The sequence below is a fragment of the Kitasatospora sp. SUK 42 genome (assembly GCF_015776785.2).
Lineage (GTDB): Bacteria > Actinomycetota > Actinomycetes > Streptomycetales > Streptomycetaceae > Kitasatospora.
The window spans coordinates 707,547-764,661 of record NZ_LFMD02000007.1; the positions used below are offsets into that span (position 1 = coordinate 707,547).

The following is a 57,115-nucleotide window of genomic DNA, read 5'->3' on the forward strand; positions in this document are numbered from 1 at the left end:
TGAGCCAGGATCAAACTCTCCGTGAATGTTTACCGGATATCCGGTCCACACTCGCGTTGAGCGGCACGGCAACCACCGGAATAGGGTGATCCCGCGCACTGCGTCCTCGCTAGTGTTATTTCAAAAGGAATCTCCAACCCCAGAAGAATCTGAGGCCGGGGATGTCAACATATCTGGCGTTGACTTTTGGCACGCTGTTGAGTTCTCAAGGAACGGACGCTTCCTTCGAGCCGCCTTCCAGCGGGCCCTCCGGGCGCTTCGTTCTTTCGTGTTTCCAGCTTATCAGATGTTTTCCGCTCCGTTTTCCGGAGTTTCATTCATCGGATTTCACTTTCCGCTTTGTCTCCCCGATCTCCCGCGGCGACTCCGGAACTGTACGGGGAGCGACCCGCCACATGCAAATCGTCCCGCCCTGCTGTCGCAGGACGGGACGATCCGCAGTTCAGGCACCGTCAGGCGCGGCCCATCTCCTCGACGATGGCCGCCGCGAAGGCGTCGATGTCGGCCTCCGTGGTGTCGTAGGCGCACATCCAGCGGACCTCGCCGGTGTGCTCGTTCCAGAAGTAGAAGCGGTAGCGCTTCTGCAGCCGCTCGCTGACTTCCCGCGGGAGGATCGCGAAGACCGCGTTGGCCTGGACCGGGCGGACGACCTCGACGCCGTCGATCTGCCGGACCGCCGCCTCCAGCCGGCTGGCCATCGCGTTGGCGTGGCCGGCGTTGCGCAGGTAGAGGTCCCCCGCGAGCAGCGCCTCGAACTGGACGGAGACGAAACGCATCTTCGAGGCGAGCTGCATCGAGGTCTTGCGCAGGTACTTGATGTTGCGCACCCGGTCCGGGTTGAGCACCACCACGGCCTCGCCGAACATCAGGCCGTTCTTCGTACCGCCGAAGGAGAGGACGTCGACGCCCACGTCCGTGGTGAAGGCCCTCATCGGCAGGCCGAGCGAGGCGGCGGCGTTGGCCAGGCGGGAGCCGTCGACGTGGACGAGCATGCCGAGCTGGTGGGCGTGCTCGGTGATCGCGCGGATCTCGTCCGGGGTGTAGAGGGTGCCCAGCTCGGTGCTCTGGGTGATGGAGACCGCGAGCGGCTGCGCGCGGTGCTCGTCGCCGTAGCCCCAGGCCTGCTGGTCGAGCAGCTCGGGGGTGAGCTTGCCGTCCGGGGTGGGGATGGTGAGCAGCTTGATGCCGCCCATCTTCTCCGGCGCGCCGCCCTCGTCCACGTGGATGTGGGCGGTCTCGGCGCAGACCACGGCGCCCCAGCGCGGGAGCAGCGCCTGGAGGGCGACCACGTTGGCGCCGGTGCCGTTGAAGACCGGGTAGGCCTCGGCCCGGTCGCCGAAGTGGCGGCGGAAGACGTCCTGCAGGTGGGCCGTGTAGTCGTCCTCGCCGTACGCGATCTGGTGACCGTCGTTGGCGAGGGCTATCGCGGCGAGGACCTCGGGGTGGACGCCGGCGTAGTTGTCGCTGGCGAAGCCGCGGACGGCGGGGTCGTGCCGCCGTACCGCGTCCGTACGGGTGAGGTCGGTCATCGGGCTGTCAGCCACAGGTGCTGTCCGTTCAGTTCTGCTGCGGGGCGGTCCCAGAGGCCCGCCAGGTGTCCGGCGAGGTCGGCGGTGTCGGTGAAGCCGGCGAACTTCGCGTCCGGCTTCTCCGCCCGCATCTCGGGGCTGACCAGCGCCTTGATGACCAGGATGGCAGCCGCCGCGGTGGGCTCGCCGTCCGGGGCGGTGGTCTCCTTCTTGAAGGAGTCGGCCATCGAGAGGGTCCAGGCCTCGGTGGCGGCCTTGGCGGCCGCGTAGGCGGCGCCGCCCGCGGTGGGCTTGTGCGCGGCGGCGGCGGAGACCATGGCGTAGCGGCCGGACTGGCTGCGGACCAGCGCGGGCTGGAAGGCCAGCGAGGTGTGCTGGAGGGTGCGCACGACGGTGTCGTGCAGGAAGTCCCAGTCGTCCAGGCGGGTGTCGAAGAAGGTCTTGCCGCCGCGCCAGCCGCCGACCAGGTGGAACAGCCCGTCGACGTGGCCGTGCTCCGCCTCCAGGTGGTCGGCCCAGTCGTGGACCTCCTGCGGGTCGAGCAGGTCGATCACCTGGCCGCTGACCTTGGCTCCGCGCACCGCGGCCCGGGTGGCGTCCAGGGCCGACTCCAGGCGGCGGGGATCGATGTCGGCACCGATCACGGTGGCACCGTCCGCGGCGAGGCGGCGCAGCACGGCCTGGCCGGCCGGTCCGCTGGCTCCGGCGACGGCGACGACCTTGCCGGCCAGCTTGGTGGAGGGGGTGATGGTGGTCACGCGGCGACTCCCTGGATACCGGTGCCGGTGATGCCGGCGGTGGCGGCGATGACGCCGCCGAGCTTCTTGGACAGGGCCTCGTAGAACATGCTCAGCGGGAACTCGTCCGGGAGGACCGCGTCGCACAGCGCCTTGTTGAGGGCCTTGCCGTCGGTGATGTCCAGCGGCAGTGCCTCGGAACCCTTCGCCCAGGTGGAGGCCGGGTGCGGGGTGAGGTAGCGGGAGACCAGCTCGTAGGCGGCGATCCAGTGGGCCGGCTTGGGCCGGTCGATGCCGTCGCGGTACAGGGTCTCGATCTCGCCGCAGAGGGCGTTGGTGACCTTCTGGGCGAGGTCCCAGTCGATGGTGAGGCGGTTGTCGCGCCAGCGCAGCGCGTCGTGCTTGTGCAGGTACGCGAAGAGCAGCTGGCCGCCGAGTCCGTCGTAGTTGCGCACGCGGTCGCCGCTGACCGGGAAGCGGAACAGGCGGTCGAAGAGGATCGCGTACTGGACGTCGCGGGCGTGCGGGTTGCCCTCGGCCTCCAGCCCCACCGCCTCCTTGAAGGTGGTGAGGTCGCAGCGGAGCTCCTCCAGGCCGTACATCCAGAACGGGCTGCGCTGCTTGATCATGAAGGGGTCGAACGGCAGGTCGCCGTGGCTGTGGGTGCGGTCGTGGATGAGGTCCCACAGGACGAAGGTCTCCTGCGCGCGCTGCTGGTCCTGGAGCAGGCCCTCGGCGTCGGCGGGGATCGCCAGGCCGAGCTGCTGGACGGCGCTGGTGGAGACGGCGCGGAAGCGGGCGGCCTCGCGGTCGCAGAAGATGCCGCCCCAGGTGAAACGTTCCGGCGCCTTGCGCACGGCGACCGTCTCGGGGAAGAGGACGGCGGAGTTGGTGTCGTAGCCGGCGGTGAAGTCCGTGAAGGTGATCGGCACGAACATCGGGTTGTCGAAGCGGGTGCGCTCCAGCTCGGCCAGCCAGTCGGGCCACACGACGCGCAGCAGGACGGCTTCCAGGTTGCGGTCCGGGTTGCCGTTCTGGGTGTACATCGGGAAGACGACCAGGTGTTCCAGGCCGTCCTCGCGCTGGTCGGCGGGCTGGAAGGCGAGCAGCGAGTCCAGGAAGTCGGGCTCCCGGTAGCCGGTGTCGGCCCACTTGGCGAGGTCCGCGTCGACGGCGGCGAGGTAGGCCGCGTCGTGCGGGAAGTTCGGGGCGAGCTCCTCGACCGCGGAGCGGACGGTGGCCACCAGAGGGTCGACGGTGTGCCGCTGGACGGCGGCCAGGTCGATCGAGCCGTCCTTGGACTGCAGCGGGCGCAGCGTCTCGACGGCCTCCTTCAGGCGCAGCCACGCCGGGTGGGCGGCGAGGGTCGAGAGCGGGGCGTCGGCCGCCGCAGCGAGCCTTGGCGAAAGATTCTGCATCGTGGACTCACTTCGACAGGAGTTATTTCAACGAGGACACCATAAGTACGAAAGGTTCTCCCGTTCAAGGGGGCCAGGACAGACAAAGTTCCGGCGATCCCCCGCCGTGGCTCCAGAATCTCCGCCGGGACGCCGGTTGTCCAACATGTGGACAGCGATCTGGATGTTCTGGACAGATGTGCCGTTCTGATGCGAACCTCCCGGCATGCTCCCGGCGGTGATCACGGTGGCCGAACGCCACGACAGCCAGTTCCGGGTGCCCTCCCGTCAGCGGGTCTGCTGTCGCGCGCGCGGCCGCTGCTGCCGCTGTTGTTGATCGGCTGCCGCCCACCGGCCGCCGCCGGTCCGGCTCGGAGGGTGCCGCGGACGCGGGCCCGTATACGCCGACCATGCCGTGTGTGTTCCGGCGCCGCCACCGGGGGGAAGTGACCCGCCGGGACGCGGCCCCGCCCGGCCCGGCCCGAGCCGCCGCACTCTCCGGCTCTCCTCCCCCCGTCCCGCCCGGTCCTTCCTCTGGAGCTCTGTCATGGCCCTCCGCAAGCCGTCCGCCGTACTGCCCCTCGCCGCGCTGGTGGTCGCCGCCGCCTCGCTCACCGCGTGCGCACCGCAGGACGCCAAGTCCGACGGGGCCGCCGCCTCCGGTGCCCCGGGCACGGCGGGTGCGGCCGGTGCGACGGCGAGCTGCGCGCCGGGCGCGCTGGCCACCCGTACGTCCGGGAAGCTGACCATCGGCACCGACAAGCCGGCGTACGACCCGTGGTTCTCGGAGGACAAGCCGGAGAACGGCAAGGGCTTCGAGTCGGCCGTGGCGTACGCGGTGGCGGAGAAGCTGGGCTACCCGAAGGACAAGGTCTCCTGGGTGGTCGCGCCGTTCGGCAAGGCGACCGCGCCGGGGGCCAAGGACTTCGACTTCGACATCAACCAGGTGTCCATCAGCGACGAGCGCAAGCAGGCCGTGGACTTCTCCTCCGGCTACTACGACGTGCGCCAGGCCGTCATCGCGCTGAAGGACTCCAAGGCGGCGGGCGCCAGGAGCATCGCCGACCTGAAGGGCGCCAAGCTGGGCGCGCAGGTCGGCACCACCAGCCTGGACACCATCACCAACACCATCAAGCCGAGCACCCAACCGGCCGTGTTCGACTCCAACGACCTGGCCAAGGCCGCGCTGAAGAACGGTCAGGTCGAGGCGCTGGTGGTGGACCTGCCGACCGCCTTCTACATCACCGGCGCCGAGGTCCCGGAGGCCCAGGTGGTGGGGCAGTTCGAGACGGCCTCGCAGGGTGAGCAGTTCGGCCTGGTGCTGGACAAGGGTTCCAAGCTGACCGCTTGCGTGTCGCAGGCCGTGGACGCGCTGCGCGCGGACGGGACGCTGGCGAAGCTGGACAAGCAGTGGCTGTCCGACGCCGTCTCGGCACCGGTGCTGAAGTGAGCGGGGACGCGAGAACGGCGGAACCGGTCGACGTCGCGAAGGACGCGGCCGGGGACGCGGACGACGGCTACCGCCCGTCCGAACGGCGGCTGGCGCACGAGGCGTACCGGCGCGGACGGGCCCGGCGCTCGGCGCTGATCGCCACCGCGTCGACCCTGGTGACGGCGGTCGCGCTCTACCTCCTGGTCGTCAACTCCCCCGGCTGGGAGGTGACCCGGCGCACCTTCTTCAACCTGGACTACGCCCGGCAGGCGCTGCCCGAGGTGCTGCGGGGGCTGCGGCTCAACCTGGAGCTGATGCTCGGCTGCGGGGTGCTCATCCTCGTGTTCGGCCTGCTGCTCGCGGTGCTGCGGACGCTGCGCGGGCCGGTGTTCCTGCCGGTGCGGCTGCTGGCCACGGCGTACGTGGACTTCTTCCTCGGGCTGCCGATGATCATCTGCCTGCTGGTGATGATCACCGGGGTGCCGGCGCTGCGGCTCAGCGGGGTGACCACCGATCCGCTGCTGCTCGGCGGGGCCGCGCTGGTGCTGACGTACTCGGCGTACGTGTCGGAGGTCTTCCGCTCGGGCATCGAGTCGGTGCACCCGAGCCAGCGGGCGGCGGCGCGGTCGCTGGGGCTGACCAACGCGCAGGCGATGCGGTACGTGGTGCTGCCGCAGGCGGTGCGCCGGGTGGTGCCGCCGCTGCTGAACAACCTGGTGAGCCTCCAGAAGGACACCGGGCTGGTCTCCATCGGCGGTGCGATCGACGCGGTGTACGCGGCGAAGATCATCGCGGCTCACTCGTTCAACTTCACGCCGTACCTGGTGGCGGGGCTGGTGTTCATCGTGCTGACCATTCCGCTGACCCGGTTCGCCGACTGGTTGACCGGCCGGATGAACCGTCGGCAGTTCCAGGGGGGTGCGGTATGACCGCGGGTGTCGCGCGTGCGGGTGCGGGTCCCGCCGCAGGTCCGGGCGAGGTGCTCCGGCTGGAGTCGGTGCGCAAGACCTTCGGCGGTCAGGTGGTGCTGCGCGACGTGGGGCTCGCCGTGCCCGAGCACTCGGTGACGGCGCTGATCGGGGCGTCCGGCTCCGGGAAGTCCACGCTGATGCGGTGCGTCAACCTGCTGGAGCGGATCGACGACGGGGCGATCTTCCTCGACGGCGAGGAGATCACCGACCCCCGGGCCGACGAGGACGCCGTGCGGCGCCGGATCGGGGTGGTGTTCCAGTCGTACAACCTGTTCCCGCACATGACGGTGCTGGACAACATCACGCTGGCGCCGCGCCGGGTGCACCGGGCCGGACGGGCTGAGGCCGAGGCTCGGGCGCTGGAACTGCTGGAGCGGCTCGGGCTGGCGGCGAAGGCGAAGGAGTACCCGGACCGGCTCTCCGGCGGACAGCAGCAGCGCGTCGCCATCGTGCGGGCGCTGGCGGCCGGGCCCCGGCTGCTGCTGCTCGACGAGATCACCGCGGCACTCGACCCGGTGCTGGTCGGGGAGGTGCTCTCGGTGGTGCGGGACCTCAAGGAGCAGGGGATGACGATGGTCATCTCCACCCATGAGATGGGCTTCGCGCGCGAGGTCGCCGACCAGGTCTGCTTCCTGGACGACGGGGTGGTGCTCGAACAGGGGCCGCCGGAGCAGGTGTTCGGCGATCCGCAGGAGGAGCGGACCCGGCGGTTCCTCAGCCGGGTGGTCGCCTCGGGGCGGCTCCAGGGCTGAGCCTCGCGGCGGCGGGCGGCGGGCGGCGGGGGTGGCGGTCAGCGCGGGCCGGCGGGGGGGCGGTGTGGGTCGTCGCGGGTCGCGTGGGGCGGCTCGCACCACGGTGGGCACCACTGTGCGCCCCTGTACGCGCCCTGGCCGCGTCGGGGAGGAAGCGGTGATCGTGGAGGGGACAACCGTCACCGCGGGCGAATGACAACGAACAGATGACAGGGAACAGCTTACAGATTTCATCATCTGTCAGCTGTGATCTGTTCGCTGTCACCTGTTCACCGTTCCATTCGCCGCCCGCCGTCGCCCACCGCCCGGGGAGGCCGCCGGTGCACGGACCCACCCTGGTCAACTGGCTCCTCGCCGTCCTCACCGCCGCAGCCGGCGCCTACTGCCTGACCCGCCTACGGCGCACCCCCTGCGCCACCAGCGCCGCCGGCTCCCACTCAGGCCCCCACTCCGACTCCGGCTCCAGTCACACCCACCGCCGGCTCACCCGGGAGTCCGACGCCGCCGAGGCCCTGATGGGGCTCGGCATGGCCGCGATGGCCGTCACCGGCGCCGGCGTACCGCCCGCGGTCTGGGCCTTGCTGTTCGGTGTCCCCGCCACCGGCTTCCTGTTCGCCGCCCTGTACGCCCCCACCGGCCGCGCCCACCGGCTGCACCACGCCCTCGGCGCTCTCACCATGACCTACATGGCCCTCGCGATGACGGCCTCCCCCGGCGGGCACCACCACGCCGCCGCCCTCGGCGCCCCGCTGCTGACCGGCACCCTGCTGCTCTACTTCGGCGGGTACTCCCTCTGGGCCGGCTCCCGCCTGCTGCGCACCCCCGCCGGCACCCTCGTCATCGGTACCGCCGGCCTCCCGCGGGCCTGCCGACTCACCATGGGCATCGGCATGTTCGCCATGCTCCTGACCATGTGACGCCCCTGCCCGGGTGACGCTCCTGGCCACGTCACGCCCACCTCCGCACACCCAATCCCCTGACCGGGGCGTGGCGTTGGTCACTGGCCGGACGAAAGCCGTTCCACGGGACGTCAACAGCGCATAGGTTGGCAGGGAGCGCGTTGTCGCGCTCCGTGCGTACTCGGGGAGCCCATGCGATGACTGCCCTGATCGGCCTGCTGCTGCTCGGACTGCTGCTCTCGACCGTCGCGCCCCGGCTGCTGGCCCGGGCCCGTTGGGCGGAGCGCGAACCGGTGCTGGCGCTGCTGGTGTGGCAGTGCCTCGTGGTGGCGGTACTGCTGTGCTGCGCGCTGGGCCTGGTACTCGCCGCCTCCGCCGCCCTACCCGAGCTGCGCGCCCTGGTGTTCGCGGGCGCCCCGCACGGCGTGGAGGCCGCGTACGGCCTCCAGGAGGCCGAGGGCTGGGGCCGGCTGTGCGCCGCGGTGCTCGCGGCGGGCGGGTTGCAGACGATGCTGGCACTCTCCCGCGAAGTCCGTACGGCCAAGGCCCTGCGCGACCGCCGTCACGCTCAACTCGCGACCCGCGCACCCGAGTTGCCCGAGGCGATCGCCGCCGCCCGGAGCCGCCGGGAGCGGCTGGTCGTGCTGGAGAACGTCCGCCCCGAGGCCTGGTCGCTGCCCGGCCCGGACTCGCGCCTGGTGGTCACCACCGGCGCCCTCCAGCAGCTCACCGACCGGGAGTTGGCCGCCGTACTGAGCCATGAGCGCGGACACGTGCGGGCCCGTCACCACTGGCTGCAGCAGTTCGCCCAGGCGCTCGCCTCCGGCTTCCCCTGCGTCGGCGTGTTCAGCACGTTCCGGGACCAGGTGGCGGAGCTCGTCGAGCTGGCGGCCGACGACCGGGCCGCGCGCCGCCACGGTCGGCACACCACCGCCCTCGCGCTCGCCGAACTGAACCTGGACCGAGGGGTGTTCGGCTCCTGTCCGCCCGGCCTGGCGCAGTCCCCGAAGCGGGTGGACCGGCTGCTCGCGGGCCGCCCGCGGCTGTCCGTCCCGCACCGGCTGCGCCTCACCATGGTCGCCCTCGCCGTCCCCGCCGCGGTGGTCCTGCTGGCCGTCGCCCCGGGGCTCAACTCACTGCTCTGAGCCCGCGGGCCACGAGGACCTCGACGCGGCATCAGATCGGCCGCCGGATCGCCGGACCAGGCCGGATCGCCGGACCGGGCCGGATCAGCCCGAAGAGGACCCGGAACAGGCGGACCCGGGCGGTGCACCGAGAGTCAGCCCGAGCACCTCGCGGTGCAGCGGCCGGGCCTGCTCGTAGCGCTCCCGGCCGGCCTCGGTCAGGGCGACCGTGACCCCCCGCCGATCGCTCTCGCACATCGCCCGGGTGACCAGCCCGCCCTTCTCCAGGCGGGCGATCAGCCGCGACAACGCGCTCTGACTCAGGTGGACGGTGGGCGCCAGCTCGCTCACCCGCAGCCCGAGGCGCCCCCCGGCCCGACACCCCTCCACCAGTCTCTCCAGCACCTCGAACTCGCTCATGCCCAGCCCGTATCTGTCGCCCAGCTCGCGGTCGAGCGCACAGGAGGCAGCGGCATGGCGGGCCAGCAGCTCACGCCATTCCGCGACGAGGCCGGCCTCCGCCGGGGAGTCGAGTTCAGCCACCCCGCCACCCTAGCACGTGTTCGGTAAATTTATGCGTTCACATCTAATTCATTTGCATTGAATGCATGTGCATGTACTGTCCTCCCCATGACCACCGCGACCGCCACGTCACCCGACGTCCCGTCAACCAGCGGGCTGAACTGGACACCCCGCCTCTGGGGCACCCTGATCGTGCTCTGCGCCGCCATGTTCCTGGACGCCCTGGACGTCTCGATGGTGGGCGTGGCCCTCCCCTCCATCGGCTCCGAGCTGAACCTCTCGACCTCCACCCTGCAGTGGGTGGTCTCCGGCTACGTGCTCGGCTACGGCGGCCTGCTGCTGCTCGGCGGGCGTGCCGCCGACCTGCTCGGCCGCCGCCGGGTCTTCCTCGTCGCCCTGGGCGTCTTCGCCGCCGCCTCGCTGGCCGGCGGCCTGGTCGACGACGGCGCCCTGCTGATCGCCGCCCGCTTCCTCAAGGGCGTGAGCGCCGCCTTCACCGCCCCGGCGGGCCTGTCCATCATCACCACGACCTTCGCCGAGGGCCCGGCCCGCAACCGCGCGCTGTCGATCTACACCACCTGCGGCGCCAGCGGGTTCTCGCTCGGCCTGGTGCTGAGCGGCCTGCTCACCTCGGTCGGCTGGCGCTGGACCTTCCTGATGCCCGTCCCGGTCGCGCTGCTCGCCCTGGTCGTCGCCGTCCGGCTGCTCCCCCGCCCCGTCGAGGAGCGCGCCAAGGGCGGCTACGACGTGCTCGGTGCGATCACCGGCACCGCGACCGTGCTGCTGCTGGTGTTCACCGTCACCGAGGCCCAGGGCGCCGGCTGGCTGAGCCTGCGCACCCTCGGCTCGCTGGTCGTGGTCGCCGCGCTGGCCGCCGCCTTCCTCCTGGTCGAGAGCCGTACCGCCCACCCGCTGGTCCGGCTCGGCATCTTCCGCAACGGCTCGGTCGCCCGGGCCAACCTGGTCGCCTTCGCGATGACCGGCGCGTACGGCGGCTTCCAGTTCGTCGTCACGCTCTACCTGCAGCACCTGCTCGGCTGGTCGGCCCTCCAGATGGCGCTCGGCCTGCTGCCGGCCGGCGCGTTCATCGCCCTCTCGGCGCCGTTCATGGGCCCGATCGTGGACCGCTTCGGCACCGGCCGGCTGCTGCCGATCGGGCTGCTGGCCCTGGTCGGAGCGTTCGCGCTGTTCCTCCGCCTGGACGAGCACAGCTCGTACGTGGGGCTGGTGCTGCCCTCGATGCTGCTGCTCGGCGTGGGCTTCGCGCTCGCCTTCCCCTCCGTGAACATCGCCGCCACCGACGGCGTGGACGACGAGGAGCAGGGCCTGGCCTCGGGCCTGGTGAACACCGCGATCCAGGTCGGCACCGCGGTGGTGCTGGCCGGGGCGACCGCGATGATCACCGCCGGCAGCGCGGGCGGCGACAGCCCGCAGGCGCAGCTGGACGGGTACCGCCCGGCGCTGCTCCTCGTCACGGCGGTCGCGCTGGTCGGTCTGGTCATCGCCGCGGTGGGCGCCCTGGTGGACCGGCGCCGGAATTCAACTCCCCTGCACGTGCCGGATTATGATTATCCGCCTGCCGGGTCACCCACGACCCGGGCCGAAGTCCTGACCGAGCACTGACCCGTGGCCTCCGCCCGCGGCCGACCCCTTGGCCGCCGGGCACTGGCGCCGGCTCCACCAAACCCCCGTGTTGGTGGAGCCGGCCGTCTTCGTACCGGCCGCCCGGGCGGTGCCCGCCAGGGCACGGTTCCACGGCGCGGCCGCCGGCTCCGCAAGTATATTGGCTCGGAGCCAACGAACGTTCGGAGCAGACACGATGGCACCTCGGGGGGATTCGGTCAATGAGGAGATGCGGCAGCGCTCCCGCCGCCGCATCATGCGGGCCACCGTCGAACTCGTTGACCAGCGCGGTTACGCGGGCACCACGCTGACCGACATCGCCGAACGGGCCGGACTCGCCCGCGGCCTGCTCTCGTACTACTTCGACGGCAAACGACGGCTGATGCAGTCCGCGACGCATCGGATGATGCACCAGGCACTGTCCGGCGCGCTGGCCGAGCTACCGCCGGACGCCTCCCCCGAGGCCCGGCTGGCCCGCGCGATCGACGCCGTCCTCGCACTGGCGATGGACCACCCGCGGGTGATGCGCTCGCACCTGGCACTCATCCTCGACCCCGACACCGGCGCCTTCATCCAGGACCCGGAACAGCAGCAGCTCGGCGCGATCCTGCAGGGCCTGCTGCGCGACTGGGGCGCGCCGGACCCGGTCGGCGAGCACGCGGTGCTGCGCAGTGCGCTGATGGGCGGCTGCATCGGAGTGCTGCTGCCGGGCGCGGAGATCTCGCTGGCACCGATCCGGGCCGACCTGTTCCGCCGCTACGACCTCGCCTGGGAGCTGGGCCGCCCCCCGCAGCCGGTGCCGCCGGAACGCGAACGGCCGCCGGCCCGCGGCTGACGGCGGGCGAGCGGCCTGGCGGCATTCGATCGGGCAGTCGATCCGGCGTTCGGTCCGGCACGTGATCCGAGGTTCGATCCACTGCCGTTCGATCCGCTGCCGGACGTTCCACTACCGAGGGGCCTCGTGAGGGAGGGAGCTCACAGGCCCCGTCGGGCAGCGGTTCAGCGTTCCTTCAGGATCGACGCGAGCAGGTCGATCGTGCGCTCGGGCGTGAGACTGTCGACACAGAGCCGTTCCATGACCTGGATGTAGGCGTCGACGTCGTCCCGCTTGTCCAGGTAGAGCGCGCTGGTGAGCTGCTCCAGGTAGACCACGTCCGCGAGGTCCTGCTCCGGGAAGCGCAGGATCGTGAACGCCCCGGACTCCCCCGCGTGCGCGCCGAAGCGGAACGGCATGACCTGGATGACCACGTTGGCCTGCTCGGCGACGTCGATCAGGTACTGAACCTGGCCGCGCATCACCTTGGGCCCGCCGACCGGCCGGCGCAGCGCGGCCTCGTCGATCACGGCCCACAGCCTGGGGCTGTTGCCCTCGGTCAGCAGCTTCTGGCGGCGCAGGCGGAGGCTGACCCGCCGCTCGACCTCCTCCTCGCTGATGACCGGCCGACTCTGGCCGAAAACCGCCCGTGCGTACTCCTCGGACTGCAGTAGTCCTGGGATGAACTGCACTTCATACGTACGGATCAGCTGTGCGGCCTCCTCCAAGCCGACATAGGTCTGGAACCAGCCCGGCAGCACGTCGTTGAAGCTGTGCCACCAGCCGGACTTGTTGGCCTCGCGGACCAGCCCGAGCAGGGCCTCCCGCTCCAGGCCGTCATCCACGCCGTACAGGCTGAGGAGGTCGGCGACGTCGCGCTCCTTGAAGCTGACGCGGCCGAGCTCCATGCGACTGATCTTGGATTCCGAGGCGCGGATCGCGTAGCCCGCATCCTCCCGGGTGATGCCGCGCGTCTCGCGCAGGCGTCGCAGCTGCGAGCCGAGGAGGATCCGGCGGACCATCGAGCCGCCGCCCGGCTGAACTGTGGTCATGCGGTCGAAACCTCCACCTAGGGCAAACAGCGCACAGTCTGCCATCAGTTGAGCGCTCACGGTGCCGATACTGACGGATGTTCCTATCAGTTCTGCACTCCGCACACCAGGATGCACGTGCATCCGGCGCTTGCATATGCCAATAGTGCGACTGCACGTGAATCGACTCTTGCATCTGCAGTGAGCGCACACCACCATGGTGCACGTGCACCTGCACATCCCTGGCAATCCCGCGGGCTCCGCGTCGACCCCACGCGCGACTCCGTGCACCGACCCGGCGGCGTCCCCCGCGCCATCGGGCGTTCGAGTGCGCGCGCGCCTGGTCGAGGGGGCGGCCGAGCGGCCGAGCGAGTCGGAGGTGACCGGCATGACCCCGGCGGGTCCAGCCGTGTCCGCCCCCTTATGGGAGGAGCTCTTCATGAGCACCGGTACGGCTTTGGCGGTTGACCCCCATGTGGTCACCTGTACGCTCGCTCCCCGCTTCGAGGCCGTCAGAACCGCACGCGACTTCGCCCGGACCGCTCTTCAGCGCTGGGGCCTGATCGAGCTGTTCGACGACGTCGCGCTGGTGGCCTCGGAACTGGTGACCAACGCGCTCCGGCATGCGATCGGCGCACGGCCCGACCCGTCGGGCGGCGCCCAGGGCGAGTACGACTTTCCCACGCGACCGGTCGCGGACGGCCGGCTGCCGATCCGAATAAGCCTGGTGCACCGCGCACCCCAGGTGGTCTGCGCGGTGAGCGATCCCAGCAGCGTCGGCCCGGTCGCCCGGGAGGCGGACTTCGTCGCCGAGTCCGGCCGCGGACTGCACCTGGTGGAGTCGTTCAGCCGCTCCTGGGGCTGGCACCCGCTGGGCAGCGGCAAGGTGGTCTGGGCCATGTTCGAGGCGGAGCCGGTCATCGGCGGCGGGCTCGACGGACACACCGGCCCGGACGGACGCGTCGGCCTCGACGGGCACGGCGAGTTCGGAGGACACCCCGAAATCGGTGGACGGCACCGGCGCTCGGCCTAGCGTCGCACGGCGCGCGGCCGGCCGGCCGAGGGACGACCCGGGAGGACCACGCCCCGAGCTCTCCGGCCAGGCCCGTACGGAGCCCCGAAGCCGCCCGGGGCACCCCCTCAGGCTCCGCCGTACGGCCCGTCACGGGGTCGGCTAGGAGTGGGGGCAAAGACAAAGGCCGTCGTGGTGTCAGCACCCACGACGGCCCCCCGATGGTGGAGCGGCGGCCGGTCAGACCGCCAGGTGGTCGAACTCCCCGTCCTTGGCCCCCAGGAGCAGGGCGGCGATCTCGGCCCGGGTGTAGATGAGCGCCGGACCGTCCGGGAAGCGCGAGTTGCGCATCGCGACGTCGCCGCCCGGGAGGGCCGCGAACTCGACGCAGTTGCCCTGGGAGTTGCTGTGCAGGCTCTTCTGCCAGACCACCCCCTTGAGGTCGGCGGCGGCCATCCCGTTGTAGGTGTGGTTGGAGCCGTGCGTGTCCTGCGAGTCGTGCATAGAAGTCTCCCGAAGAGCTCCGGAGTTGTCGTCCAGCGCGGCGCCCCGGCACCTGCCGAACGAACGGACCGGCCCCGTACCGGTCCGGCAAACAACGCCTCACTTGACGCGATGATAGCCGCAGTGCACGTGCATCAGCACGGGACATTGCAGGTGCACGAGGCCTTCCACCAGCCGCCTCGAACTCTTCACGGACCCTTCCCCTGACGGTACGTAAACGGACATAGCCCATGGAATCGACGATTCGTCGATAACCGGCCGTGAGCAGCCCCCCGCTGAATGTTGATCTTCGAGTGCCGGGAGTCGCACCACCGTGACCCTCCGTCAGGCCGCCCTCCGGCTGTGAGACATCTCACGCGCCACAGGTGCAACGCGACACCCCACGGGACACGTCCGGGCAACCGACGGCGGTCACGCGGGGGTTGGGCGAGGAATGTCCGGATTGTAGGCAAACCTGCCGGACCGGAGCGGTCGACACACCACCTCGGCACCTCGACCACCCGAAACCCGCATGGCAGCCGACTGCAGGCCTGACGGGGCGATGTCCTACGATCTCCGGCATGAGCACCGCAGCCATCCCGGGCGCGCCACTGCCCGTTCGCACCCCAGGCTCCCGTGCGCGGGGGCGCCACCGCCGCCCCGAGCGCCCCGAGATCCCGGCCGGCTCCCCGGCCCTGGTGCTCGCCGTGCCCGCGACCGCGGGGCCCGAGTCCCGTTCGGTCGTCGAGGAGCTGCTCTCGATCGTCCGCAGCGAGCACCACGGCGTCCAGGCCGCGGTCGGCTACCTCCCGGCTGACGGTTCCGAGGGCGAGGGCGGCGAGGACCGCACCGTCGCCGAGCTCCTGGCCCTGGCCGCCGAGGCCGGGCTGCCGGCGCCCGTCGTGGTACCGCTGGTGCCCGGCCCGCACGACTTCCTGACCGGGCTTCACGCCCTGGGCGCGGAGTACGGCGCGACCGTCACCGATGTGCTGGGTCCGCACCCGCTGCTGGCCGAGGCGGTGCACGTGCGCCTGTCCGAGGCCGGGCTGGCCCGGGCCGACCGGGCCCGACTGTTCGCCATCGCGACCGCCGCGGACGGCGTGGTGCTGACCACCGCCGGCGGCGAGGACGCGGCCGCCGCGGCCGGCGTCACCGGCGTGCTGCTGGCCGCCCGTCTGGCCGTCCCGGTCGTCGCCGCGTCGCTCGACGTGCCCGGCTCGGTGGCCGCCGCCGTCAACCACCTCAAGGACACCGGCTCCCAGCGCCCCGCGCTGGCCCCGCTGGTGATCGGGCCGGAGGCCGACTCGGAGCTGCTCGCCACGGCCGCCGAGGAGACCGGCTGCCCGTCGGCGGCGCCGCTGGGCGCGTACCCGACCGTCGGCCAGCTGATCGCCTCCGCCTACCTGGCCGCGCTGCCGGCGCCGTCGCCGGAGGACCTGGCCCGCGCCGAGGCGGAGGCCGCGGCCGCCGCCGGGGCCGAGGAGGGCTCCCGCGGGGCCCATGCGGCCACCGAGGGTGCCGCCGGGCTGTAGGGACGGACCGCGCCGCCTGCCGACGCTCACCGAAGGGCCGGGAACGACTTCGTTCCCGGCCCTTCGGCTTGACCCGTACAGGAGTTACGGGAGTTAAGAACCCAATGCGCGCAATGTCCGTTCTGGTGTGATTTGTCAATGAGCAGCCCGCGCATTGTCCGGCGCGCGATTCACCATTGCCCCCCCTGTTTTCACGGGTGCGCCCTGCCGCACTCCAACACTCCGTCACGCCACTCCTGAAGCGGAGCCAGTTGTGGGAATCCGCCGCCACATTGCCGGAAAACGATCATTTTCGATCATGAAGCATGGGCTATTTGACACTTCTCTCTAAACCGTGATGTACATCACAGGTATTTGCAGTTTGAAGTTGAGTCTGCTTAACGTGCTCCCCGTTCGTGACCACACGAACCCAGTTCATCCGCGACGCCGAGTCCTGCCGTCGGATGTCCTGGCAGCGCGAAAACGCACCACGGCAGGAGCGGGGGACCCACAGGTAAGTCGCCCCGGACCGTTCCTCGGAACGGCCCAGGGCTAGGGGTGAAGCCGCGCCCACAGCGCGGCCGGGCAACTCCAGCCCGAATCCGACAGCTCACCTCGCAGGCGTGGGAGAGGACTCCGTCTTCATGCTGCCCACCAACGGCACCCGTCTGTCCGGCCGCACCCGCCGCGTGATCGCCGCCCTCGGCGTCGCCGGCGTCGGCCTCACCGTCCCCTGCCTCACCACCAGCACCGCCAACGCCGCGTCCGTCTCCACCTGGGACGCCGTCGCCCAGTGCGAGAGCGGCGGCAACTGGGCCATCAACACCGGCAACGGCTTCTACGGCGGGCTGCAGTTCACCTCCAGCACCTGGGCCGCCTTCGGCGGCACCGCCTACGCCGCGCAGGCCAACCAGGCCACCAAGGCGCAGCAGATCGCCGTCGCCGAGAAGGTCCTCGCCTCGCAGGGCCCGGGCGCCTGGCCCGTGTGCTCCGTCAAGGCCGGCCTGACCAAGGGCGGCACCCCGGCCGCCGTCGACACCTCGGCGGCCGCCACCGGCTCCACCGCCACCAAGCCCACTCAGGGTCAGACCCAGGCCCCGGCCGCGAAGCCCGCCAAGCCGGCCGCGCCCTCCCAGGACCAGGCGCAGGCCTCCTCCGGCTCCGCCAAGGGCAACTGGGTGCAGAAGCGCCAGCCGCAGGCCCAGCCCCAGGCCGCTGCCCCGGCGCAGGCCCAGGGCGCCGACTACACCGTGGTCGCGGGCGACTGGCTGTCCTCGATCGCCGACAAGCACAACGTGCAGGGCGGCTGGCAGCGGCTGTACGACCTCAATCGCAGCACCCTGGCCGAGGGCCCGGACACCATCTACCCGGGCCAGCAGCTGAGCTTCGGCAACGGCGGCAAGGCCAAGGCCGACCAGTCCGCGAACGGTGGTGCCGTGAACGCCCAGCCGACCGCGCAGACCCAGGCCCCGGCCACCAAGCCGGCCACCAAGCCGGCTTCGAAGCCGGCCGCCCAGGCGCAGACCCAGGCGCCGAGCCAGACCCAGACGCCGAGCCAGGCGCAGACCCAGGCCCCGGCCCAGACCGCCACCGGCAGCATGGCCGCCGCGGTCGCCTTCGCCCAGTCGAAGGTCGGCCAGGCGTACGTCTACGGCGGCACCGGCAACGGCGGCTGGGACTGCTCCGGCCTGACCCAGGCCGCGCTGCGCGCCGCGGGCATCTCCGTGCCGCGCGTCGCCGCCGACCAGGCCGCCGCCAGCACCCACGTCTCGCTGGACAGCCTGCAGCCGGGCGACCTGCTCTTCTGGTCGAACAACGGCAAGGACTCCGGCGTGTACCACGTCGCGATCTACGTCGGCGGCGGCCAGTACGTCGAGGCCGCCAACCCGAGCTCGGGCGTCCGCGTCCAGAGCATCGCCAACTGGGCCCCGGACTTCGCCGGCCGGGTCTGAGGACCGCGAACGGCTGACGGACGACGGGAAACAGCCGACGGACAACGGATCACAGATAACAGATTTCAACATCTGTCAGCTGTCGTCTGAACGCTGACCCACAGCCACCCCCGGGAAGAGTCTGGTCGCTCCTCCCGGGGGTTCCGGCGTACCCCGCGCCGCCGGCACCCCGGCCCTCCCCCGGATCCTGCGCAACCACGTGGTGAAACCCCGCCCCAACGGGCATGCTGCTGCTCTGCACCCGAGGAGGAGTCACATGGCCCAGATCACCATCACGCTCGACGCCAACCTCGCGATCGACGCGATGCTGCTCTCCGGCACCAAGAACCCACAGGACGCCGTCGAACTGGTCCTGCGCGACTACCTTGCCCGCGGCCGCCGCACCGAGACCCGGACCGGCGACGCGTCCGACGGCCACCGGCTGACCGCGGAGCCCCCGACCGCCCAGGAGGGCTGAACGCTCAGGAAGGCCGAGCGCTCAGGAAGGCCGACCGCGCGAACGCGGAACGGGCCCCGGAGAGCAACCACCCTCCGAGGCCCGTCCACCGGTCCGTCCACCGCCCCCGCCACCGCGGCTCAGCGCGCGCAGGCCCCCGTGGAACCGCGCATCACCAGCTCCGGCTGGAACATGAACTCCCCGCGCTGGGCCGCGTTCCCGCCGACCTCCTCCAGCAGCGCGTCCACCGCCGCCGTGGCCATCGCCTCGACCGGCTGGCGGATCGTGGTCAACGGCGGCTCGGTGAAGGCGATCAGCGGCGAGTCGTCGAAGCCGACCACCGACACGTCCTGCGGCACCGACAGCCCCCGCTGCCGCACCGCCCTGATCGCCCCGAGCGCCATCATGTCGCTCCCGCAGACGATCGCCGTACAGCCCTTGTCGAGCAGCGCGCCTGCCGCCGCGTGCCCGCCCTCCACGCTGAACAGCGTGTGGTGGACGAGGTCCTCGGCCTCCTCCTGGCTCCGCCCGAGCACCTCGCGCATCGCCGCCGTGAAGCCCTCAACCTTGCGCAGCACCGGAACGTACCGCCGCTGCCCGATCGCCAGCCCGATCCGCTCGTGCCCGAGTTCGGCCAGGTGCTGGACCGCCATCCACATGGCGGCCCGGTCGTCCGGCGAGATGAAGGGCGCGTCGATCTTCTCGCTGTAGCCGTTGATCAGCACGAACGGCACCCCGCGCCCGGCCAGCCGGGCGTAGCGGTCGTGGTCGGCGGTGGTGTCGGCGTGCAGCCCGGAGACGAAGACGATGCCCGCCACTCCCCGGTCGACCAGCATCTCCACCAGTTCGTCCTCGGTGGACCCGCCCGGCGTCTGGGTGCACAGCACCGGGGTGTACCCGTGCCGGCTGAGCACCTGCTCGATCACCTGCGCCAGCGCGGGGAAGATCGGGTTGCTCAGCTCCGGCGTGATCAGCCCGATCAGGCCCGCACTGCGCTGGCGCAGCCGGGTCGGCCGCTCGTAGCCGAGCACGTCGGGCGCCGCCAGCACGGTCTGCCGGGTGGCGGCGGAGACGTTCGCCTTGCCGTTGAGCACGCGGGAGACGGTGGCTTCGCTGACCCCCGCCTGTGCCGCGATGTCTGAGAGTCGCGCCGTAGTCACGGTCCCAGAGCCTATTGCAACCACGTCAGACCGCCCACCAGCCGGTGCTGTCCGGAGCGAGCACCGTCTCGCCGCCGTCCACCACGAGTTCGGTCGAGCCGAGCAGCAGTCGGCCGGGCGCGGTGATCCGCACCGGCTCGCCGGTGGTGTTCACCGTGCAGACGAAGGAGCCGCGACGGAACGCCAGCGTGCCCTCGGGGGCGTCCAGCCACTCGACCTCGGTGCCGGCGCCGAGGTCGGGCTGCTCCCGGCGGACGGCCAGCGCGCTGCGGTAGAGCTCCAGGGTGGAGGCCGGGTCGCCGGTCTGCGCCTCGACGCTCAGTTCGGCCCACTCGGCGGGCTGCGGCAGCCAGGACGGCCCGCCCGCCACCGGTCCGAAGCCGTACGGGGCTTCGGTGCCGGACCACGGGATCGGGACGCGGCAGCCGTCGCGGTAGCCGTCCTGTCCGGCCTGGCGGAAGAACGACGGGTCCTGGCGGACCTCGTCCGGCAGGTCGGTGACGTCCGGCAGGCCGAGCTCCTCGCCCTGGTAGACGTACGCCGAGCCGGGCAGCGCGAGCATCAGCAGGGTGGCGGCGCGGGCGCGGCGCAGGCCGAGTTCGCGGTCGCCGGCGGTGCGGATCTGGGTGCCGAGGCCGGGCGGGTTGGCGAAGCGGGTGGCGTGCCGGGTGACGTCGTGGTTGGACAGCACCCAGGTGGTGGGGGCGTCGACCGGGCGCATCGAGTCGAGCGAGAGGTCGATCACCTCGCGCAGCGCGGCGGCGTCCCAATCGGTGCCCAGGTACTGGAAGTTGAAGGCCTGGTGCAGCTCGTCGGGGCGGACGTAGTTGGCGGTGCGCTGGACGGTCGGGGTCCAGGCCTCGGCGACGCCGATCCGCTGGCCCGGGTACTCGTCGAGGATCCGGCGCCAGGCGCGGTAGATCTCGTGCACGCCGTCCTGGTCGAAGAACGGCATGACGTCGTTGCCGAGCAGCTTGAGCTGGTCGGAGCCGCCGAGGTCGGGCAGGCCCTCGGCCTTGACCAGGCCGTGGGCGACGTCGATGCGGAAGCCGTCCACGCCCATGTCGAGCCAGAACCGCAGGATCGAGCGGAACTCGTCGGCGACCGCCGGGTTCTCCCAGTTGAAGTCGGGCTGCTCGGGGGCGAACAGGTGCAGGTACCAGTCGCCGGGGGTGCCGTCCGGGTTCTCGGTACGGGTCCAGGCCGGGCCGCCGAAGATGGACTCCCAGTCGTTGGGCGGCAGTTCGCCCTTGTCGCCCTTGCCGGGCCGGAAGTGGTAGCGGTCGCGCAGCGGGGAGCCGGGGCCCTCGCGCAGGGCGCGCTGGAACCACTCGTGCTGGTCCGAGGAGTGGTTGGGGACGAGGTCGACGATGATCCGCAATCCGAGCTCGTGGGCGTCCCGGATGAGGGCGTCGGCGTCCAGCAGGGTGCCGAACATCGGGTCCACCGCGCGGTAGTCGGCGACGTCGTAGCCGGCGTCCGCCTGCGGCGAGGCGTAGAAGGGCGAGAGCCAGACCGCGTCCACGCCGAGGTCGCGCAGGTAGGGCAGGCGGCTGCGGATGCCGGGCAGGTCGCCCATGCCGTCGCCGTTGGAGTCGGCGAAGCTGCGCGGGTACACCTGGTAGATGACCGCGTCCCGCCACCAGCCTCTGGACGCGCTGACGTTCGCCTCGTGAGCGGTGTCGGCGGCAGGCCGGGAGGTGTCGGCCAGGTTCTGGGTCATGGACGGTATCCCTTGGGGACTAGAGGAGCGAGGAGCGCTACGACTTCGCGGCGCGTTACGACTTGGAGGCACCAGCGGTCAGGCCGGTGACCAGGTGGCGCTGCACCAGGTAGAAGAAGGCCGCGGAGGGGATGGCGATCAGCACGGCGGTCGCGGCCATCAGGTTCCACTGGGCGTCGTGCTCGCTGACGAAGGTCTGCAGGCCGACGGCCAGCGTGTACTTGTCGGAGCTGAGCATGAAGGTGGAGGCGAAGGGCACCTCGGCCCAGTAGGTGAGGAAGGAGTAGAACGCGGCGACCGCCAGGCCCGGGCGGGCCAGCGGCAGCACCAGCCGCCAGAAGGTGCCGAACGGGCTGAGCCCGTCGACCCGGCCGGCCTCGTCGATCTCCACCGGGATGGTGTCGAAGTAGCCCTTCAGCAGCCAGGCGCAGTACGGCACGGTGGTGGTCGAGTAGACCAGGATCAGGCCGGTGTAGCTGTCCAGCAGGCCGAGGTCGGAGAGCATCGTGTACATCGGCACGATCAGCACCGCGATCGGGAACATCTGGGTGACCAGCAGCGACCACATCAGCGGCCGGTGCCCGGGGAACTTCATCCGGGACACGGCGTAGCCGGTGGTGGCGGCGACCAGGACGCCGAAGACGGTGGTGACGCCGGAGACCAGCACGGCGTTGCCGAACCAGGTGAAGAAGTCGGTGTCGCCCAGCACGTGCTGGTAGTTCGACAGCGTGAGCTTGCCGAGGATCTGGCCGGGGTGGAGGTAGTCCGTCTTGTCCGGGCCGAGCGAGACGAAGAGGATCCACGCGACCGGGAACAGCGCGATCAGGCCGGCCACGATCAGGACGCCGTGGGACAGCGCCTTGGCCAGCGGGCTGCTCTCGCCGCGCGGGCGGACCTTGGCCGGGCGGGCGGCCGGGGCCGCGGTCGCCGCGGGGGCGGGACGTTCGGTGGTGGTGCTCATCGGGGTTACCTGCCTTCGTGGGTCAACTGGGTCCGGGGCCTCAGCCGTTGGCCTGCTCGGTGCGGGCGAGCCAGCGCCGGTAGAAGGCGGTGAAGACGATCAGGATGGACAGCAGGATCACGCCGTACGCGGCGGACTGCGCGTAGTCCCGGGGGATCTGGCCGAAGCCGAGGCGGTAGGCCCAGGTGACCAGCAGCTGGGCGTCGGGGGCGCCGGTGCCGAAGAGCAGGAAGATGACGTTGAACTGGTTGAAGGTCCAGATCACGCCGAGCAGCACGACGGTGGAGGAGACGCTGCGCAGCCCCGGCAGGGTGACGTACCGGAAGCGCTGCCACGGCGTGGCGCCGTCCATCTCGGCGGCCTCGTACAGCTCGCCCGGGATCGACTGCAGGCCGCCGAGCAGCGAGATCATCATGAACGGCACGCCGGCCCAGGTGTTCACCATGATCGCGGCCACCTTCTGCGCCCACGGCTCGGTGAGCCAGCCGGGCTCGGGCAGGTGCAGGGTGGAGAGCACGCTGTTGACGACGCCGCCGTCGGAGAGCATCAGGCGCCAGGAGAAGACGGTGACGAAGGTGGGGACGGCCCAGGGCAGGATGAGCAGCATCCGGTAGACGGCGCGCCCGCGCAGCTTCTTGTTGAGCAGCAGGGCGAGGCCCAGGCCGAGGGTGTAGTGCAGGAAGACGCAGATGGCCGTCCAGGCGATGGTCCAGACGAAGTGCGACCAGAAGCGGTCGTACGAGCCGGGGCCCCAGAGGATGTCGGCGTAGTTGTGGAAGCCGACGAACTCGTAGCTCGCCGGGATCTCGTTGACGCCGATCTTGCGGGCGACGTTGAGGCTGTTGGCGTCGGTGAGGGTGAGCCAGATGCCTTCGACGAGCGGGTAGAGCACCAGGGCACCGAGCACCAGGACAACCGGTGCGATCATCGCGTAGGCGTACCAGTGTTTGGCGTAGGAGCGCTTGAGGCGTTCCAGCAGGCCCGGGCGCTGCTCGCGCTCCCGGCCGCCCTTGCCGGTGGCGCCCTGCACGGCGACTGACATCGTTTGCACCTTCTCGGGGGGAATTCTTCGGGGGGAGTCCTCGGTGGAGCCGACCGCCCGGCCCGCCGGTCGTGACCGGCGGGCCGGGCGGCGGGGACTACTTGGCGAAGCCCGGCAGGAGCTTGGCGTAGTCGGTGGCGACGGTGTTCAGCGCGTCCTGGGTGCTGGTGCCCTGGAGGGCCTTGCCCAGGTTGGTGCTGAGCGAGGCGAACAGCGAGCTGTACTCGGGCAGTTCGGGGCGCGGCTTGGCGCTGGACAGCACGGCCTGGAAGCCGGCGATGCCCGGGTCGGCCTTGACGTCGGCGGTGAAGGCGTCGGAGCGGGTCGGCAGGGTGGAGTTCTTCTGCGCGATGAAGGCCTGGCTCTCGGCCGAGGTCATGAAGGCGGCGAACTTCTCGGCGGCGGCCTTGTGGGCCTTGTCCGCACCGGCGTAGACCGCGATGTTGTGGCCACCGGTGGGGGCGGCCGCCTTGCCGCTGGAGCCGGCCGGGACGGCGGCGATGCCGAGGTTGTTCTTGTCGGCGAAGGCCGAGCCCTTGTAGATGTTGGTGATCTCCCAGGGGCCCTGGATGATCGCCGCGACCTTGCCGCTGTTGAAGGCGTCCATCATGTGCGCGTACGCGTCGGTGGTGACGTCGGCCTTGACCGTGCCGGGCGCGGTGAACATCGACTTGTAGGTCTCGACGGCCTTGGCGGCCTCCGGCGAGGTGATGGTGATCTTCTTGCCGGCGGCGTCGACGGTGTCGGTGCCCTCGCCGTACAGGAACGGCATCGCGTAGTAGCCGTCCGCGGCCTTCAGCCAGAAGCCGTCCACGCCGGCCTTGTCCTTGACGGCGGCGGCGTCGGCCTTCAGCTCGTCCCAGGTCTTGGGCGCCTCGGTGATGCCGGCCTTGGCGAACAGCTCCTTGTTGTAGAGCAGGCCCAGGGTGTCCGTCACCAGCGGCACGCCGTACAGCTTGCCCTCGTACGTGGCCTGCTGGATCAGGCTGGGCTGGAAGGCGGAGGTGTCGGCGGCGGCCGGGGTACCGTTCAGCGGCTCCAGGAAGCCGGCCTTGGCGAAGGCGGCGGTCCAGCCGACCTCGGAGCGGAAGACGTCCGGTGCTCCCTTGGCCCCCATGGCGGTCTGCAGCTTGTTCTGGGCCTGGTCGAACGGGACGTTGACGAAGTCGACCTTGATGTTCGAGTTGGCCGCCTCGAACTTCTTGACCAGTTCCTGGTAGCTCGGAGCCTCGTTGGTGGCGTTCGACGTGTCCCAGTACGTGAGGGTGACCGGGCCGTCGGCCTTGCCGTCCGAACCGGAGCCGCCGCTGCTGCCACAGGCAGCCATCGAGACCGCGAGGGCCGCAACGAGGGCAGAGGCCGCGATGCCACGCCGCATGAGAACTCCTTGGGAGGGTGGGGGTGCCCGAGATGTTCGGAGACAGGCGCATAATGGCTGCCTCGCGCCGACCGCACCGTTGCCGCCGTCGGGCTCGGAAGGAAGTTAACAGCGGCGCAATCGCGACGGAAAGTCCTTGCAGCAAGTTTCTGCAAGAAACGGCGATCGTTACGCCCACGTGTCCTGGACGTAGCCGCACGGTAGTTGACGGCCCGGAGAAATGTCCGAGTTAGACCTTTTCGATCCGGTTTCGGGTGGCCGACGGAACCACCATGCGTGGCCGAAACCCGTTTGCAGCAGACTGGACGCATGCGCATCAGAACCGTCACCGAGGACGAACTGCCGCTGCTGGGCGAACTGGAGCGGGCCGCCGGAGCCCCCTTCGCCGCGATCGGCATGCCGGAGATCGCCGAGGACGAACCGCCCGCCCCCGAGGAACTGGCCCCCTACCTGGACCACGGCGTCGCCCTGGTCGCCGACGCGGACGGCACCATCGCCGGCTACCTGCTGGCCGAACCGGTGGACGGTGCCCTGCACATCGAGCAGGTGTCGGTGCACCCCGACCACGCCCGCCGGGGCATCGGCCGGGCGCTGATCGAGCACCTCGCGGCCGGCACCGACGCCCCCGCCCTCACCCTGACCACCTTCGCGGACGTCCCCTGGAACGCCCCCTACTACGCCCGCCTCGGCTTCCGCCCGCTGGCCGACGCCGAACTCACCCCGGGCCTGCGCGACATCCGCCGCAAGGAGGCCGACCACGGCCTGGACCGCTGGCCCCGGCTCTGCATGCGCCGGGACCTGCGGGCCGTCTGACCGGTCCCGTCAGTTGACGCCCAGCCGCAGCACGGTCGTCGAGCGGAACTCCTCCCCCGGCCGCAGCACCGTGCTCGGGAACGACGGGTGGTGCGGCGAGTCCGGGAAGTGCTGGGTCTCCAGCGCGATCCCGGCGAACGGCCCGTACGGCACCCCGCTCGCGCCGGTGACCGCGCCCTGGAACTTGTTCGCCGTGTAGACCTGGATGCCCGGCTCGGTGGTCAGCACCTCCAGGGTGCGGCCGCTGACCGGGTCCTCCAGCAGCGCCGCCCGCGCCGGGCCGCCGTCCGCCGGCCGGGGACGCAGCACCCAGTTGTGGTCGTAGCCGCCGGGCCCGGTCAGCTGCGGGTGGGCGTCGTGCACCGACTTGCCGATCGGCTTGGCCACGGTGAAGTCGAACGGCGTGCCGGCCACCGGTTCGGTCCGCCCGTACGGGATCTGCCGCTCGTCGGCCGGGGTGTACTCGTCGGCGTCCAGGGTGAGCAGGTGGCCCAGGACGTCGCCGCTGCCTTCACCCGAGAGGTTGAAGTACGCGTGGTTGGTCAGGTTGACGACCGTCGGTCGGCCGGTGACGGCGTGGTAGGCGATCACCAGCTCGCCGCCCGCGTCCAGGGTGTAGGTGACGGTGACGTCCAGCGCGCCCGGGAAGCCCTGGTCGCCGTCGGGGCTGTGCAGCCGCAGCCTCACCCCGCCCTCGGTCTCCTCGGCCTGCCACATCCGCTGCGCGAAGCCGTCCGGCCCGCCGTGGAGGGTGATCCCACCGCCGGTGGAGGCGAGCGGGTGCTGCTCGCCGTCGATGGTCACCTCGGAGCCGTCGATCCGGTTGGCGTACCGGCCCACCACCGTGCCGTAGTGCCGGGCCGGGCCCAGGATCTGCGCCAACTCATCGGTCGAGAGCAGCAGTTGTGCGGTACGCCCGGCCCGGTCCGGCGCGCTGAGGGTGTGCAGGGTGGCGCCGAGGGTCAGCAGGCTCGCCTCGTACGGGCCGGCGGTCAGCGTCCAGCGCTCGATCGCGGCGCCCGCGCCCGCGGGGTCGAGGGGTTCGCGGCGCACCCGGGTGGCCTCGCTCGCCATGGCCTGCTCCTCACTGGCGCGAGCGGCGCTCCGCCCCCGCCCGGTTCCTGGTCCGTCCGGGGGCGCCGAGGGCGGCCCCGTGGTGTCCGCCAGCCTATCGAGGCGGACGGCGCCGGGGGTGCTCCCGCACCTCCGCGCGCCGTCCGAGCACCACCGGCGGCCGCCCCCGGGCGGCCGCTACTCGTCCCGCGACTGCGACGGCAGCCCGAGCGCCGCCGCCAGGCCGTCCGGGCCACTGCCCGCCTTGCGGTAGACCGCCGCCAGCCGTCGGTTGACCAGGTTGAGCTGCACACCCAGCTCCTCGGCGATCCGCTGCGGCGGCACGCCCCGCGCCGCCCGCTTGGCGACCTCCCACTCGGGCCCGCTGAGCGTGTCCCGGAAGTCGCCGAGGCCCAGCCCCAGCCGGTTGGGCCGCAGGCCGTAGTTGGCCAGCTCCCGCCGGGCCTGGTCGACCAGCCCCTCGGCCGAGCAGTGCTGGGCCAGCTCGATGCCCTGGTACAGGTACTCCTGGGCGTCCTCCAGCCTGCCGACCCTGCGCAGCGCGGCACCCAGGTCGACCAGCGCGACGGCGTGCTCGTACCCGGCCGGGGACTGCCCGAGGTACGTCACGGCCTGCTCCAGCAGCTCGACCGCCTGCTGGCCGTCCGCGATCTGGGCCTGGAGGCGCAGCGCGGCGCCGATCGCCGAGGCGGTGCCGAAGGTGCGCGCGTCGAGGACGGCCTTCCGGGCGTACTCGCGGGCGCGCTCGGGCTCGTCCTCGGCGATCGCGATGGCCAGGTGCCCGGCCCAGGGCGCCCAGACCGTGTTGTGCCAGCCGCGCACCTCCAGCTGGGCGCCGGCGTCGGTGAGCGCGGCGGCCGCACCGGCGCGCCGCTTCTTGGCGATCAGCAGCTTGCCGTACAGCGAGGCCGCGTCCGGCAGCACCATGGCGGTCGCGTGGTACGGCGGGTGGAAGCCGAACTCGTTGGCCAGCTCCCAGGCCTCCTCGACCCGGCCGCGGGCGATCAGGGTGTCCACCAGCACGCCGACGGCGTCCCAGGCCAGCGGCAGCTTGGCCCCGATCCGCTCGGAGATGCGGAACGCCCGGCGCAGGAAGTCCTCGGCCTCGGCGAGCAGTCCGCGGCGGAACCGGGCCAGGCCCATCAGGAAGTAGGCGAAGCCCCGGTGGGCACCGCTCCAACCGGCCACCTCGAACTGGATGATGGCGTCCGCGGCCAGCCGCTCGGCCTGGGCGATGCGGTCGTTGTAGATGTACGTGAGGCCGAGCATCGAGGGCAGTTCGAAGCCCCAGGTGGTGTCGGTCCAGCCGAGGCCCTTGGGCAGTCGGCCGCCGTCGAGCACGTCGTCGGCGAGGGCCAGCGCCTCGGCGGACGGGCGCCCGCGCAGGGTGAGGTCCCAGGCGCGCATCGCGAGGACGGCCCGGTCGGCGGCCTCGCGGCCGGCCAGCTCCTGGCACAGTCGGCCGAGTTCGGTGGAGCGGCCCGGTCCGTTCTCCTCGGACTTGCGGAAGGCGTGCCACATGAACGAGGCGGCCCTCAGCCGGGTCCGGCCGACCGGGTCGTCGGTCTGCTCGGCCTCCTCCTGGCAGACCAGCGCGGCCTCGCGCAGTTCACCGCTGTGGGCCAGCACTTCGGAGAGCCGGAAGGTCGCGTCGACCCGCAGGCCGGGGCGCAGTGGTCCCTCCTCCGGGTCGAGGGCGAGCTTGAGCTGGTTGACGGTGGCGCCGGGGTCGGTGAGCAGGGCGGAGCAGCCGAGTTCGTAGAGCACCTCGGCGCGGATGTCGTCGGCGGGCGGTTCGTTGAGCGCGCGGTGGAGACAGCGCTGGGCGGCCTCGGGGGCGCCGATCAGCAGGTGTTCGGTGGCGGCGCGGCGCAGTTTGCGGACGGTGCGGTCGTCGCCCTCGCCGGAGAAGGTCTCGACCAGGTGGCGGGAGGCGGCGAGCAGGCCGAGTCCGGCGTTCTCGATCTCGGCGGCGGCGACGCCGTGCATGCCGGTCCGGGTGGCCTCCGGCATGGTCTTGTAGATGGAGCTGGCGATCAGCGGGTGGACGAATTCCAGGTTGCCGTTGGGGGTCTGGGTCAGTACGCGTTGCTTGCGCAGCTGCTTGATGGACTCGCGGGCGCCCTCGGCGCTCTGGGCGCAGATCCGGGTGGCGAGGTCGATCCGGATGTCGGTGCCCAGCATCGCGCAGGCCCAGGCGAAGCGCAGGGTGCTGGAGCCCAGCCGGTCCAGCCAGCTCTTGAGGGTCATTCCGGCGGCGTCGACGGCGAGTTCGCGCAGTTGCCGGGAGTTCTCCTCGACCGGCTCCAGCTCCTGGTCGCGGACCTGGTCGAGCAGGGCGACGGCCTCGAAGGGGTTGCCGTTGACGACGTTCCAGAACTCGTAGCAGAAGGCGTCCTCGACGCGGTCTCCGAGTTCGGCGCGGATCATGTCGGTGACGGAGACCAGCGAGAGCCGGTTGAGCTCGTGCTTGCGGGTGGCGAGTCCGAGGACGGCCGAGCGGTGCTTCTGGGTCTCGGGCGGCCAGTCGCTCTCGTCCTCCCGGAACGCGAAGACCAGCAGGACGGGCAGTTCGCGGGAGCGGACGGCGAACTGGGTGAGCCAGGAGAGGGATTCCTGGTCGGACCAGTGCAGGTCGTCGACGATCATCACCATCGGCGCGCGGCGCGGCGCGAGTTGGGTGAGGACGTAGTCGAGACCGTCGCGCACGCCCTGCGGGTCGAGCCGGCGGGCTCCCGCCTTGGGCTGCTTGAGGCCCATGGCCGGTCCGACGACCTCCTCCCACGTGCCCATGACCTGGCGGAACTCGTCGGGTTCCAGCTTGGTCAGGGCGGGTTGGAGGAGCTGGCGCAGCACGTGGTACGGCTCCCTGAACTGCTGCTCGCCGCCGCGCGCGAACAGCACGGTGGCGCCTTCGCGCAGCTTGGCGATCCGTCGGACCTCGTGCAGCAGACTCGTCTTGCCGATGCCGGGGCGGCCGGAGAAGGCGAGCAGTTCGCCGATCTCGGTTCCGCCGGCGGCGAATTCGCGGCAGAGGCGCTCGACCGCCGTCTCCACGGAGCGCAGTTCGGCGTCCCGGTCGCGCAGTCTGACCCGGGGCGCGTCATTGTCGCCGCCGTGGCCGGAACCGGTTCCCGCCCGAAGTTCGTTGTCCTGATCGGTCACCGTCGTGCCTCCGCCTCGCCCGCTGGCAGCACGGCTCGGCCACTGCGTGGGGAGCCGCTCCATCACTGTTCGTGGAGCCGAGGTTAGCGCCGCGTGCGGCTCGCTGTGCGGCATTCGCGCAGCCAGGGGCGGACGGCGAGGGTTCGGACCCCTTGCCAAGGGCAATTGCCCTATATCCCTAACGTCCGATCATTACATCAGATACCCTACGGCCTTCGAGGCACAGATGATCTTGTCTACTCCCACCCTCACCATCCGAGCCTCGCCGCGTCAACTCCCCCGCCATCAGTGCTCGAACAACAAGCACCCCCACCCTCCGCTGCACCGGGAGTCCGATGTCTGACGACACCTCACTTCAGATCCCGTTCCCGCACCGCCGCAGTCCGCACGGCCCGTACGCGACCGGGCTGCACCGGGACTGGCTGATCCGCCACCCGCTGCTCCCCGATGCCGACCACCCCGGTTACACGCACTGGGAGGTCGTCGACCTCGCGGCGCTCGGCTACCCGGACGCTGGCCCGGACGAACTCGCCCTGGCCGCCGACCTGATGGGGTTCTACTTCCTCTTCGACGACGTGTTCGACGGCCCGCTCGGCCGCCGGCCCGCCGAGGTCGCGCCGATCTGCGAGCGGCTGATCGCCGTCCTGCACGGGGCCCGCCCCGACCCGGGCTCCGCGGTCGAGACCGCCTTCGCCGACCTGTGGGAGCGCAGCGTGCTCGGCATGCCGGCCCGCTGGCAGGCCCGCGCCGCCTACAACTGGGAGTACTACCTGGCCAGTCACCCCGCCGAGGCGGCCGGCCGGATCTCCAGCCGACCGCCGGACCGCGACGGCTACCTGGAGCTCAGGCGGGGCACCGCGGCGATGGAGACCATCTTCGACATGGTCGAACGGCTCGGCCAGTTCGAGGTCCCCGCCGCCGTCATGCACCACCCGGTGCTGCGCCAACTCCGCCAACTGGCGGCCGACATCCCCTCGCTCAGCAACGACGTGCGGTCCTTCCCGCTGGAGGCCCCGCGCGGCGACGTCAACAACCTGGTGATGATCGTCCAGCGCGAACGCCACTGCACGCCCGAGGAGGCCTGTGCGGCGGTGCTGGCCGAGGCCCAGCTGATGATCGAACGCTGCGCCGAACTGCACGACCGACTCCCGGACGTCTTCCGCGAGTTGGGCCTGTCCAGGATCGAACGCACGATCGCCCGGCGCTACGCCGACGGGCTGATCACCTGGCTGGCCGGCTACCTGAGCTGGGAGGCTCGCACCGGCCGGTACCACGCGGTCTGAGACGACCCGACCCGCCGCGCCGCCACCCCGGGGGGAACGGGCGGAAGGAGCACCCTCCGTACGAGTCGCCCGTACGGACCGTAGCCGCGCCGTACGCCCGACGGCTATCGTGCTCAACGGCGGGCGCCCGGCGGGGCGCCGTCCGATTGCGTGTCCACACCCTCCGCCGGGCCACCCCCTGACCGGGTGGTCCGGCGCGCCGCCTCCGGCCCGACCGGCTCCGGGCGGCGCCCCGACGCAGCGAGGAGACACAGAGCATGACGGTCTACCAGCCCCCCGGCGCGCCCGGCAGCATCGTCACCTACCGCCCCCGGTACGAGCACTGGATCGGCGGCGAGTGGACGCCTCCGGTGCGCGGCGAGTACTTCGACGATCCGACCCCGGTCACCGGCGAGGTGTTCACCGAGGTCGCCCGGGGCACCGCCGAGGACATCGAGGCCGCCCTGGACGCGGCCCACGCCGCCGCCCCCGCCTGGGGCCGCACCCCGGCCAACGAGCGGGCCCAGGTGCTGCTGCGGGTCGCCGACCGGATGGAGGCCAACCTCGAACAGCTGGCCGTCGCGGAGAGCTGGGAGAACGGCAAGCCGGTGCGCGAGACGCTGGCCGCCGACCTCCCCCTCGCGGTCGACCACCTGCGTTACTTCGCCGGTGCACTGCGCGCCCAGGAGGGCGGCGTCTCCCAGCTGGACGAGGACACCGTGGCGTACCACTTCCACGAGCCGCTGGGCGTGGTGGGCCAGATCATCCCGTGGAACTTCCCGATCCTGATGGCGATCTGGAAGCTCGCCCCGGCGCTCGCGGCCGGCAACGCGGTGGTGCTCAAGCCCGCCGAGCAGACCCCGGCCTCGGTGCTGCTGCTCGCCGAGCTGACCGCCGACCTGCTGCCGCCCGGGGTGCTCAACATCGTCACCGGCTTCGGCGAGGAGGCGGGCGCCCCGCTGTCCGCCAGCCCCCGGATCCGCAAGATCGCGTTCACCGGCGAGACCACCACCGGCCGGCTGATCTCCCGCGCCGCCGCCGACAACCTGATCCCGGTCTCGCTCGAACTCGGCGGCAAGAGCCCCAACGTGTTCTTCGCGGACGTCGCCGCCGCCGACGACGCCTTCTACGACAAGGCCCTCGAAGGCTTCGCGATGTTCGCCCTCAACCAGGGCGAGGTCTGCACCTGCCCCAGCCGCGCGCTGATCGAGACCCCGGTCTACGAACGCCTGATCGGCGACGGCCTCGCCCGGGTGCGGGCGATGCGCCAGGGCAACCCGCTGGACACCGAGACCCAGGTCGGCGCGCAGGCCAGCGCCGAACAGCTGAAGAAGATCCTCTCCTACTTCGAGATCGGCCAGTCCGAGGGCGCCAAGGTCCTGGTCGGCGGCGAGCGCGCCGACCTCGGCGGCTCGCTCGCCGGCGGGTACTACGTGACGCCGACGGTGTTCGAGGGCGTCAACAGCATGCGGGTCTTCCAGGAGGAGATCTTCGGCCCGGTCGTCTCGGTCACCCGCTTCGACGGCTTCGACGAGGCGGTCACGCTCGCCAACGACACCCAGTACGGGCTCGGCGCGGGCGTGTGGACCCGGGACCTCAACACCGCCTACCGCGCCGGGCGCGCCATCCAGGCGGGCCGCGTGTGGACGAACTCGTACCACTCGTACCCGGCCCACGCGGCCTTCGGCGGCTACAAGAACTCGGGCATCGGCCGGGAGACCCACAAGGCGCTGCTGGAGCACTACCAGCAGACCAAGAACCTGCTGGTCAGCTACTCCCCCGACGCGGTCGGCTTCTTCTAGGGCCTGTTGCCGAAGGTTCGGGCCCCGGGGGAACCCCCGAGCAGTGGAGCGGGAGGCCTGGTCCGGCCTCCCGCTCCGTCGCCACTCCCCGTGGCCGGCCTTCGGGGCGAACCGCCTGCGCGGGCCGCCTGTTCCAATGGCCTGATCCGGGATCCAAGCGCACGAATCCCGCAATCTTCCCGACGCGCCGCCGACATGCCCGGACGGCCCCCGCGAACGCCGTAGACAGGACTCCCCAACCCCTCGCCCCTCCGGGAGTCCCGCGTGACCATCGCCCCCGCCAAACTCACCGACCCGGCCGTCCGCGCCTTCGTCACCGCGATCAACGCCGGCGACCGCGACGCCTTCCTGTCCGTCCTGACCGAGGACGCGACCATGTCGGACGACGGCTCCGACCGCGACCTCCAGCAGTGGATCGACCGCGAGATCTTCGACCCGAACGGCCGGATCGACGTCCAGACCGAGTCCTCCGGCGGCCATGCGCTGGTCGCCAACTTCACCAACGAGACCTGGGGCGAGATGCGCACCTCCTGGCGCTTCACCGTCGAGCACGGGCGGATCAGCCGCTTCGAGACCGGCCAGGCCTGACGGGCGGTCCCGAAGCGGCCGATCCGCCGTGACGGCCGGTCAGGACAGCCCCAGACACCCCCGCACCGCACGGATCAGGTTCCGCGAACGGACGTCCCCGGTGACGCCCGGCTGCATGCCGTTGGTCACGTACCCGAAGCCCAGCCCGAGCTCCGGGTCGGCGAAGCCCAGCGAGCCGCCCCGGCCCGGATGGCCGAAGCTCGCCGGGGAGGCCATCGGCGCGGTCGGGCCGTGCCGCCAGAAGCCCAGGCCGAAGGTGGAGTTGACGATCAGCACCCGGTCCGGGCCGTTCACCACCGGCTCCACCGCGCGGGCCAGCACCTCCGGGCCGAGCAGCGGCGGGAGCAGGGCGCCGGAGCCGTCCGGACGCTCGGCCGCGCCGATCAGCGCCGCGTAGAACCGGGCCACCGAGCGGGCGGTGCCGATGCCGCCCGCACCGGGGATCTCGGCCGCCTGCACCGCCGGGTCGTTGAGGTCCACCCCGGGGCGCACCGAGGCGAAGGAGCGGGCGGTCAGCGAGGCCGGGTCCTGGTAGGCGTCCCGGACGGCCTGCTTGGGCCGCAGCCGCAGCCCGCTCGGGCCGGTGCGGGCCGCATCCGGTGCGGGCAGGTCGACCAGCTTGCCGACCCGGGCCGCGGCGCCGGCCGGCAGGCCGATCCACAGGTCCAGCCCGAGCGGCCGGGCGATCTCCTCCGCGAAGTACTGCCCCACAGTCCGACCGCTCACCCGCCGAACCACCTCGCCGACCAGCCAGCCGAAGGTGTACGGGTGGTAGCCGTGCGCGGTGCCGGGCTCCCAGGCGGGCGCCTGCGCGGCCACGGCGGCGGCCGCGCGCTCCCAGGTCAGCACGTCCTCCAGGCGCAGCGGCACGTCCAGCGCGGGCACCCCGGCCTGGTGCGACAGCAGCCAGCTCACCGGCACCTCGCCCTTGCCGGCGGCCGCGAACTCGGGCCAGTACGAGGCCGTCGGCGCGTCCAGGTCGAGCAGGCCGCGCTCGGCCAGCAGCAGCGCGGTGGCCGCGGTCAGGCCCTTGGTCACCGAGCGCAGCACCTGGGCGGTGTCCGCCGTCCACGGCACCGCGGGCGCGGGCCGCCCGCCGACCTCCGGCCGGGCGTCACCGCCCCACAGGTCCACCACCTTGCGGCCGCGCACGTACAGGGTGAAGGCCGCGCCCAGCTCGCCGTACTCGGCGAAGTTCCGCGCGAAGGCCTCCCGTACGGGCTCGAACCCCTCGGCCGTCTCGCCCCAGATCTCCACCACCGCGTACCGTCCTCAGCCCGTTCCGGTTCGTCTCTCCACCCGCGTTCGAACACCGTGGGATCCGTTCGAACCGGCCCGGAAACCCTAACCTGTCCGTCATGACCAACCCTGCCGAAGAGCTGCTGGACATCGTCGACGAGAACGACCGGGTGATCGGGACCGCGCTGCGCGGGGAGGTGTACCGGCGGGGGCTGACCCACCGCTGCGTCTTCATCCTGGTCCGCGACCCGGCCGGACGGATCTTCGTCCACCGCCGCACCGACACCAAGCTGTTCGCCCCCGGCGCGTACGACATGTTCGTCGGCGGCGTGGTCGGCTCCGGCGAGACCTACGCCGAGGCCGCCGTCCGCGAGGCCGAGGAGGAGCTCGGCGTCCACGGCATCGCACCGCGCCCGCTCCTCAAGTTCCTCTTCCGGGACGACCGGCTGTCCTGGTGGTGCGACCTGTACGAGGCGGAGTGGGACGGCCCGGTCGACCCGCAGGAGTCCGAGGTCGCCTGGCACGCCTGGCTCACCCCGGCCGAACTGGCCGAACGCCTCGACCGCGACACCTTCGTCCCCGACGGCCGCGAGGCCTACCGCCGCTACCTCGAACGGCGCCCCGAACGACCGCTGCCTTGAGCAATCCGGCGCATGGGCCCCCGGACGACCGCCGGATAGGGTGGCGCGCATGGCCTCCCGCACGCCGTCCCCGACGGCCGACCGCCCGACCCGGACCGCCGCCGCCGCCGCACCCGACCGGGGGGCCGCCGGTGAACGGCCGCGCCGACGGCTGAGCGTGGACGAGCGCCGGGAGCAGCTGATCGCCGTGGCGCTGGAGCTGTTCAGCCTGCGGCCGCCGGAGGAGGTGTCGATCGACGACATCGCCGCCGCCGCGGGCGCCTCCCGGCCGCTGGTGTACCACTACTTCCCGGGCAAGCAGGCCCTGTACGAGGAGTCGCTGCGCCGGGCCGGGCGGGAGCTGTCGGCCCGCTTCGAGGAGCCCATGGAGGGGCCGCTGTCGGAGCGGCTGTACCGGGTGATGGGCCGCTACCTGGACTTCGTGCAGAGCCACGGGCCGGGCTTCGCCGCACTGCTCCGGGGCGGTTCGGTGGCGGCCAGCGCGGGCACCTCGGCGGTGATCGACGAGGTGCGCCGGGCCGCGCACGACCAGATCCTGACCCACCTGGCGATCCCCTCGCCGAGCCCCGGGCTGCGGCTGACCGTACGGGCCTGGATCGCCAACGCCGAGATCACCTCGCTGGAGTGGCTGGCCGACCGCTCGGTGCCGCTGGAGGAGTTGCAACTGCACCTGGTGCAGGAGTTCGTCGCGGCGCTCACCCTCACCGCGGCCCGGGAGCCGGCGCTCGCCGTCGAGCTGTCGGCCTTCCTCGCGGACGAGAGCCCCGACGGGCCGACCGGGCGGCTGATCCAGGACCTCGCCGGGCTGTTCGCCGTCCCCGGCATCCCCGACGCCGTCACCGCGCTCGCCGCCGGGGGCTCTGCCGAGGAGTCCACCGGGGGCTCTGCCGGGGAGCCCCCCGAGGGATCCGGCACGGCCTCCGGCGAGTGATCACCTACTGATCATCAGGTGATCCTTCAGTTCGGCCCGGACGGTGCGCTCTGATAGGAATGGGCGGGGATCTGACGGCGCGCCGCCCCGGCGGGCCCGGTCCCACCCGGACCACCGATCGACGGCAGACGGAGCAGAGCGGGGGGCTCACCAGTTGACCCAGGACGTCCAGTTCAGCGCGGAGGCCAACCCCTTCGCGGCGGCCGAGCAGGTCTGCGCGACCCTCGGCACACTCACCGACGCCCTCTTCGACGAGCACACCTCGCGCCACCCGGCGGCCTCGCTGAGCGCCCCGCGCACGGCCGAACACCCCGCCGCCGAAGCGCTGTTCGGCCTGCCGCTGGCGCCCAACGGACCGGTGCACACGGCCCTCGACCGGCTCGGCACGGTGCTCACCGCCGGGACGGCCCGCCCCGGCACCGGCGCCCGGGCCGCCGACCGGGTGACCGCCGCGCTGCAGCACCGCTACGGCGGCGGCGCGGTGCGCGGTGCCATCGCCGACCGGGGCACCACCTCGGCCGCACTGTTCCAGCTGCCGGTCACCGGCGAGTTCGCCGACGCCAAGCTGCGCCCGCCGTTCGCCCCGGCGCTGGCCGCGCTGGCGGCCGGGCAGCAGAGCCGGCAGCCGGTCGAGCTGCCGACCGGCGCCGGAGCCGAGGTCCGACTGGTCATCCCTCCCGGCTTCCACCCGCTGACCTCCCCGGGCGGCCCCGCCGGGGCCTCCGCCCGCACCGTGCCCGCCCTTCCGGAGACCGTCGACGGGGCTGACCCGACCGGCGGGGCCGACCGCGCGACCGTGGCGGCGGCCGCCGAACTGACCGGGCACCTGGCCGAGGTCGCGGAGGAGCTGTTCAGCGCCACCGGCCCGGAGCCGCGGCGCGACTTCGCGGTGATCTCCGCGACCCTGACCGACCTGATCCGGGACGCCGGGGTCCGCTACGCGGGCGTCTGCGCGCTGGAGCTGGACGGACGCACCTCGGACGCGGCCCTGGTCATCTCGCTCGCCCGGCACCCCCTGCCGATCACCGCCCTCGCCACCGAACTGGCCACCGTACGGCGGCACGCCGAGGTGTGGACGGTACTGCTGCCGGCCGGACCGGCCGCCGTCCTGGTCGAGGGGCGGACCGTCCCGGTGCCCGGACCGCTGGCCGCCGACGGGCAGCGGCGCTGGGTGGTCACCTCGGCCGTGCAGGCCTTCGTACCGCTGCCGGACGGCGGGACGGTGCTGTGCGCCCAGCTGTCCACGGCGCGGCCGGAGGACTGGGAGCTGTACACGGAGGCCTTCGCGGAGCTGCTGAAGAGCATCCAGTTCGGCTGGGACGGCGAGCCGGTGGCAGCGCCCGCCGTCGCCCCGACGGTTGCTCCCGCCGTGGTGGAGGAGCCGGAGGCGGTGGCGGAGGAGCAGCCGGTGCACCTGCGCGGCACGCCGGTGCGGGTGCCGCCCGCGGACTTCGATCCCTTCGCGCCGGTCTCGGCGGAGGCCACGGCCGCAACCGGGGGGCCGAAGGAGGCCGAGGCCGGTACGGCGGACGGGGAACGGCCGAAGGGCACCCCGGTGATGATCCCGCCGCCGGACTTCAACCCCTTCGCCCTGACGGGCCTGCCCTCACTGCCTGCGGACGGGCCCGCCGCCCGGTCCGCGGGGGGCGGGGCGGCCGCCGACCCGTTCGGTACGACGGTCGCGGCCGAGGAGAAGAGCGACCCGTTCGGCACCACCCTCGCCTCGCAGGGCCCGGCCGTTCCCCCGCCGCCTTCGGCCCCGCCGCTCATCCCGGCCCAGACCCCGCCGGTGGCGGACACCCCGGCGGTGGACACCCCGTTGGCGGGTGAGGAGGAACCAGCTCCGAGCAAGGGGACGCCGGTGATGATCCCGCCGCCGGACTTCAACCCCTTCGCCCTGGCGGGCCTGCCCTCACTGCCTGCGGAGGAGCCGAAGGCGGAGCCCGAGGCTGACGCGGAGCCGGAGCACCGGCCGTTCGGCTGAGGGGCGACGGCTGGCGCCCGACGAGTGACGACCGGCAGAGGACAGCCGACAGCTGACAGATTTCAGCGAACGAAATCTGAAATCTGTCAGCTGTCGGCTGTCGGCTGTTACTTGTCAGCCGGCCGCCGCGACGACCCGCTCCGAAGCCTCAAGCCCGCCGGGCCAGGTGCACCACGTCCGGCACCCCCCGGCTGACCGGCACCGCGTGGGTGACCACGTCGGCGAACCCCGCCACCCGCAGCGCCTCCTCGAAGGCCGCGGAGGGCTGCGCGCTCCACACCGCCAGCACCCCGCCGGGCTGCAGCCGGTGCCACAGCACCGCGAGCCCGTCCGCGCCGTAGAGCCCGTCGTTGGATTCGGTGACGGTCCAGTCCGGGCCGTTGTCGATGTCCAGGCACAGCGCGTCGTACCGCTCGCCGTCGGCCGCCGCGAGGTACTCCAGCAGGTCGGTGTGGAGCACCTCGACCCGCTCGTCGTCCAGCGCGCCGCCGGAGAAGGCGCCGAGCGGGCCGCTGCGGTGCCAGTCGATGATCGCGCTCTCGCGTTCGACGATGGCGATCCGCCCCCAGCGCGGCTCGGCCGCCGCGTACGCGAGCGAGAAGCCGACCCCGAGCCCGCCGATCAGCACCGAGGGCCCGGACCGCCCCGGGGAACCGGTCGCACCGGCGCCGCCCGTACGCTCCAGTTCGTCCAGCGCCGCCTGGATCAGCAGCCGCTCGGAGCGCCCGTCGGCGGTGTCCATCAGGAAGCAGCCGTTGGCGATGATCTCGTAGTGCCGTCCGCGTTGCCGCAGCACCACCTCACCGAACGGTCCCTCCCGTCGGTCGAGCGTGACGACGTCCTCGTGGTCGTCCCGTTCGGGCAGTGCGGTGGTCATGCGCCCTCCTCCGCGAACTCGGCGGCGGGACCGCCCCGGTGCGGACGATCACCCGCCCCGACAATAGCCGAGTTCGCACCGAGGCCCGGAGCCGTCAGGTGGTGAGCAGCACCCCCGCGTAGGAGACGCCCGCGACGACCACCCAGGAGCCGAGCCCGAGCAGGGCGATCCGCCCGCCGGTGCGGACCATGGTCGGCAGGTGCACCGCGCTGCCGAGGCCGAACAGCGCGGCGGCCAGCAGCAGTTCCTGCGCGTTCCCGGCCAGCGAGAGCGCCCGCTCGGGCAGCACCCCGGTGGTCCGCAGGACGATCATCGCGAGGAACCCGGCGACGAACAGCGGCAGGATCGGCGGTCGGCCGGCGCCCTTCTCCGCGCCCGTCCCGGCGGCTCCGCGCGCGTTCCGCCGCACCACCACGGCGACGCCCGCGACCAGCGGCGCCAGCAGCACCACCCGCATCAGCTTGACCAGCACGGCCTCGCGCAGCGCCCCGGCCCCGCCGGTCTGCGCGGTGGCGACCACCTGCCCGACGTCGTGCACGCTCGCGCCGACCCAGCGGCCGAACTCCACCTCACCGAGCCCGAGCGGGTGTTGGAGCAGCGGCAGCACGGCGATCGCCAGCGTCCCGCACAGGGTGACCAGCGCGACGGAGGAGGCGACGTCCTCCTCCTCGCTGCCGGCCGCCTGGCTGACGGCGCCGATCGCCGAGGCCCCGCAGATCGAGTACCCGGTGGCGACGAGCAGCGGCTGGTCCCCGGGCAGCCCGAGCCGCCGGCCCAGCCACATCGTCCCGGCGAAGGTGGCCGCGACCACCGTGAGCACCATCGCGACGGTGGTCCAGCCGAGGCCGAGCACGTCGTCCAGGCTGAGCTTGAGCCCGAGGAGCACGATCCCGAGCCGCATCAGCCGCTTCCCGGCCATCGAGAGTCCCGGCCGGGCGACCCCGCGGACCACCGGGCGCAGCCCGGGCAGGTGGGCGGCCGCCATGCCGAGCACGACGGCGGCGGTGAGCTCGGGCACGGCGGGGACGGCCGTGTGGACGGCGACCGCGGTGGCCACCCCGACGGCCGCGAGCAGCAGTCCGGGGGCGTCCCCGCGCAGTGGGGGCAGTGAGCGGGTGCGGGTGGTGCGCTGCCGGAGGGAGAGTGCCACGCCGCCGCTCACCGCTCCTGGTCGGCGGGCAGCCGGTAGACCCGCCGGATGCTGGTGCCGAGCCGCGAGATGTCCGCGCCGTACACGTGGACGGAGATGGCGGTGCTGCCGCACGCGTTGCGCACCAGGTGGATGTCGCCGGGCGGGGCGAAGGCGGCGACGGTCCCGGCCGGGCCCGCCACGTGCTCGGTCTCGACCAGCCGGGAGCTGCGCCCGTCGGAGACCAGCCGGTAGCGGGTCTCGCTCTCCTGGCCCTGGTGGACGCCGGCCACGCACCAGGAGACGTGGTCGTGGATCGGGGTCTGCTGTCCGGGCAGCCAGACCAGGGCCACGACGGAGAAGCCGCCGTCCTCCTCGGCGTGCAGGACGTGCTGGCGGTAGCGCCGCGGGTCGCCCTCGCGCTGGGCGGGGGTGAGCAGCGCGTCGGGCCCGTCGGGCGCGGCGAGCAGGTGCGGGGCGAGGCGCTCGCCGACCAGGTAGGCGGTGAGTTCCGGGGGCAGTCCGCGGTCGACGACAGCGCGGATCTCACTGATCAGCGCGGTCATCCGCTCGGTGAGCCGCTCGCTGCCGACCGTGGCTGGGGGTGTCATACCAGCAGGTTCGAACGGACCGACCTATCACGTCCAAGGAGGGTTCGTAAGCAATACCCCCACTAGCACTTATACATGGGCGCCTTACGGGACGCTCCGGCTCAGCACCCGACCCGGCTCGCCGCCGCCTGCCGCAGGTGGTCCAGCACCAGTCCGGTGGCCGGGATCCGCCGGTGCTCGCGCAGCACGTACGCGCTCACCTGCCGGCGCAGGTGCGGTTCGACGGCCCGTCCGGTGACCTTGCGGTGGCACATGAAGGAGAGCACCAGCGCGGGCATCAGCGCGATCCCGACCCCGGCGGCGACCAGACTCTGCACGGCGAGGTTGTCGTCGGTGGAGAACACGATGTCGGGCGCGAAGCCCTCCTCCGCGCAGACGTGCAGCAGGTTGGCCCGGCAGCGCGGGCAGCCGGCGATCCAGCGCTCGCCGTGCAGGTCGGCCAGCCGTACGGCGTGTCGGCGGCCGAGCGGGTGCCCGACCGGCAGCAGCACGGTGAGCAGGTCCTCCATCAGCGGGATCTCGTCCAGGCCCTCCGGCACCTCGGTCACCCCGCCCGGGTAGCGGAAGGACAGCGCGATGTCGCACTCCCCGCGCAGCAGCCGCTGGACGGAGTCCGGCGGCTCGGCCTCCAGCAGTTCGACCCGTACGCCCGGGTGCTCGGCGAGCAGCCGGGCCATCGCCTCGGGTATCAGGGTGGCGTTGGCGCTGGGGAAGGCGCAGACCCGGACCCTCCCGGCGCGCAGCCGGGCGAGTGCGGCGAGCTGCTGCTGGGCGGCGGACATGCTGCCGAGGATCAGCTCGGCGTGCCGGGAGAGCGCCTCACCGGCCTCGGTGAGGCGCAGGCCGCGCCCGGCGCGGGTGAACAGCGGGACGCCGACGGTGCGTTCGAGGGCCTTCATCTGCTGGGTGACGGCGGGCTGGGTGTAGCCGAGCTCGCGGGCGGCGGCCGAGTAGGAGCCGGCCCGGACGACCCGGTGGAACGTCCTGATGTGCCGCGAGTCGAACACCGGTTCCATGGCCCCTCCGCCCGGTCGCCCCGATCCGGGCCGCTGTCGCGGCCCCGCCAACCCTCGCAATCATAAGAGGAATTTGGAGGAGTAGGCCCCGACCCCATTGACACCTATGGTTCAGCGTAGGACCAGGACCCTCACTGCTGCGCCGCGGGCGGCAGTCCCATCGCCACCCCCGCCTTCACCACCGGCGCCCCGCCGCGCATGCTCGGGCTGCGCCGACTGCGCCGCTCGACCCAGCGGGCGAGCCAGGACAGCAGCAGGCACATGCCGATGTAGATCGGCGCGATCACCATCACCACCGGGATGAACGGCAGGTCGTAGTCCAGGTTGGTGGCGATCAGCTTGCCCGCGTGCAGGAACTCCTCGTAGGTGATCAGGAACCCCAGCGAGGTGTCCTTGAGTGCCACCACCAGCTGGCTGATGATCGCCGGCAGCATCGCCCGGCAGGCCTGCGGCACCAGCACGTACGTCATCACCTGGGTCTTGCGCATCCCGAGCGCGTAGGCCGCCTCCCGCTGCCCCTTGGGCACCGCGAGCACACCGGCCCGGAACACCTCGGCCAGCACCGAGCCGTTGTAGAGCACCAGTCCGGCCACCAGCGCCCACAGCGGCTGCACCTTGAGGGCGACGAAGACGAAGAAGATCATCACCAGCAGCGGCATGGCCCGGAAGAACTCCACCACCAGGGTGGCGAACCAGCGCACCACCCGGTGGTCGGACAGCCGCCCGGCGGCGAACAGCGCACCGAAGGGCAGCGCGAACAGCACCGTCCAGCCGAAGGCCCGCAGGGTGTTGCCCAGCCCGCGCAGCAGCAGGTCCTGCACCCCCCGGTACTGGAAGGGCTCCCACTTCGCGGCGGTGAACTGGTGGGTGTGGAACAGCATGTAGACGACCCAGCCGATCAGCGCCGCGATCAGCAACAGCGCCATCCAGCCGTACGTCCGGTGCCGGGCGAGCGCCCTGGGACCGGGGATGTCGTACAGCGCCGAGGATTCAACGGTCATCGGGACACCGCCACTCGTCGTTCCAACAGGTTGAAGACGGCGCTGATGGCCAGTGTGATGATCAGGTAGCCGACGGCGATCCAGACGAAGGTCCAGATGATGCTGTAGCCCAGCTCGTTGATGGTTCGGTAGGTGCCCAGCAGCTCGACGACGCTGAACGAACCGGCGATCGCCGAGTTCTTCGCCAGCGCGATCAGCACGCTGCCGATCGGCGCCACCACCGAGCGGTACGCCTGCGGCAGCACCACCAGGCTCATCGTCTGCCCGAAGCTCATGCCCAGGCTGCGGGCCGCCTCGCCCTGCCCGGGCGGCACGGTGTTGATGCCCGAGCGCATCGACTCGCAGACGAAGGCCGAGGTGTAGCAGCCGAGCGCCAGCACCGCGAACACGTAGAAGGGCAGCGTGATGTTGAACCGGGGCAGGCCCAGCACCACGATGAAGAACAGCAGGGTCAGCGGCGTGTTGCGCAGCACCGTCACCCACAGCGTCCCGAACACCCGCAGCGGTCGGACCGGCGAGACCCTGAAGCCCGCGATCAGCACACCCAGCACCAGCGACAGCACGGCGCTCACCGCGAACAGCGAGAGCGTGCCGAGGAAGCCGTCCCAGTAGGTCGACCAGTTGTCGGTCAGCGTTTTCACGGCGCCTGCCCTCTCAGTACCGGTCGATCGGCGGCGGGGTCGGCGCGGGCTCCCCGGACAGACCGAGGGTCGCCTCGAAGGCCCGCCTCCAGTCGCCGTTCTGCTCGTTGTACTCCAGCGCGTCGTTGATCGCGTTGCGCAGCACGGTGTCGTTCTTCGGGACGCCGATCCCGTACGGCTCGACCGAGAACGGCGGCCCGACCACCTTGAGCTCGTCCGGCACCTTGGCCGCGTAGCCGAGCAGGATCGCGTTGTCCGTGGTGACGGCGTCGACCTGGTTGGTGATCAGGTTGTCCACGCAGGCCGAGTAGGTGTCGTAGCCGATCAGCTTCGCCTTCGGGAACTGCGACTGGATCCGCTGGTACGGGGTCGAGCCGGCCGCCGAACAGACCTTCTTGCCGTCCAGGTCCTGCGGCCCGTGGATGCTGTTGTCGTTCTTGCGCACCAGCAGCGACTGCCCGGCGATGAAGTACGGCCCGGCGAAGCCGACCAGCTTCTTCCGGTTGTCGTTGATGGTGTACGTGCCCACGTAGTAGTCCACCTGGCCGTTCTGCAGCGCGGTCTCGCGGTTGGCCGAGGCGATGGTCTTGAACTGGATCCGCTCCGGTGGGAAGCCCAGGTAGGCGCCGACCATCTTGGCGATCTCGATGTCGAAGCCGGAGTACTCGCCGGTCGCCGGGTTCTTCTGGCCCAGGTACGGCTGGTCCTCCTTGGCGCCGACCACCAGGTGGCCCCGGCTGCGGGCGGCGTCCAGGGTCGGCGAGCCGGTGATCGAGGAGGCGTCCCGCACCTGGTAGGTGGGCAGCGCGCTGGGCTGCGGGCCCTTGGGCGGCGGGGTGCCGGGCTTGCCGCAGCCGCTCGCCAGGGCGGCGAGCAGCAGGACGGCGGCGAGCAGGCGCTTGCGCGGCCGTGCGGTGGGCGTCGTCTCACGGGTCACGGCCGCCGCCTCAGTGCTTCAGGATCTTGGACAGGAAGTCCCGGGCGCGCTCGCTCTCGGGGGCGCTGAAGAACTCCTCCGGGGCGCGGTCCTCGATGATCCGTCCGTCGGCCATGAACACCACCCGGTTCGCCGAGGCCCGGGCGAAGCCCATCTCGTGGGTGACCACGACCATCGTCATGCCCTCCCTCGCGAGCTGGCGCATGACGTCCAGCACCTCGTTGATCATCTCGGGGTCGAGCGCCGAGGTCGGCTCGTCGAACAGCAGCGCCTTGGGGTCCATCGCCAGCGCGCGGGCGATCGCGACCCGCTGCTGCTGGCCGCCGGAGAGCTGGGCCGGGTACTTGTCGGCCTGCGCCGCGAGGCCCACCCGCTCCAGCAGCGAGCGGGACTTGGCGTCCGCCTCCGCCTTCGGGCGGCCGCGGACCTTGATCTGGGCGAGCGAGACGTTCTGCAGCACGGTCCTGTGCGCGAACAGGTTGAAGGACTGGAACACCATGCCGACCTCGGCACGCAGCCTGGCCAGCCCCTTGCCCTCCGCGGGCAGGGGCTGGCCGTCGATCAGGATGGTGCCGCGCTCGATCGGCTCCAGCCGGTTGATCGCCCGGCAGAGCGTGGACTTGCCGGAGCCGGACGGGCCGATGATCACGACGACCTCGCCGCGGCCGACCGTCAGTTCGATGTCCTGCAGTACGTGGAGGTCGCCGTAGTGCTTGTTGACCCCTCGCATCTCGATCAACGGGGTGAAAGCCGAAGGGCCGGCGGGGGCCGGCCCGGGAGCGGCGGTCACCGGCCGCGCCGCCCCTTCAGCAGCCAGCCCAGCACGGCGCCGACGATCAGCGTGGCCAGCAGCGTGATCCAGAGCGGCGCGGTGACGGCGAACACCCAGAACTGGATCTTGACGTTGTCGAGATTGGCGAACAGGAACCACACCGCGAGGATCACGATGACGCCGATCCCGATGTACCGGGTGGGGACACCACCGATCTCGCTGCGCCGGGAACGGGACGAACCGTCTGAAATCTTTGTCACCGGAGCAGTCTGCGGGCCGAACGGACGATTTGCCCGGTTACGCGCCCTCACGCGCAAAGGAGTAACCCGTACGGGTCAATCTGACCCCGTACAGGTTTACCGATCTACCTCCTTGGTGCTACGAGCTCCCCCGGCCGCTACCCCTCGTCCCTCCAGGAGCGCCAGAGCGCCGCGTACGGGCCGCCGGCCGCGACCAGCTCCGGATGGCTGCCGTACTCGCTGATCCGCCCGCCCTCGACCACGGCGATCACGTCGGCGTCGTGCGCGGTGTGCAGCCGGTGGGCGATGGCGATGACCGTGCGGCCCTCCAGCACCCGGGACAGCGAGCGCTCCAGGTGCCGGGCGGCGCGCGGGTCCAGCAGCGAGGTGGCCTCGTCCAGCACCAGGGTGTGCGGATCGGCCAGCACCAGCCGGGCCAGCGCCAGCTGCTGCGCCTGCGGCGGGGTCAGCGAGGCGCCGCCGGAGCCGACCTCGGTGTCCAGGCCCTCCGGCAGGGCGTCCACCCAGGCCCCGGCGTCCACCGCGTCCAGCGCGGACCGCAGCTCGGTGTCGTCCGCCTCGGGCGCGGCCAGCCGCAGGTTGTCCCGCAGGGTGCCGACGAACACGTGGTGCTCCTGGTTGACCAGGGCGACCTCCGCGCGCACCCGCTCGGCCGGCATCCGGGACAGCGCCGCGCCGCCCAGGGTGACGCTGCCGCGGCCCGGCGCGTAGATCCCGGCCAGCAGCCGCCCGAGGGTGGACTTGCCGGCCCCGGACGGCCCGACCAGGGCGACCCGGCTGCCCGGGGCGACGTCCAGACTGATCCCGTGCAGCACGTCCGCGCCCTCGCGGTAGCCGAAGCGGACGTCCCGGGCCTCGACCCGGCGGCCGTCCGGGCGGGCGGACTCGTCCCCCTCGTGCTCCGGCACCTCGCCCACGCCGACCAGCCGGGCCAGCGAGGCCTGCCCGATCTGCAGCTCGTCGTACCAGCGCAGGATCAGGTCCACCGGGCCGATCAGCATCTGCGCGTACAGCACGCCGGTGGTCAACTGACCGACGGTGATCCAACCCTTGAGGGTGAGCAGACCGCCGACCATCAGGGTGGCCAGGACCGCCGAGGTGTAGACCGCGTCGATGGTCGGGAACCAGACCGAACGCAGCCACAGGGTGTAGCGCTCCCAGGCCAGCCACTCGCGCAGCTTCCGGTCGGTCAGCCGGACCCGCTCGTCGCCCAGCCGCAGCGCCTCCACCGTCCGCCCGGCGTCCACCGTCTCGGCCAGCACGTTGCTCACGGCGGCGTACCCGGCCGCCTCGTTGCGGTAGGACTGCGGTGCGCGCCGGAAGTACCAGCGCGAGCTGGCCAGCAGCAGCGGCAGCCCGACCAGCGAGGTCAGCGCCAGCAGCGGCGAGGTGACCAGCAGGGCGCCGAGCACCAGCAGCAGGGACACCACGGCGACGGCCAGCTCGGGCACCGCCTCGCGCACCGACTTGTCCAGCCGGTCGATGTCGGTGGTGCCCCGGGAGACGAGGTCCCCGGTGCCCGCCCGCTCCAGCACACCGGTCGGCAGCGCGACCGAGCGGACCAGGAAGTCCTCGCGCAGGTCGGCCAGCACCTGCTCACCGAGCACCGCTCCGCGCATCCGCGACCAGCCGGTGAAGGCGGCCTGCACCACCAGCGCCAGCAGGTACCAGCCGATCGCCACCGCGATGGCGGCCTCGGCGGTGCCGGTGGCCAGCGACTCGACCAGGTTGCCGAGCACCCAGGGCCCGACCAGCCCGGCCAGCGTGGCCACCGAGTGCAGCGCCACCACCGCGGAGAACCCGCGCCGGTGCCGCCGCCCGAGCAGCCACAGGTACGCGCGCACGGCTGCCGGGGAACCGACCGGCAGGGTGGTGGCCGGCCCCTGCTCCTGTTGGACGGGGGGCTTCATGACGTACTCCTCGGGTGAGTGGCAGGACGGTTGGCGACGGTGCTCATACGGCCTCACCCACCGGCTGGACGGCGTCCTCGCCCCGGATGACCACCGCCCGGTAGGCCGGCTCGGTGCGCATCAGCTCCCGGTGACGCCCGGCGGCGGCCACCCGGCCGTCCCGCAGCAGCACCACCCGGTCGGCCTGGTCGAGCAGCAGCGGGCTGGTCGCGAACACCACGGTGGTGCGCCCCGCCCTGGTGGCCCGCAGCCCGGTGGCGATCCGGGACTCGGTGTGGGCGTCCACGGCGCTGGTCGGCTCGTCCAGCACCAGGACGGGCGGATCGGCCAGCAGCGCGCGGGCCAGGGCCAGCCGCTGGCGCTGCCCGCCGGAGAGCGAACGGCCGCGCTCGGTGATCCGGGCACGCATCGGATCGCCCCCGCAGTCCGGCGAGCCGTCCGTCAGTGCCTCCAGCACGTCCTCGGAACGGGCGGCGGCCAGTGCCTCGGCCGCCGAGACCCGGCCCGAGGAGGGGATGTCCAGCAGTTCGGCCAGCGTCCCGGAGAGCAGCACCGGATCCTTGTCGTGGACCAGCACCGCCGCCCTGGCCTCGGCCAGCGGCACCGCGTCCAGGTCCGTTCCGCCGAGCCGGACGGAGGGCTGCTCCGCCTCGCCCTCGGCGAGCGGGACGTGGCCGCCGAGCCGCTCGGCGAGCGCACCGGCGAAGTCCGGGTCCCCGCAGACCACCGCGGTGATCTCTCCGGCCCGCACCGTGAGCCCGGTCCGCGGGTCGTACAGGTCCGACTTGCCCGGCCTCGCCAGCGCGGCCCCGGCCACGCCGCTGGTCCGACTGAGCGAGAGCACCCGGACGGCCCGCCCGGCCGAGACCCGGGCGACGCTCCAGGCGTGCGCCGCCTCGCCCAGGATCCGCAGCGGCGAGGCCAGGAAGGCCGTCGCGCCGTACACCGCGATCAGGGTGCCCACGGCGAGCTCGCCGGAGGCCGCCAGCCGGGCGCCGTACCACGTCACGGCGACCACGAACAGGCCCGGCAGCAGGATCTGTTGAGCCTGCATCAGGGACCAGAGCCGGGCCGAGCGCACCGCCGCCGCCCGGACCTTCTGGGAGGCCGCCCGGTACCGCTCCAGGAACAGCTCCTCGCCGCCGATGCCGCGCAGCACCCGCAGCCCGGCCACCGTGTCGGCGGCCAGCTCGGTGGCCTTGCCGCCGAGCGCGCGCTGCTTCTCGTACCGCCGCTCGAACGGCCCGATCAGCGGCCAGACCGAGGCGGCCAGCACCGGGACGCCGAGCAGCACACCGATCCCGAGCACCGGCTCGACCACCAGCACCGCCGAACTGACGACGAGCCAGACGATCACCGCCGCCCGGACCCTGGCGACCAGTTCGACGTACCAGCCGATCCGTTCGACGTCCCCGCTGCCGACCGCGACCACCTCACCGGTGGCGATCCGCCGGGACAGCCCGGCCCCGAGGTGCGAGGCCTGACCGGCCACCAACTGCCGTACCTGGCAGGCCCCGTGGATCCAGTTCCAGACCGCCTGCCGGTGCAGCAGCACGGTGCCGATCGAGGCCGTCACGGACAGCAGCAGCGCCAGCGCGCCGACCCGCCAGATCCCGGCGGCGTCGCCGTCGACGGCGGCCTGCACGCCGCGACCGAGCACCACCGGCATCGCGGCCTGGGAGCCCATCTCCACCAGCGCCCAGCAGGTGGCGAGCACCTGCCCGCGCCGCTGGGCGCGCTGCAGCCAGCGCAGGAAGGCCATGGGCGAGGAGAGGTCCGGACGGCCGGGATCGGCCAGCGGCAACGGGGTGAGCAAAGGGGCGAGCGGCATGACACTCCGATGGGGAGGCTGCGGGAAGGCGCAGGGGTGCGGGGAGGGTGCGGAGGTGCGAGGGCGTGCACGGGCGCAGGCCGTACGGCGAGGCGGCCCGGCACACGCGACGGGGCGCGGGCTGAGGACGCGCGGCACGGCGGCGCCGCGGCGTCGGCGCGTCCGGAGGAGGCACCGGACGGACACGGGAAGGGCACGGAGGGCCCGGATCTCAGGAGGTCATGGCCGCGAGCCTGCCAAGCCGACTGTGATCCACGCAACAGGTTTTTCGCCGCCCCGCCGACTCACCGCCGACTCACCGGCGGCTCACCACCGACTCCCGCCCGGCCCGTCGCCGGCCCACCACGGGCTCACGGCCGGGCCCCCACCCACCACCGGGGCCCCACCCGCCACCGGATCCCGCCGAGGCGCCGCCGCGACACGCCCCGGCAAAAGTTCACCATGGTTGGCCCAAGATTCCCCCGGACGGCGGGAACAATCACCCCGGGGCCCCAGTTGGCCCCACTGGTACCAGTGAACGACCAGGAGGGCATCCCTTCCCGTGAGCAACATCCCCAGCATCACCCTGAACGACGGCGCCCAGATCCCCCAGCTCGGCTTCGGCGTGTGGCAGGTCCCGGACAACGAGGCCACCCCCGCCGTCCGCGCCGCGCTCCAGGCGGGCTACCGCTCGATCGACACCGCGGCGATCTACGAGAACGAGGACGGCACCGGCCTGGCGATCCGCGAGGCGCTGGCGGGCGGCCTCGCCCGCGAGGACCTCTACGTCACCACCAAGCTGTGGAACTCCGGCACCCGCGACTGGTCCGGCGAGCAGGGCCGCGACGCGGTGCTGCGCGAGTTCGACGCCTCGCTGGCCAAGCTCGGCCTGGAGTACATCAACCTCTACCTGATCCACTGGCCGCGCCCGATGCACGGCAGCTACCTGAACGTCTGGAAGGCCCTGGAGCAGCTGAAGGCGGACGGCCGCGTCCGGTCGATCGGCGTCTCCAACTTCGGCCAGGAGCAGCTGACCCGCCTGCTCGACGAGGCCGAGGTCGTCCCGGTGCTGAACCAGGTCGAGCTGCACCCGTACTTCCCGCAGAAGGAGCTGCGCGCCTTCCACACCCGGCACGGCATCGCCACCGAGGCGTGGAGCCCGCTGGGCCAGGGCCGGGAGCTGCTCGCCGAGCCGGCTCTGGTGAAGACCGCCGAGAAGCACGGCCGCACGGTCGCCCAGGTGGTCCTCCGCTGGCACCTGCAGAACGGCGTGATCGCCATCCCGAAGTCGGTCACCCCGTCCCGCATCCGGGAGAACCTGAACGTCACCGGCTTCGAGCTGGACGCCGAGGACCTCGCGGTGATCGCCGAGATCGCCACCGGCAAGCGGATCGGTCCGGACCCGCAGGAGTTCGACTGGAACTGAGTCGGGCGCAGGGCGCCGGCGCTCACGACCGGCGCTCCCGACCATCAGTCATACCGGAGTACCGCCTACCCCGTTCGGGGGTGGGCGGTACTCCGGTACACCCGGATTCACCGGGGCAACAGCCAAGACGCCGCAACGACGGCCTCGTGCCAACAGGCCTCATATCAACAGCCTTGCGCCAACCGCCGCGACCCTCAGGAACTTTGGCGAATCGTTTTGGCTGAAGTTACCAAGGCTTGAGCTAGAGCCTGGCCGCCTTGGCGATCAGCGCGAGCGCGGCCTCGTGCTCCTCCTCCGGCAGCGGGGCGAGCAGCAGCCGCTGGACCTCGGCCACTCCCGCGGCCGAGCGGTGCAGCAGGTCCTGACCCGCCGGTGAGAGCGAGAGCAGGTTGCGCCGCCCGTCCGAGGGGTCACGCCGGCGCTGCACGAGGCCGCGGCGCACCAGTCGGCTGACCATCTCGGCCATCGTGGCCTTGTCCAGCGACGCCAGCTCGCCGACCGTGCGCTGGTCCGCGCCCGGTTCCAGTTCCAGTGCGTCCAGCACGGCGTACTGCGGGGCCGTCAGCTCCACGCCGACGTGCTCCGACCAGAGCTTGGTGTGCACCTGCTGACCGACCCTGATCAGGTAGCCGATCGCCCGCTGGGCGTCCAGTATCGGGCGCGCGTCCGAGAAGACCGCGACCGCGGCGGGCTCCAGCCTGGCTATCCTGGCCATCACCCGGACGATCTCGATCTGCTCCTCCGGCGTGAGCGGCTCGAAGAGCACGCGCTGCACGCGGACCACACCACCGGTGGCCTCGCGCACCGCCTGGGCGCCGCTCTGCGAGAGAGCGAGCAGCTTGCGCCGGCCGTCGGCCGGATCGCGCCTTCGCAGCACCAGGCCGCGGCGGACCAGCCGCGCGACCATCTCCGCCATCGTGGCCTTGTCGAGCGAGGCCCGCTCGCCGACGGTCCGCTGGTCCGCGCCCGGTTCCAGGGCGAGCACCAGCAGGACCGCGAACTGCGGAGCCGTGAGATCGGCTCCGACGTGTTCGGACCACAGCCGGGTGTGAACCTGCTGTGCAACACGAATGAGGTGGCCGGGCGACTGCTGAAGTCGCGCGGACACGCGGGTTGTCGGGATCTCCCCCAGCACCATGTTTCCGTCCCGATGTCACACCCGGTGTGTGTGGGACACCCGGGTGGGGCAGTAACGGCGAGTGGGCGTCCAGCTATGAGGGAGGGCGCTCCAGCCGCGCAGCCGGTGGCTGCTGGCGGACACTATACAAACGGCAGGCCCTTGCTGGCAGGCAGGGGCGGATAGTAGACGCAGGTTCGGCAACATTGGCATATTTAGTCGCTGCGACAACCTTGCAGTAACCCGGTTTCAGCAGAAAGCCGACCGGTCGGTCCTTACCGACCGTCACCTGCGTCTCTCCGCCCTGGCCGCCCTCGCTACCCGCCGGTAGGGTGTGGCCACCCTCTCCGGGGGCGCTCTCCCCCGGAGGCAACCCCGAGAGAGACGAGAGCCAGCATGACCGAGCAGAGCACCGCCCCCCGGGTCGCCGTCGTCACCGGCGCCGCCCGCGGCCTGGGCGCCGCCACCGCCCTCCGACTGGCCTCCGACGGCTACGCGGTCGCCGTCCTGGACCTGAACGAGGCCGCCGGCAAGGACACCGTCGACCGGATCACCGCCGCCGGCGGCCGAGCGCTGGCCGTCGGCGCCGACGTCTCGGACGCCGAGCAGGTCCAGGCCGCCGTCGACCGCGTGGTCGCCGAGCTCGGCACCCCCGTCGTGCTGGTCAACAACGCGGGCGTGCTGCGCGACAACCTCCTCTTCAAGATGTCCGAGTCCGACTGGGACACGGTCATGAACGTGCACCTGCGCGGCGCCTTCCTGATGACCCGCGCGGTGCAGAAGCACATGGTCGACGCCGGTTTCGGCCGCATCGTCAACCTGTCCTCCTCCTCCGCCCAGGGCAACCGCGGCCAGGCCAACTACTCGGCCGCCAAGGCCGGTCTGCAGGGCTTCACCAAGACTTTGGCCATCGAGCTGGGCAAGTTCGGCATCACCGCCAACGCCGTCGCCCCCGGCTTCATCGCCACGGACATGACAGCAGCCACCGCCGCCCGGGTCGGCATGGACTTCGAAGACTTCAAGCGGGCCGCGGCCTCCCAGATCCCGGTCCAGCGGGTCGGACAGCCTGAGGACGTCGCCCACACCATCTCGTTCCTCGCCAGCGAGGGCGCCGGTTTCGTCTCCGGACAGGTGATCTACGTCGCGGGCGGCCCCCTCGACTGAGCACGGAACCTACACAGGGTTACCACGGAGTGGGAAGCCGGGCACACCGGCCTCCCACTCCGTTTCCTTTACCGGCGCTTTTGCAGAATCATTCGAAGACCACACTGACATTCGATCCCGAAATACTGGGAATCACTCCCCAGACCATCCCGAGGTGACCTAATTGTCGATTTCCCGGGATAATGACAATTACCACCTGAATAGCCCCGGTCTGACGGGTAAGGTCACCCCGTGCAATACGGAAGTACCCCTGCCCGCTTTCCGCAACGCCAGCCGGAACAGCTGACCGCCGAACCCGTCCGCCGGGAACTCCGGAGCCCCGACCGCATCCCCGATCCGGTCGGCGCCCACCTCCGCGAGCTCGGCTGGCCCCCTCTGAGTCGGCGCCGGGCCGCCCTGCTCGCCGCGACCGTCGGCGTCTACCTGCTGGTGCTGGCCGGCGTGCTGCTCAACACCGGCCTGGTCGACCTCGACTGGTCGGTCCGCCTGCTCCGCCCGTACGAGCGGTGGCCCCGGCTGGAGCCGCTGCTCGACACCTGGGTGATCGCCGGACAGCGCGGGCCCAGCGCCATCGCCGCCTTCGCCTGGCTCGCCTGGCGGGCCCACCGGCTCGGCCGGCTGCGCCCGCTGCTGGTCATGGGCGTCGCCCTGCTGCTGCTCAACGTCACGGTCGGCGCGGTCAAGATCGTCACCGGCCGGCTGGGCCCGCACTACGCCCAGTACGTCGGCTCCCCCGAGCTGTTCGCCGGCGGCACCATCTTCCCCTCCGGGCACACCGCGAACGCCGTGGTCACCTGGGGCGTGCTCGCCTACCTGGCCGTCCGCTGGCGGCGCACCGGCGCGGTGATCGCCGCCGCCACCGCCTGCTCGATCGGCCTGACCACCGTCTACCTGGGCACCCACTGGGTCACCGACGTGCTGGCCGGCTGGGCCGCCGGGCTGCTGGTGCTGCTCTCGCTGCCGCTGCTGGAACCACTGGTCGCTGCCGCCGAACAACGGCTCGCCCGCCGCTTCGCCCGCTGACGCCCGACCCGCCGAGACCGAGCCCGACGAGCCCCGGCCCGACGAGTCCCAGCCCCACGGGCCCGGCCCGCCACCCCACCGGACGGCCGGGCGCTACCCCTCCCAGCTGCGCTCGACCAGCCCGTCCCGCACCGTGAGGTTGAGCCGCCCCTCCCGGTACTCCATGGTGATCATCGCCCCCGGCTCCAGCACCCGGACCGAGGCCCAGCCGTGCCTCCGGGCCAGCTCCCGGGCCCGCTCGATCCGCAGCCCCGCGTACCCCTCGGCATCCTGTCCCACCGCGCCCGCACCCGTGCCGTCCGACCCCGTCATCACGCCTCCCCCGACTCACCCCTCGGACGTACGCTGGAATCGTAGCCCCCACCCGCGCGGCCCGGAGGTGAACACGGCCATGCGAACCAGGACACCACGACGGTGGCGCAGCGGCACCGAGCCGACCACCGCCCGCAGCGACCTCAAGCTCCGCTACCTGCTCTCGCTCACCTTCACGCCGCTGTTCGCGCTGGCGACCGCGGGTTTCGCCGTCTGGGCGGCCGCCGCACCCGCCGACGGCGCTCCCAGCCGGGGCACCCTCACCGGCTTCGCCATCGCCCTCGGCCTGCTCACCCTGTTCGCCGCCGTCGATCTCATGGTGGTCATCCGGCGTCGCCGGACCGAGCTCTGACGCGGTGTCTCCCACGGAGTGGGAAGTCGGCCGGGCCGGCTTCCCACTCCGCGCAGCACTACCGGTTGCCCACCGCCTGCTTCACCAGGGTCCGTCCGAAGTCCCACATCAGGCCGCTCCCCCGGTGGGCCTCGTCCATGATCCCGCGGAACGCGTCCAGGAACCGGTCCACGTCCCGATCGGTGATGATCAGCGGCGGGATCAGCTTGATCACTTCCAGATGGTCACCGGACACCTGGGTCAGGATCCGGTGCCGCTGCAACAGCGGGACCACCACCATCTGCGCGAACAGCCCCTTGCGCGCCGCCTGCAACGCCGCCCAACCAGTGCGCAGCTTCAGCGACTTGGGCCGGCCGAACTCGATGCCGATCATCAGCCCGCGGCCGCGCACCTCGGCGAGCAGTTCGTACTCGTCGACCAGCGCGGCCAGCCGTTCGCGGAACCGGTCGCCGACCTGGCGGGCGTTCTCCACCACCTTCTCGTCCCGCATCACCTCCAGGGTCGCCAGCCCCGCCGCCATCGCCTGGGCGTTGGACCCGAAGCTGGCCGAGTGCACCAGCACCCGGTCCATCGAGGAGTAGACCTTCTCGAAGATCCAGCTCTTCCCGAGCGTCGCGCCGACCGGCACGTACCCGCCGGAGAGCGCCTTGGCGGCGCACACCAGATCGGGCTGCACGCCCTCCTCGTGCTGGTACGCGAAGAACTCGCCGGTGCGCCCGATCCCGGTCTGCACCTCGTCGCAGATCAGCAGCGCCCTGTGCTCGTGCAGCAGGTCCTGGGCCGCCCGCAGCCAGCCGGGCGGCGGGGCCTGGACGCCCTTGCCCTGGATCGGCTCGACGATCAGCGCCGCGACGTCGCCTCGCTTCAACTCCCTGGCCAGGGCCGAGAGGTCGCCGAGCGGGATGGCCGTGTCCGGCAGCAGCGGGTCGAAGCCCTTGCGGAAGCCGCTCTCCCCGTTGACCGAGAGCGAGCCGGTGGTCAGCCCGTGGAAGGCGTGCTCGGCGTAGAGGACGCGCGGGCGCCCGGTGGCGTACCGGGCGAACTTGAGCGCGGTCTCCACCGCCTCGGTGCCGCTGTTGCCGAAGAACACCCGGTCCAGCCCGGGAGCGTACGACAGCAGCCGCTCGGCCAGCAGCCCGGGCAGCGGAGCGCAGTCGAAGCGGGTCAGATCCGGCAGCTCCAGGTCCATCACCTGCCGGATCGCCGAGCGCACCACCGGGTGGTGGCGGCCGAGCGCGAAGATGCCGAAGCCGGCCAGCATGTCGAGGTACTCGTTGCCCTCGGCGTCGTAGAAGTACTGGCCCTCGGCCCGCTCGTAGTACTTGTCGAAGCCGATGGTGCGGAGCATCCGCGGCAGCTGCGGATTGAGGTGTCGGCTGTGCAACTCGTAGCGCTCACCGCCTCGTTCGGCGAGGAGGGCGGCGAGGTCGAAGGCAGGGCGGTCTGGTTCAGCCGGCATGGCGCGGGTCCGCTCCTCGGGTCGGTAGCAGGTTCTTGGCGAAGACGGCGGTCTGGGCGGCGACCCCGGTGCCGGTGAGCCCGGTCTCCTCCAGGATCTCCCCGCGCGCCGCGTGGCCGAGGAACTCCTGTGGCAGGCCGAGCACTCGGACCGGGACGTCCACGTCGGCGTCGCGCAGTGCCTGGGAAACGGCCGAACCGACGCCGCCGGTACGGCCGTTGTCCTCGACGGTGACCACCAGCCGGTGGGCGGCGGCGAGTTCGGGCAGCACCGGGTCGACGGGCTTGACCCATCGCGGGTCGACGACGGTCGCGGTGAACCCCTCGGCGAGCAGCAGCCGGGCAGCGTCCAGACAGGCGGAGGCGGTGGTGCCGACGGCGACCAGCAGGATCTCCGGCTCCGGTCCGGTGCGCAGCAGCACGTCCACCCCGCCGATCCGCTCGACCGCCGGAACGGCCGACCCGACGTTCCCCTTGGGGAAGCGGATCACCGTGGGCGCGTCCTCGACCTCGACGGCCTCGCGCAGCTGAGCGCGCAGCTGGGCGGCGTCGCGCGGGGCGGCCAGCCGCAGGCCGGGGACGACCTGGAGGATCGACATGTCCCACATGCCGTTGTGCGAGGCGCCGTCCGGCCCGGTCACCCCGGAGCGGTCGAGCACGAAGGTGACGCCCAGCCGGTGCAGGGCGACATCCATCAGGACCTGGTCGAAGGCCCGGTTCAGGAAGGTCGCGTACACCGCCACCACCGGGTGCAGCCCGCCGGTGGCCAGGCCCGCCGCGCTGGTGACGGCGTGCTGCTCGGCGATGCCGACGTCGAAGGTCCGGTCCGGGTACGCCTTGGCGAAGGCCGCCAGTCCGACCGGCTGGAGCATCGCGGCGGTGATCGCCACCAGGTCGGACCGTTCGCCGCCGAGCGCGACCAGCTCCTCGCCGAACACCGCGGTCCAGGAGACGCCGGCGCTGGGCGAGATCGGCAGGCAGGTGTACGGGTCGATCGGGTTGACGGCGTGGAAGCGGTCGGCCTCGTCCTGCTCGGCCGGCCGGTAGCCGCGCCCCTTGACGGTCAGGCAGTGCACGATGACCGGCCCGCCGAAGTTGCGGGCCTGGCGCAGCGCCTGCTCGACCGCGCCCAGGTCGTGGCCGTCGATCGGCCCGAGGTACTTGAGCCCAAGGTCCTCGAACATGCCCTGCGGCGCGAAGGCGTCCTTGAAGCCCTTCTTGGCGCCGTGCAGCGCGTCGAAGAGGGGCTGGCCGACCAGCGGGGTGCGTTGCAGCGCCTCCTTGCCGAGGGCGAGGAAGCGCTCGTAGCCC

51 protein-coding genes and 1 riboswitch (1 of these 52 running past the window's edge) are annotated in these 57,115 nt (G+C 72.1%); of the genes, 22 read left to right on the forward strand and 29 right to left on the reverse strand.

Annotated features, from left to right (window positions below; translation table 11 throughout):
• Positions 1-452 precede the first annotated feature (452 nt).
• Genes RZ50_RS24835 through RZ50_RS24845 form a run of 3 tightly spaced genes read right to left on the reverse strand, consistent with a single transcriptional unit; the run spans position 453 to position 3,684 of the window.
• The gene (locus RZ50_RS24835) at positions 453-1,529 is read right to left on the reverse strand and encodes a low specificity L-threonine aldolase (protein ID WP_196947938.1); all 1,077 of its coding nucleotides are present in this window, start codon (positions 1,527-1,529) and stop codon (positions 453-455) included.
• A complete protein-coding gene (locus RZ50_RS24840) occupies positions 1,526-2,287 on the reverse strand; it encodes an SDR family NAD(P)-dependent oxidoreductase (RefSeq protein WP_308272210.1) in 762 nt (253 codons plus the stop codon). The genes RZ50_RS24835 and RZ50_RS24840 overlap by 4 nt, the downstream gene beginning before the upstream one ends.
• The gene (locus tag RZ50_RS24845; protein WP_196947926.1) at positions 2,284-3,684 is read right to left on the reverse strand and encodes a DUF6421 family protein; all 1,401 of its coding nucleotides are present in this window, start codon (positions 3,682-3,684) and stop codon (positions 2,284-2,286) included. Before RZ50_RS24845 ends, RZ50_RS24840 begins: the two co-directional genes overlap by 4 nt.
• Before the next feature lie 526 nt (positions 3,685-4,210).
• Between RZ50_RS24845 and RZ50_RS24850 the strand changes: the two genes are divergently transcribed.
• From RZ50_RS24850 to RZ50_RS24870, 5 genes are all read left to right on the forward strand, one after another.
• Entirely contained in the window at positions 4,211-5,113 is a 903-nt protein-coding gene (locus RZ50_RS24850; RefSeq protein ID WP_196947927.1) for an ABC transporter substrate-binding protein, read from the forward strand.
• Positions 5,110-6,024: an amino acid ABC transporter permease gene (locus RZ50_RS24855; protein ID WP_196947928.1), complete on the forward strand. Its 915-nt coding sequence runs from the start codon at positions 5,110-5,112 to the stop codon at positions 6,022-6,024. Before RZ50_RS24850 ends, RZ50_RS24855 begins: the two co-directional genes overlap by 4 nt.
• The gene (locus RZ50_RS24860; protein ID WP_196947929.1) at positions 6,021-6,818 is read left to right on the forward strand and encodes an amino acid ABC transporter ATP-binding protein; all 798 of its coding nucleotides are present in this window, start codon (positions 6,021-6,023) and stop codon (positions 6,816-6,818) included. The genes RZ50_RS24855 and RZ50_RS24860 overlap by 4 nt, the downstream gene beginning before the upstream one ends.
• Positions 6,819-7,138: 320 nt before the next feature.
• Positions 7,139-7,735, forward strand: a complete 597-nt coding sequence (locus tag RZ50_RS24865; RefSeq protein WP_308272213.1) for a DUF5134 domain-containing protein — start codon at positions 7,139-7,141, stop codon at positions 7,733-7,735.
• A gap of 179 nt (positions 7,736-7,914) precedes the next feature.
• Entirely contained in the window at positions 7,915-8,862 is a 948-nt protein-coding gene (locus RZ50_RS24870) for a M56 family metallopeptidase (RefSeq protein WP_196947931.1), read from the forward strand.
• A gap of 84 nt (positions 8,863-8,946) precedes the next feature.
• Here RZ50_RS24870 and RZ50_RS24875 read toward each other — a convergent pair whose 3' ends face one another.
• Entirely contained in the window at positions 8,947-9,384 is a 438-nt protein-coding gene (locus RZ50_RS24875; RefSeq protein WP_196947932.1) for a MarR family winged helix-turn-helix transcriptional regulator, read from the reverse strand.
• A gap of 87 nt (positions 9,385-9,471) precedes the next feature.
• Here RZ50_RS24875 and RZ50_RS24880 point away from each other — a divergent pair, with 87 nt between their 5' ends.
• Entirely contained in the window at positions 9,472-10,986 is a 1,515-nt protein-coding gene (locus RZ50_RS24880; protein WP_196947933.1) for an MFS transporter, read from the forward strand.
• A gap of 229 nt (positions 10,987-11,215) precedes the next feature.
• Positions 11,216-11,821, forward strand: coding sequence for a TetR/AcrR family transcriptional regulator (locus tag RZ50_RS24885; protein WP_254803043.1), 606 nt, complete (start codon positions 11,216-11,218; stop codon positions 11,819-11,821).
• A 164-nt stretch (positions 11,822-11,985) separates the two neighbouring features.
• On the opposite strand, the gene RZ50_RS24890 is transcribed toward RZ50_RS24885, so the two are convergent.
• Positions 11,986-12,852, reverse strand: a complete 867-nt coding sequence (locus RZ50_RS24890; RefSeq protein ID WP_196947935.1) for a helix-turn-helix transcriptional regulator — start codon at positions 12,850-12,852, stop codon at positions 11,986-11,988.
• A gap of 418 nt (positions 12,853-13,270) precedes the next feature.
• On the opposite strand from RZ50_RS24890, the gene RZ50_RS24895 reads away from it, so the two are divergent.
• A complete protein-coding gene (locus tag RZ50_RS24895) occupies positions 13,271-13,864 on the forward strand; it encodes an ATP-binding protein (protein WP_374199982.1) in 594 nt (197 codons plus the stop codon).
• A gap of 219 nt (positions 13,865-14,083) precedes the next feature.
• On the opposite strand, the gene RZ50_RS24900 is transcribed toward RZ50_RS24895, so the two are convergent.
• Positions 14,084-14,347, reverse strand: coding sequence for a DUF397 domain-containing protein (locus RZ50_RS24900; RefSeq protein WP_196947936.1), 264 nt, complete (start codon positions 14,345-14,347; stop codon positions 14,084-14,086).
• Between the two features lie 560 nt (positions 14,348-14,907).
• Between RZ50_RS24900 and RZ50_RS24905 the strand changes: the two genes are divergently transcribed.
• The 3 genes from RZ50_RS24905 to RZ50_RS24915 all read left to right on the forward strand — a co-directional run bounded on the left by RZ50_RS24905 (position 14,908) and on the right by RZ50_RS24915 (position 18,246).
• A complete protein-coding gene (locus RZ50_RS24905; RefSeq protein ID WP_254803044.1) occupies positions 14,908-15,858 on the forward strand; it encodes a hypothetical protein in 951 nt (316 codons plus the stop codon).
• Between the two features lie 455 nt (positions 15,859-16,313).
• Positions 16,314-16,474, forward strand: a riboswitch (cyclic di-AMP (ydaO/yuaA leader).
• Positions 16,461-17,789 (forward strand): transglycosylase family protein, encoded by a 1,329-nt coding sequence (locus tag RZ50_RS29960; RefSeq protein ID WP_217680839.1) that lies wholly within the window; start codon positions 16,461-16,463, stop codon positions 17,787-17,789. It overlaps the preceding riboswitch by 14 nt.
• Positions 17,790-18,045: 256 nt before the next feature.
• Positions 18,046-18,246, forward strand: coding sequence for a hypothetical protein (locus tag RZ50_RS24915; protein ID WP_196951228.1), 201 nt, complete (start codon positions 18,046-18,048; stop codon positions 18,244-18,246).
• Between the two features lie 119 nt (positions 18,247-18,365).
• Here RZ50_RS24915 and RZ50_RS24920 read toward each other — a convergent pair whose 3' ends face one another.
• The 5 genes from RZ50_RS24920 to RZ50_RS24940 all read right to left on the reverse strand — a co-directional run bounded on the left by RZ50_RS24920 (position 18,366) and on the right by RZ50_RS24940 (position 24,489).
• Positions 18,366-19,385 (reverse strand): LacI family DNA-binding transcriptional regulator, encoded by a 1,020-nt coding sequence (locus tag RZ50_RS24920; protein WP_196951229.1) that lies wholly within the window; start codon positions 19,383-19,385, stop codon positions 18,366-18,368.
• Positions 19,386-19,410: 25 nt separating this feature from the next.
• Positions 19,411-21,108 carry a glycoside hydrolase family 13 protein gene (locus RZ50_RS24925; RefSeq protein WP_196951230.1) on the reverse strand — a complete coding sequence of 566 codons (1,698 nt, stop codon included), beginning with the start codon at positions 21,106-21,108 and terminating at the stop codon, positions 19,411-19,413.
• Positions 21,109-21,163: 55 nt separating this feature from the next.
• A complete protein-coding gene (locus tag RZ50_RS24930; protein WP_196951231.1) occupies positions 21,164-22,069 on the reverse strand; it encodes a sugar ABC transporter permease in 906 nt (301 codons plus the stop codon).
• Between the two features lie 40 nt (positions 22,070-22,109).
• Positions 22,110-23,111, reverse strand: a complete 1,002-nt coding sequence (locus RZ50_RS24935; protein ID WP_196951232.1) for a carbohydrate ABC transporter permease — start codon at positions 23,109-23,111, stop codon at positions 22,110-22,112.
• A gap of 97 nt (positions 23,112-23,208) precedes the next feature.
• Complete coding sequence (locus RZ50_RS24940; protein WP_196951233.1) at positions 23,209-24,489, reverse strand: extracellular solute-binding protein; 1,281 nt, start codon at positions 24,487-24,489, stop codon at positions 23,209-23,211.
• A gap of 309 nt (positions 24,490-24,798) precedes the next feature.
• Here RZ50_RS24940 and RZ50_RS24945 point away from each other — a divergent pair, with 309 nt between their 5' ends.
• Positions 24,799-25,302: a GNAT family N-acetyltransferase gene (locus RZ50_RS24945; protein WP_196951234.1), complete on the forward strand. Its 504-nt coding sequence runs from the start codon at positions 24,799-24,801 to the stop codon at positions 25,300-25,302.
• A 9-nt stretch (positions 25,303-25,311) separates the two neighbouring features.
• Here RZ50_RS24945 and RZ50_RS24950 read toward each other — a convergent pair whose 3' ends face one another.
• Together RZ50_RS24950 and RZ50_RS24955 are read right to left on the reverse strand one after the other, a co-directional pair.
• Entirely contained in the window at positions 25,312-26,376 is a 1,065-nt protein-coding gene (locus tag RZ50_RS24950) for an aldose epimerase family protein (RefSeq protein ID WP_196951235.1), read from the reverse strand.
• 177 nt (positions 26,377-26,553) lie between these two features.
• Positions 26,554-29,541, reverse strand: coding sequence for an AAA family ATPase (locus RZ50_RS24955; RefSeq protein ID WP_196951236.1), 2,988 nt, complete (start codon positions 29,539-29,541; stop codon positions 26,554-26,556).
• A gap of 335 nt (positions 29,542-29,876) precedes the next feature.
• Between RZ50_RS24955 and RZ50_RS24960 the strand changes: the two genes are divergently transcribed.
• The 3 genes from RZ50_RS24960 to RZ50_RS24970 all read left to right on the forward strand — a co-directional run bounded on the left by RZ50_RS24960 (position 29,877) and on the right by RZ50_RS24970 (position 33,193).
• Positions 29,877-30,824, forward strand: a complete 948-nt coding sequence (locus RZ50_RS24960) for a terpene cyclase (protein ID WP_196951237.1) — start codon at positions 29,877-29,879, stop codon at positions 30,822-30,824.
• 257 nt (positions 30,825-31,081) lie between these two features.
• On the forward strand, positions 31,082-32,605 hold the full coding sequence (locus tag RZ50_RS24965) for an aldehyde dehydrogenase family protein (protein WP_196951238.1): 1,524 nt from the start codon (positions 31,082-31,084) through the stop codon (positions 32,603-32,605).
• Positions 32,606-32,869: 264 nt separating this feature from the next.
• The gene (locus tag RZ50_RS24970; protein WP_196951239.1) at positions 32,870-33,193 is read left to right on the forward strand and encodes a nuclear transport factor 2 family protein; all 324 of its coding nucleotides are present in this window, start codon (positions 32,870-32,872) and stop codon (positions 33,191-33,193) included.
• Positions 33,194-33,232: 39 nt separating this feature from the next.
• Here the strand turns inward: RZ50_RS24970 and RZ50_RS24975 are convergent, their stop codons facing one another.
• Positions 33,233-34,453, reverse strand: a complete 1,221-nt coding sequence (locus RZ50_RS24975) for a serine hydrolase domain-containing protein (RefSeq protein ID WP_196951240.1) — start codon at positions 34,451-34,453, stop codon at positions 33,233-33,235.
• Positions 34,454-34,551: 98 nt separating this feature from the next.
• On the opposite strand from RZ50_RS24975, the gene RZ50_RS24980 reads away from it, so the two are divergent.
• The 3 genes from RZ50_RS24980 (at position 34,552) to RZ50_RS24990 (ending at position 37,988) form a co-directional block, all read left to right on the forward strand.
• Positions 34,552-35,073: an NUDIX hydrolase gene (locus RZ50_RS24980; RefSeq protein WP_196951241.1), complete on the forward strand. Its 522-nt coding sequence runs from the start codon at positions 34,552-34,554 to the stop codon at positions 35,071-35,073.
• A gap of 49 nt (positions 35,074-35,122) precedes the next feature.
• Positions 35,123-36,004 carry a TetR/AcrR family transcriptional regulator gene (locus tag RZ50_RS24985; protein ID WP_196951242.1) on the forward strand — a complete coding sequence of 294 codons (882 nt, stop codon included), beginning with the start codon at positions 35,123-35,125 and terminating at the stop codon, positions 36,002-36,004.
• A gap of 154 nt (positions 36,005-36,158) precedes the next feature.
• The gene (locus RZ50_RS24990) at positions 36,159-37,988 is read left to right on the forward strand and encodes a hypothetical protein (protein WP_217680842.1); all 1,830 of its coding nucleotides are present in this window, start codon (positions 36,159-36,161) and stop codon (positions 37,986-37,988) included.
• Positions 37,989-38,136: 148 nt separating this feature from the next.
• Here the strand turns inward: RZ50_RS24990 and RZ50_RS24995 are convergent, their stop codons facing one another.
• The 11 genes from RZ50_RS24995 to RZ50_RS25045 form a co-directional block, all read right to left on the reverse strand.
• Positions 38,137-38,865 carry a spermidine synthase gene (locus RZ50_RS24995; protein ID WP_196951244.1) on the reverse strand — a complete coding sequence of 243 codons (729 nt, stop codon included), beginning with the start codon at positions 38,863-38,865 and terminating at the stop codon, positions 38,137-38,139.
• A 94-nt stretch (positions 38,866-38,959) separates the two neighbouring features.
• Positions 38,960-40,015 (reverse strand): putative sulfate exporter family transporter, encoded by a 1,056-nt coding sequence (locus RZ50_RS25000; protein WP_196951245.1) that lies wholly within the window; start codon positions 40,013-40,015, stop codon positions 38,960-38,962.
• Positions 40,016-40,023: 8 nt separating this feature from the next.
• On the reverse strand, positions 40,024-40,605 hold the full coding sequence (locus RZ50_RS25005) for a cysteine dioxygenase family protein (RefSeq protein WP_196951246.1): 582 nt from the start codon (positions 40,603-40,605) through the stop codon (positions 40,024-40,026).
• A gap of 101 nt (positions 40,606-40,706) precedes the next feature.
• Positions 40,707-41,612 (reverse strand): LysR family transcriptional regulator, encoded by a 906-nt coding sequence (locus RZ50_RS25010; protein ID WP_196951260.1) that lies wholly within the window; start codon positions 41,610-41,612, stop codon positions 40,707-40,709.
• A gap of 140 nt (positions 41,613-41,752) precedes the next feature.
• A complete protein-coding gene (locus tag RZ50_RS25015) occupies positions 41,753-42,622 on the reverse strand; it encodes an amino acid ABC transporter permease (RefSeq protein WP_196951247.1) in 870 nt (289 codons plus the stop codon).
• Positions 42,619-43,263 (reverse strand): amino acid ABC transporter permease, encoded by a 645-nt coding sequence (locus RZ50_RS25020; RefSeq protein ID WP_196951248.1) that lies wholly within the window; start codon positions 43,261-43,263, stop codon positions 42,619-42,621. The genes RZ50_RS25015 and RZ50_RS25020 overlap by 4 nt, the downstream gene beginning before the upstream one ends.
• 13 nt (positions 43,264-43,276) lie before the next feature.
• Positions 43,277-44,200 carry a glutamate ABC transporter substrate-binding protein gene (locus RZ50_RS25025; RefSeq protein ID WP_308272217.1) on the reverse strand — a complete coding sequence of 308 codons (924 nt, stop codon included), beginning with the start codon at positions 44,198-44,200 and terminating at the stop codon, positions 43,277-43,279.
• 10 nt (positions 44,201-44,210) lie between these two features.
• Entirely contained in the window at positions 44,211-44,939 is a 729-nt protein-coding gene (locus tag RZ50_RS25030) for an amino acid ABC transporter ATP-binding protein (protein WP_217680844.1), read from the reverse strand.
• Positions 44,940-44,986: 47 nt separating this feature from the next.
• Positions 44,987-45,232: a lipopolysaccharide assembly protein LapA domain-containing protein gene (locus tag RZ50_RS25035; protein ID WP_196951249.1), complete on the reverse strand. Its 246-nt coding sequence runs from the start codon at positions 45,230-45,232 to the stop codon at positions 44,987-44,989.
• A gap of 137 nt (positions 45,233-45,369) precedes the next feature.
• Positions 45,370-47,142 carry an ABC transporter ATP-binding protein gene (locus RZ50_RS25040; protein WP_196951250.1) on the reverse strand — a complete coding sequence of 591 codons (1,773 nt, stop codon included), beginning with the start codon at positions 47,140-47,142 and terminating at the stop codon, positions 45,370-45,372.
• Between the two features lie 43 nt (positions 47,143-47,185).
• On the reverse strand, positions 47,186-48,973 hold the full coding sequence (locus RZ50_RS25045) for an ABC transporter ATP-binding protein (protein WP_196951251.1): 1,788 nt from the start codon (positions 48,971-48,973) through the stop codon (positions 47,186-47,188).
• A 541-nt stretch (positions 48,974-49,514) separates the two neighbouring features.
• On the opposite strand from RZ50_RS25045, the gene RZ50_RS25050 reads away from it, so the two are divergent.
• A complete protein-coding gene (locus tag RZ50_RS25050; protein ID WP_196951252.1) occupies positions 49,515-50,378 on the forward strand; it encodes an aldo/keto reductase in 864 nt (287 codons plus the stop codon).
• 241 nt (positions 50,379-50,619) lie between these two features.
• Here the strand turns inward: RZ50_RS25050 and RZ50_RS29470 are convergent, their stop codons facing one another.
• On the reverse strand, positions 50,620-51,486 hold the full coding sequence (locus tag RZ50_RS29470; protein ID WP_308272219.1) for a MarR family winged helix-turn-helix transcriptional regulator: 867 nt from the start codon (positions 51,484-51,486) through the stop codon (positions 50,620-50,622).
• A 405-nt stretch (positions 51,487-51,891) separates the two neighbouring features.
• Between RZ50_RS29470 and fabG the strand changes: the two genes are divergently transcribed.
• Together fabG and RZ50_RS30235 are read left to right on the forward strand one after the other, a co-directional pair.
• On the forward strand, positions 51,892-52,659 hold the full coding sequence (gene fabG / locus RZ50_RS25065; RefSeq protein ID WP_196951253.1) for a 3-oxoacyl-ACP reductase FabG: 768 nt from the start codon (positions 51,892-51,894) through the stop codon (positions 52,657-52,659).
• Positions 52,660-52,890: 231 nt separating this feature from the next.
• Complete coding sequence (locus tag RZ50_RS30235) at positions 52,891-53,682, forward strand: phosphatase PAP2 family protein (protein ID WP_308272221.1); 792 nt, start codon at positions 52,891-52,893, stop codon at positions 53,680-53,682.
• 93 nt (positions 53,683-53,775) lie between these two features.
• Here the strand turns inward: RZ50_RS30235 and RZ50_RS25075 are convergent, their stop codons facing one another.
• Positions 53,776-53,994 carry an I78 family peptidase inhibitor gene (locus tag RZ50_RS25075; protein ID WP_196951254.1) on the reverse strand — a complete coding sequence of 73 codons (219 nt, stop codon included), beginning with the start codon at positions 53,992-53,994 and terminating at the stop codon, positions 53,776-53,778.
• Between the two features lie 79 nt (positions 53,995-54,073).
• Between RZ50_RS25075 and RZ50_RS25080 the strand changes: the two genes are divergently transcribed.
• Positions 54,074-54,346 carry a DUF6343 family protein gene (locus RZ50_RS25080; RefSeq protein ID WP_196951255.1) on the forward strand — a complete coding sequence of 91 codons (273 nt, stop codon included), beginning with the start codon at positions 54,074-54,076 and terminating at the stop codon, positions 54,344-54,346.
• A gap of 58 nt (positions 54,347-54,404) precedes the next feature.
• On the opposite strand, the gene RZ50_RS25085 is transcribed toward RZ50_RS25080, so the two are convergent.
• Positions 54,405-55,805, reverse strand: a complete 1,401-nt coding sequence (locus RZ50_RS25085) for an aspartate aminotransferase family protein (protein WP_196951256.1) — start codon at positions 55,803-55,805, stop codon at positions 54,405-54,407.
• On the reverse strand, positions 55,795-57,115 hold the 3' portion of the coding sequence (gene dxs, locus RZ50_RS25090) for a 1-deoxy-D-xylulose-5-phosphate synthase (protein ID WP_196951257.1). Its footprint extends 590 nt past the window's final position; 1,321 of the gene's 1,911 nt are visible here — the last part of the coding sequence; its start codon lies off the right edge, out of view; it ends in the stop codon at positions 55,795-55,797. The genes RZ50_RS25085 and dxs overlap by 11 nt, the downstream gene beginning before the upstream one ends.

Coding starts and splice junctions, on each gene's coding strand:
- RZ50_RS24835 (WP_196947938.1), bottom strand. CDS start 1,529: ATGACCGACCTCACCCGTACGGACGCGGTACGGCGGCACGACCCCGCC.
- RZ50_RS24845 (WP_196947926.1), bottom strand. CDS start 3,684: ATGCAGAATCTTTCGCCAAGGCTCGCTGCGGCGGCCGACGCCCCGCTC.
- RZ50_RS24850 (WP_196947927.1), top strand. CDS start 4,211: ATGGCCCTCCGCAAGCCGTCCGCCGTACTGCCCCTCGCCGCGCTGGTG.
- RZ50_RS24860 (WP_196947929.1), top strand. CDS start 6,021: ATGACCGCGGGTGTCGCGCGTGCGGGTGCGGGTCCCGCCGCAGGTCCG.
- RZ50_RS24870 (WP_196947931.1), top strand. CDS start 7,915: ATGACTGCCCTGATCGGCCTGCTGCTGCTCGGACTGCTGCTCTCGACC.
- RZ50_RS24880 (WP_196947933.1), top strand. CDS start 9,472: ATGACCACCGCGACCGCCACGTCACCCGACGTCCCGTCAACCAGCGGG.
- RZ50_RS24885 (WP_254803043.1), top strand. CDS start 11,216: ATGCGGCAGCGCTCCCGCCGCCGCATCATGCGGGCCACCGTCGAACTC.
- RZ50_RS24890 (WP_196947935.1), bottom strand. CDS start 12,852: ATGACCACAGTTCAGCCGGGCGGCGGCTCGATGGTCCGCCGGATCCTC.
- RZ50_RS24895 (WP_374199982.1), top strand. CDS start 13,271: ATGAGCACCGGTACGGCTTTGGCGGTTGACCCCCATGTGGTCACCTGT.
- RZ50_RS24900 (WP_196947936.1), bottom strand. CDS start 14,347: ATGCACGACTCGCAGGACACGCACGGCTCCAACCACACCTACAACGGG.
- RZ50_RS24905 (WP_254803044.1), top strand. CDS start 14,908: ATGAGCACCGCAGCCATCCCGGGCGCGCCACTGCCCGTTCGCACCCCA.
- RZ50_RS24915 (WP_196951228.1), top strand. CDS start 18,046: ATGGCCCAGATCACCATCACGCTCGACGCCAACCTCGCGATCGACGCG.
- RZ50_RS24925 (WP_196951230.1), bottom strand. CDS start 21,108: ATGACCCAGAACCTGGCCGACACCTCCCGGCCTGCCGCCGACACCGCT.
- RZ50_RS24930 (WP_196951231.1), bottom strand. CDS start 22,069: ATGAGCACCACCACCGAACGTCCCGCCCCCGCGGCGACCGCGGCCCCG.
- RZ50_RS24935 (WP_196951232.1), bottom strand. CDS start 23,111: ATGTCAGTCGCCGTGCAGGGCGCCACCGGCAAGGGCGGCCGGGAGCGC.
- RZ50_RS24940 (WP_196951233.1), bottom strand. CDS start 24,489: ATGCGGCGTGGCATCGCGGCCTCTGCCCTCGTTGCGGCCCTCGCGGTC.
- RZ50_RS24945 (WP_196951234.1), top strand. CDS start 24,799: ATGCGCATCAGAACCGTCACCGAGGACGAACTGCCGCTGCTGGGCGAA.
- RZ50_RS24950 (WP_196951235.1), bottom strand. CDS start 26,376: ATGGCGAGCGAGGCCACCCGGGTGCGCCGCGAACCCCTCGACCCCGCG.
- RZ50_RS24960 (WP_196951237.1), top strand. CDS start 29,877: ATGTCTGACGACACCTCACTTCAGATCCCGTTCCCGCACCGCCGCAGT.
- RZ50_RS24965 (WP_196951238.1), top strand. CDS start 31,082: ATGACGGTCTACCAGCCCCCCGGCGCGCCCGGCAGCATCGTCACCTAC.
- RZ50_RS24980 (WP_196951241.1), top strand. CDS start 34,552: ATGACCAACCCTGCCGAAGAGCTGCTGGACATCGTCGACGAGAACGAC.
- RZ50_RS24985 (WP_196951242.1), top strand. CDS start 35,123: ATGGCCTCCCGCACGCCGTCCCCGACGGCCGACCGCCCGACCCGGACC.
- RZ50_RS24995 (WP_196951244.1), bottom strand. CDS start 38,865: ATGACCACCGCACTGCCCGAACGGGACGACCACGAGGACGTCGTCACG.
- RZ50_RS25005 (WP_196951246.1), bottom strand. CDS start 40,605: ATGACACCCCCAGCCACGGTCGGCAGCGAGCGGCTCACCGAGCGGATG.
- RZ50_RS25015 (WP_196951247.1), bottom strand. CDS start 42,622: ATGACCGTTGAATCCTCGGCGCTGTACGACATCCCCGGTCCCAGGGCG.
- RZ50_RS25040 (WP_196951250.1), bottom strand. CDS start 47,142: ATGAAGCCCCCCGTCCAACAGGAGCAGGGGCCGGCCACCACCCTGCCG.
- RZ50_RS25045 (WP_196951251.1), bottom strand. CDS start 48,973: ATGCCGCTCGCCCCTTTGCTCACCCCGTTGCCGCTGGCCGATCCCGGC.
- fabG (WP_196951253.1), top strand. CDS start 51,892: ATGACCGAGCAGAGCACCGCCCCCCGGGTCGCCGTCGTCACCGGCGCC.
- RZ50_RS25075 (WP_196951254.1), bottom strand. CDS start 53,994: ATGACGGGGTCGGACGGCACGGGTGCGGGCGCGGTGGGACAGGATGCC.
- RZ50_RS25080 (WP_196951255.1), top strand. CDS start 54,074: ATGCGAACCAGGACACCACGACGGTGGCGCAGCGGCACCGAGCCGACC.
- RZ50_RS25085 (WP_196951256.1), bottom strand. CDS start 55,805: ATGCCGGCTGAACCAGACCGCCCTGCCTTCGACCTCGCCGCCCTCCTC.